Annotated in this window: 54 protein-coding genes (1 of these 54 only partly in view); 17 read left to right on the top strand and 37 right to left on the bottom strand. The window is 67.9% G+C overall.

The features are described from left to right. On the bottom strand, window positions 1–443 hold the start of the coding sequence (locus VLK31_RS32290; RefSeq protein WP_409172580.1) for a LysR family transcriptional regulator. The gene continues 469 nt to the left of window position 1, outside the view; the window shows 443 of its 912 coding nt (coding positions 1–443); the start codon lies at window positions 441–443; its stop codon lies off the left edge, out of view. A gap of 120 nt (window positions 444–563) precedes the next feature. Here VLK31_RS32290 and VLK31_RS32285 point away from each other — a divergent pair, with 120 nt between their 5' ends. Further along, window positions 564–1,154 (top strand): NADPH-dependent F420 reductase, encoded by a 591-nt coding sequence (locus tag VLK31_RS32285; protein ID WP_409172579.1) that lies wholly within the window; start codon window positions 564–566, stop codon window positions 1,152–1,154. Between the two features lie 29 nt (window positions 1,155–1,183). On the opposite strand, the gene trhA is transcribed toward VLK31_RS32285, so the two are convergent. The 7 genes from trhA to VLK31_RS32250 all read right to left on the bottom strand — a co-directional run bounded on the left by trhA (window position 1,184) and on the right by VLK31_RS32250 (window position 8,990). After that, a complete protein-coding gene (gene trhA / locus VLK31_RS32280) occupies window positions 1,184–1,807 on the bottom strand; it encodes a PAQR family membrane homeostasis protein TrhA (RefSeq protein WP_409172578.1) in 624 nt (207 codons plus the stop codon). Window positions 1,808–1,832: 25 nt separating this feature from the next. Beyond that, window positions 1,833–3,236: a glycerophosphodiester phosphodiesterase family protein gene (locus VLK31_RS32275; RefSeq protein WP_409172602.1), complete on the bottom strand. Its 1,404-nt coding sequence runs from the start codon at window positions 3,234–3,236 to the stop codon at window positions 1,833–1,835. A gap of 200 nt (window positions 3,237–3,436) precedes the next feature. Next, window positions 3,437–4,819: a chromate efflux transporter gene (chrA, locus tag VLK31_RS32270; protein WP_409172577.1), complete on the bottom strand. Its 1,383-nt coding sequence runs from the start codon at window positions 4,817–4,819 to the stop codon at window positions 3,437–3,439. Window positions 4,820–4,861: 42 nt separating this feature from the next. Next, window positions 4,862–6,586, bottom strand: coding sequence for a Mur ligase (locus VLK31_RS32265; protein ID WP_409172576.1), 1,725 nt, complete (start codon window positions 6,584–6,586; stop codon window positions 4,862–4,864). Next, complete coding sequence (locus tag VLK31_RS32260; RefSeq protein WP_409172575.1) at window positions 6,573–7,496, bottom strand: hypothetical protein; 924 nt, start codon at window positions 7,494–7,496, stop codon at window positions 6,573–6,575. The genes VLK31_RS32265 and VLK31_RS32260 overlap by 14 nt, the downstream gene beginning before the upstream one ends. A 194-nt stretch (window positions 7,497–7,690) precedes the next feature. Then, window positions 7,691–8,374 carry an aspartyl/asparaginyl beta-hydroxylase domain-containing protein gene (locus VLK31_RS32255; RefSeq protein ID WP_409172574.1) on the bottom strand — a complete coding sequence of 228 codons (684 nt, stop codon included), beginning with the start codon at window positions 8,372–8,374 and terminating at the stop codon, window positions 7,691–7,693. Between the two features lie 259 nt (window positions 8,375–8,633). Continuing rightward, entirely contained in the window at window positions 8,634–8,990 is a 357-nt protein-coding gene (locus VLK31_RS32250; RefSeq protein ID WP_409172573.1) for a hypothetical protein, read from the bottom strand. A 144-nt stretch (window positions 8,991–9,134) separates the two neighbouring features. Between VLK31_RS32250 and VLK31_RS32245 the strand changes: the two genes are divergently transcribed. Beyond that, on the top strand, window positions 9,135–9,407 hold the full coding sequence (locus tag VLK31_RS32245) for a hypothetical protein (protein WP_409172572.1): 273 nt from the start codon (window positions 9,135–9,137) through the stop codon (window positions 9,405–9,407). A gap of 160 nt (window positions 9,408–9,567) precedes the next feature. Then, on the top strand, window positions 9,568–10,560 hold the full coding sequence (locus VLK31_RS32240) for a sialic acid TRAP transporter substrate-binding protein SiaP (protein ID WP_409172571.1): 993 nt from the start codon (window positions 9,568–9,570) through the stop codon (window positions 10,558–10,560). 55 nt (window positions 10,561–10,615) lie between these two features. Here the strand turns inward: VLK31_RS32240 and VLK31_RS32235 are convergent, their stop codons facing one another. From VLK31_RS32235 to VLK31_RS32210, 6 genes are all read right to left on the bottom strand, one after another. Beyond that, window positions 10,616–12,064, bottom strand: coding sequence for a GTPase/DUF3482 domain-containing protein (locus tag VLK31_RS32235; protein WP_409172570.1), 1,449 nt, complete (start codon window positions 12,062–12,064; stop codon window positions 10,616–10,618). Continuing rightward, window positions 12,061–13,542: a DUF2868 domain-containing protein gene (locus tag VLK31_RS32230; protein WP_409172569.1), complete on the bottom strand. Its 1,482-nt coding sequence runs from the start codon at window positions 13,540–13,542 to the stop codon at window positions 12,061–12,063. Before VLK31_RS32230 ends, VLK31_RS32235 begins: the two co-directional genes overlap by 4 nt. 599 nt (window positions 13,543–14,141) lie before the next feature. Continuing rightward, window positions 14,142–16,010 carry an ABC transporter ATP-binding protein gene (locus VLK31_RS32225; RefSeq protein ID WP_409172568.1) on the bottom strand — a complete coding sequence of 623 codons (1,869 nt, stop codon included), beginning with the start codon at window positions 16,008–16,010 and terminating at the stop codon, window positions 14,142–14,144. Between the two features lie 85 nt (window positions 16,011–16,095). Next, window positions 16,096–17,166 carry a hypothetical protein gene (locus VLK31_RS32220; RefSeq protein WP_409172567.1) on the bottom strand — a complete coding sequence of 357 codons (1,071 nt, stop codon included), beginning with the start codon at window positions 17,164–17,166 and terminating at the stop codon, window positions 16,096–16,098. Window positions 17,167–17,238: 72 nt separating this feature from the next. Further along, the gene (locus VLK31_RS32215) at window positions 17,239–18,738 is read right to left on the bottom strand and encodes a PLP-dependent aminotransferase family protein (protein WP_409172566.1); all 1,500 of its coding nucleotides are present in this window, start codon (window positions 18,736–18,738) and stop codon (window positions 17,239–17,241) included. A 104-nt stretch (window positions 18,739–18,842) separates the two neighbouring features. Further along, the gene (locus VLK31_RS32210; protein WP_409172565.1) at window positions 18,843–19,799 is read right to left on the bottom strand and encodes a LysR family transcriptional regulator; all 957 of its coding nucleotides are present in this window, start codon (window positions 19,797–19,799) and stop codon (window positions 18,843–18,845) included. 111 nt (window positions 19,800–19,910) lie between these two features. Between VLK31_RS32210 and VLK31_RS32205 the strand changes: the two genes are divergently transcribed. After that, window positions 19,911–20,744, top strand: a complete 834-nt coding sequence (locus tag VLK31_RS32205; protein WP_409172564.1) for a DODA-type extradiol aromatic ring-opening family dioxygenase — start codon at window positions 19,911–19,913, stop codon at window positions 20,742–20,744. A 4-nt stretch (window positions 20,745–20,748) separates the two neighbouring features. Here VLK31_RS32205 and VLK31_RS32200 read toward each other — a convergent pair whose 3' ends face one another. After that, a complete protein-coding gene (locus tag VLK31_RS32200; protein WP_409172563.1) occupies window positions 20,749–22,212 on the bottom strand; it encodes a glycosyltransferase family 2 protein in 1,464 nt (487 codons plus the stop codon). Between the two features lie 130 nt (window positions 22,213–22,342). Between VLK31_RS32200 and VLK31_RS32195 the strand changes: the two genes are divergently transcribed. Together VLK31_RS32195 and VLK31_RS32190 are read left to right on the top strand one after the other, a co-directional pair. Continuing rightward, window positions 22,343–22,912 carry a cytochrome b gene (locus VLK31_RS32195; protein WP_409172562.1) on the top strand — a complete coding sequence of 190 codons (570 nt, stop codon included), beginning with the start codon at window positions 22,343–22,345 and terminating at the stop codon, window positions 22,910–22,912. Next, entirely contained in the window at window positions 22,909–23,817 is a 909-nt protein-coding gene (locus tag VLK31_RS32190; protein WP_409172561.1) for an alpha/beta fold hydrolase, read from the top strand. The genes VLK31_RS32195 and VLK31_RS32190 overlap by 4 nt, the downstream gene beginning before the upstream one ends. A 43-nt stretch (window positions 23,818–23,860) precedes the next feature. Here the strand turns inward: VLK31_RS32190 and VLK31_RS32185 are convergent, their stop codons facing one another. The 5 genes from VLK31_RS32185 to VLK31_RS32165 all read right to left on the bottom strand — a co-directional run bounded on the left by VLK31_RS32185 (window position 23,861) and on the right by VLK31_RS32165 (window position 28,791). Beyond that, window positions 23,861–24,490, bottom strand: coding sequence for a response regulator transcription factor (locus VLK31_RS32185; protein WP_409172560.1), 630 nt, complete (start codon window positions 24,488–24,490; stop codon window positions 23,861–23,863). 211 nt (window positions 24,491–24,701) lie between these two features. Further along, window positions 24,702–25,847 (bottom strand): acyl-CoA dehydrogenase family protein, encoded by a 1,146-nt coding sequence (locus VLK31_RS32180; RefSeq protein ID WP_409172559.1) that lies wholly within the window; start codon window positions 25,845–25,847, stop codon window positions 24,702–24,704. Then, entirely contained in the window at window positions 25,844–26,221 is a 378-nt protein-coding gene (locus VLK31_RS32175) for a DUF6285 domain-containing protein (RefSeq protein WP_409172558.1), read from the bottom strand. Before VLK31_RS32175 ends, VLK31_RS32180 begins: the two co-directional genes overlap by 4 nt. A gap of 3 nt (window positions 26,222–26,224) precedes the next feature. After that, the gene (locus VLK31_RS32170; protein ID WP_409172557.1) at window positions 26,225–27,256 is read right to left on the bottom strand and encodes a phosphotransferase family protein; all 1,032 of its coding nucleotides are present in this window, start codon (window positions 27,254–27,256) and stop codon (window positions 26,225–26,227) included. 11 nt (window positions 27,257–27,267) lie between these two features. After that, a complete protein-coding gene (locus VLK31_RS32165) occupies window positions 27,268–28,791 on the bottom strand; it encodes an acyl-CoA synthetase (protein ID WP_409172556.1) in 1,524 nt (507 codons plus the stop codon). Between the two features lie 499 nt (window positions 28,792–29,290). Here VLK31_RS32165 and VLK31_RS32160 point away from each other — a divergent pair, with 499 nt between their 5' ends. Continuing rightward, the gene (locus tag VLK31_RS32160) at window positions 29,291–29,575 is read left to right on the top strand and encodes a hypothetical protein (protein ID WP_409172555.1); all 285 of its coding nucleotides are present in this window, start codon (window positions 29,291–29,293) and stop codon (window positions 29,573–29,575) included. A 28-nt stretch (window positions 29,576–29,603) separates the two neighbouring features. Here VLK31_RS32160 and VLK31_RS32155 read toward each other — a convergent pair whose 3' ends face one another. The 8 genes from VLK31_RS32155 to VLK31_RS32120 all read right to left on the bottom strand — a co-directional run bounded on the left by VLK31_RS32155 (window position 29,604) and on the right by VLK31_RS32120 (window position 37,708). Further along, window positions 29,604–30,512, bottom strand: a complete 909-nt coding sequence (locus VLK31_RS32155; RefSeq protein WP_409172554.1) for a DUF1932 domain-containing protein — start codon at window positions 30,510–30,512, stop codon at window positions 29,604–29,606. Between the two features lie 14 nt (window positions 30,513–30,526). Next, on the bottom strand, window positions 30,527–31,399 hold the full coding sequence (locus tag VLK31_RS32150) for a metal-dependent hydrolase (RefSeq protein ID WP_409172553.1): 873 nt from the start codon (window positions 31,397–31,399) through the stop codon (window positions 30,527–30,529). 25 nt (window positions 31,400–31,424) lie between these two features. Beyond that, window positions 31,425–32,441: a Bug family tripartite tricarboxylate transporter substrate binding protein gene (locus VLK31_RS32145; protein WP_409172552.1), complete on the bottom strand. Its 1,017-nt coding sequence runs from the start codon at window positions 32,439–32,441 to the stop codon at window positions 31,425–31,427. Window positions 32,442–32,516: 75 nt separating this feature from the next. Then, a complete protein-coding gene (locus VLK31_RS32140) occupies window positions 32,517–33,488 on the bottom strand; it encodes a Bug family tripartite tricarboxylate transporter substrate binding protein (RefSeq protein ID WP_409172551.1) in 972 nt (323 codons plus the stop codon). Window positions 33,489–33,529: 41 nt separating this feature from the next. Then, entirely contained in the window at window positions 33,530–34,834 is a 1,305-nt protein-coding gene (locus VLK31_RS32135) for a gallate dioxygenase (protein ID WP_409172550.1), read from the bottom strand. Window positions 34,835–34,846: 12 nt separating this feature from the next. Beyond that, window positions 34,847–35,551, bottom strand: a complete 705-nt coding sequence (ligK, locus tag VLK31_RS32130; RefSeq protein WP_409172549.1) for a 4-carboxy-4-hydroxy-2-oxoadipate aldolase/oxaloacetate decarboxylase — start codon at window positions 35,549–35,551, stop codon at window positions 34,847–34,849. Between the two features lie 2 nt (window positions 35,552–35,553). Further along, window positions 35,554–36,582, bottom strand: coding sequence for an amidohydrolase family protein (locus VLK31_RS32125; protein ID WP_409172548.1), 1,029 nt, complete (start codon window positions 36,580–36,582; stop codon window positions 35,554–35,556). A gap of 16 nt (window positions 36,583–36,598) precedes the next feature. Continuing rightward, on the bottom strand, window positions 36,599–37,708 hold the full coding sequence (locus tag VLK31_RS32120; RefSeq protein ID WP_409172547.1) for a 4-oxalomesaconate tautomerase: 1,110 nt from the start codon (window positions 37,706–37,708) through the stop codon (window positions 36,599–36,601). A gap of 137 nt (window positions 37,709–37,845) precedes the next feature. Here VLK31_RS32120 and VLK31_RS32115 point away from each other — a divergent pair, with 137 nt between their 5' ends. Further along, complete coding sequence (locus VLK31_RS32115; protein WP_409172546.1) at window positions 37,846–39,141, top strand: LysR family transcriptional regulator; 1,296 nt, start codon at window positions 37,846–37,848, stop codon at window positions 39,139–39,141. A gap of 34 nt (window positions 39,142–39,175) precedes the next feature. On the opposite strand, the gene VLK31_RS32110 is transcribed toward VLK31_RS32115, so the two are convergent. The 5 genes from VLK31_RS32110 to VLK31_RS32090 are packed head-to-tail and all read right to left on the bottom strand — an operon-like array spanning window position 39,176 to window position 41,938. Beyond that, a complete protein-coding gene (locus VLK31_RS32110) occupies window positions 39,176–39,706 on the bottom strand; it encodes a DUF3313 family protein (RefSeq protein ID WP_409172545.1) in 531 nt (176 codons plus the stop codon). A gap of 21 nt (window positions 39,707–39,727) precedes the next feature. Next, window positions 39,728–40,642 (bottom strand): DUF2145 domain-containing protein, encoded by a 915-nt coding sequence (locus VLK31_RS32105; RefSeq protein ID WP_409172544.1) that lies wholly within the window; start codon window positions 40,640–40,642, stop codon window positions 39,728–39,730. After that, entirely contained in the window at window positions 40,639–41,121 is a 483-nt protein-coding gene (locus tag VLK31_RS32100) for a hypothetical protein (RefSeq protein WP_409172543.1), read from the bottom strand. The genes VLK31_RS32105 and VLK31_RS32100 overlap by 4 nt, the downstream gene beginning before the upstream one ends. A 32-nt stretch (window positions 41,122–41,153) precedes the next feature. Next, on the bottom strand, window positions 41,154–41,279 hold the full coding sequence (locus VLK31_RS32095; protein WP_409172542.1) for a hypothetical protein: 126 nt from the start codon (window positions 41,277–41,279) through the stop codon (window positions 41,154–41,156). Beyond that, entirely contained in the window at window positions 41,276–41,938 is a 663-nt protein-coding gene (locus tag VLK31_RS32090) for a DUF3313 domain-containing protein (RefSeq protein ID WP_409172541.1), read from the bottom strand. Before VLK31_RS32090 ends, VLK31_RS32095 begins: the two co-directional genes overlap by 4 nt. 128 nt (window positions 41,939–42,066) lie before the next feature. Here VLK31_RS32090 and VLK31_RS32085 point away from each other — a divergent pair, with 128 nt between their 5' ends. Then, a complete protein-coding gene (locus tag VLK31_RS32085) occupies window positions 42,067–42,681 on the top strand; it encodes a TetR/AcrR family transcriptional regulator (RefSeq protein ID WP_409172540.1) in 615 nt (204 codons plus the stop codon). A gap of 10 nt (window positions 42,682–42,691) precedes the next feature. Here VLK31_RS32085 and VLK31_RS32080 read toward each other — a convergent pair whose 3' ends face one another. From VLK31_RS32080 to VLK31_RS32070, 3 genes are all read right to left on the bottom strand, one after another. Next, entirely contained in the window at window positions 42,692–43,825 is a 1,134-nt protein-coding gene (locus tag VLK31_RS32080; RefSeq protein ID WP_409172539.1) for an acyl-CoA dehydrogenase family protein, read from the bottom strand. Between the two features lie 6 nt (window positions 43,826–43,831). Next, window positions 43,832–45,010, bottom strand: a complete 1,179-nt coding sequence (locus tag VLK31_RS32075; protein WP_409172538.1) for an acyl-CoA dehydrogenase family protein — start codon at window positions 45,008–45,010, stop codon at window positions 43,832–43,834. A gap of 137 nt (window positions 45,011–45,147) precedes the next feature. After that, window positions 45,148–46,014 carry a class I SAM-dependent methyltransferase gene (locus VLK31_RS32070; protein WP_409172537.1) on the bottom strand — a complete coding sequence of 289 codons (867 nt, stop codon included), beginning with the start codon at window positions 46,012–46,014 and terminating at the stop codon, window positions 45,148–45,150. Window positions 46,015–46,243: 229 nt separating this feature from the next. Here VLK31_RS32070 and VLK31_RS32065 point away from each other — a divergent pair, with 229 nt between their 5' ends. Beyond that, complete coding sequence (locus VLK31_RS32065; RefSeq protein WP_409172536.1) at window positions 46,244–47,284, top strand: AraC family transcriptional regulator; 1,041 nt, start codon at window positions 46,244–46,246, stop codon at window positions 47,282–47,284. A gap of 104 nt (window positions 47,285–47,388) precedes the next feature. Here VLK31_RS32065 and VLK31_RS32060 read toward each other — a convergent pair whose 3' ends face one another. After that, window positions 47,389–48,576: an ABC transporter substrate-binding protein gene (locus VLK31_RS32060; protein WP_409172535.1), complete on the bottom strand. Its 1,188-nt coding sequence runs from the start codon at window positions 48,574–48,576 to the stop codon at window positions 47,389–47,391. 206 nt (window positions 48,577–48,782) lie between these two features. Here VLK31_RS32060 and VLK31_RS32055 point away from each other — a divergent pair, with 206 nt between their 5' ends. From VLK31_RS32055 to VLK31_RS32025, 7 genes are all read left to right on the top strand, one after another. Then, a complete protein-coding gene (locus VLK31_RS32055) occupies window positions 48,783–50,045 on the top strand; it encodes a dienelactone hydrolase family protein (protein ID WP_409172534.1) in 1,263 nt (420 codons plus the stop codon). Further along, entirely contained in the window at window positions 50,042–51,016 is a 975-nt protein-coding gene (locus VLK31_RS32050; protein ID WP_409172533.1) for a PDR/VanB family oxidoreductase, read from the top strand. Before VLK31_RS32055 ends, VLK31_RS32050 begins: the two co-directional genes overlap by 4 nt. Window positions 51,017–51,045: 29 nt before the next feature. Further along, the gene (locus VLK31_RS32045) at window positions 51,046–52,386 is read left to right on the top strand and encodes an aromatic ring-hydroxylating dioxygenase subunit alpha (RefSeq protein ID WP_409172532.1); all 1,341 of its coding nucleotides are present in this window, start codon (window positions 51,046–51,048) and stop codon (window positions 52,384–52,386) included. Continuing rightward, on the top strand, window positions 52,383–52,871 hold the full coding sequence (locus VLK31_RS32040) for an aromatic-ring-hydroxylating dioxygenase subunit beta (protein ID WP_409172531.1): 489 nt from the start codon (window positions 52,383–52,385) through the stop codon (window positions 52,869–52,871). Before VLK31_RS32045 ends, VLK31_RS32040 begins: the two co-directional genes overlap by 4 nt. Further along, window positions 52,868–53,461, top strand: a complete 594-nt coding sequence (locus tag VLK31_RS32035; RefSeq protein ID WP_409172530.1) for a cysteine hydrolase family protein — start codon at window positions 52,868–52,870, stop codon at window positions 53,459–53,461. Before VLK31_RS32040 ends, VLK31_RS32035 begins: the two co-directional genes overlap by 4 nt. Further along, window positions 53,458–54,249: an SDR family oxidoreductase gene (locus VLK31_RS32030; RefSeq protein WP_409172529.1), complete on the top strand. Its 792-nt coding sequence runs from the start codon at window positions 53,458–53,460 to the stop codon at window positions 54,247–54,249. Before VLK31_RS32035 ends, VLK31_RS32030 begins: the two co-directional genes overlap by 4 nt. A gap of 745 nt (window positions 54,250–54,994) precedes the next feature. Next, complete coding sequence (locus tag VLK31_RS32025) at window positions 54,995–55,378, top strand: hypothetical protein (RefSeq protein WP_409172528.1); 384 nt, start codon at window positions 54,995–54,997, stop codon at window positions 55,376–55,378. Window positions 55,379–55,818: the final 440 nt, after the last annotated feature.

Here is a 55,818-nt window from a genome sequence, read left to right as displayed (position 1 = left end):
CCCAGGCTGCAGCGCCCGTCCATCACCGGCTGGTAAGCCGCGCCCAGCCCTTCGACGAAGAGCCGCAGCGGGGTGAGCGGGAAGCGGGTTGCGAACTCCTTCGCCGCCTCGGTGATGGCGGCGGTGGGAAAGAACACGTCGACCACCACCGACAGCTCGGCCTCCAGGCCCGACGACATCAGCCGGGCGCGTGCCTTCAGCGTGTCCACGCCCGCCACGATGTTGCGTGCGTCCGCCAGCAGCAGCACGCCTTCGGGCGTGAGCTTGGGGTAGCGCCCGGAGCGGTCGAACAGCACCACGCCGATCTGCGCCTCCAGGCTGCCCACCCAGCCGCTCACCGCCGACTGCACGCGGTTGAGCTTGCGGGCCGCGGCAGAAAAGCTGCCTTCGTCCACGGCGGCAATGAAGGTGCGGAGCTGGTCGAGTGAAACGCCGTCGAGCATGGGAGTGGCGATGCATCCCAAAAATAGATGGATCGCATCTCAATATACCGTCTATTCAGATTGGTTCAAAGCGCCGACCATTCGTCCATCGATTCACAAACCCCTTACGGAAAGCTCCCCATGACCTACGCCATCATCGGCACCGGCAACGTCGGTTCCGCCCTTGCCCGCCATTTCGCCCGCGTCGGAATCGACGTGGCCATTGCCAACACCCGCGGGCCCGATTCGGTCGCCGCACTCGCGGACGAACTCGGCAGCCATGTCACCGCCGTGGCCCTGCCCGACGCGCTGGCGGCCGACGTCGTCATCCTGGCCGTGCCGTTTCGCGCGCACACCGATGTGGCGCGCGCCGCCACCCAGGGCTGGGCCGGCAAGATCGTCGTCGACGCGATGAACACCTACGGCATTGCGCCGGAAGAGCTGAAGGGCCTGGCCTCCAGCAACCTGGTGGCGGCAGCGTTCCCGGGCGCCAACGTGGTCAAGACCTTCAACCAGTTGCCCGCCAAGTTGCTGGCGGCCAACCCCGCGGACAACGGCGGCCGCCGCGTGATGTTCGTGGCGGGCAACGACGAAGCGGCCAGCGCGTCGGTGGCGCAGCTGGTGGACGCGCTGGGCTTTGCACCCATCGCGCTCGGCAAGATCGCCGAAGGCGGCGCCTTGCTCGCGCTGGGTGGCCCGCTGGTGCTGAAGAACCTCGTCAAGCTCGGCTGATGCGGTGGCGGCCCTGCGGGCTGCACCGGCTACAGCACGAACCAGCCGACCGCCACATAGTGGCTCGCGGTGCCCGCCAGCACGAACAGGTGCCACGCGCCGTGCGCATGCCTGAAGCCCTGGCGGTTGCGATAGAACACTGTGCCCGCGGTGTAGAGCACCCCGCCGATCAGCAGCCACACCAGCCCGGCGGCGTCGAGCCGGGCGGCCAGCGGCACGGCGGCCAGCACGCCGAGCCAGCCCATGCCGATGTACAGCCACAGCGAGGGTGTCTTCGGTGCGCCGCCCGTCGCGGGCCTGAGCTCGCGCCAGATGCCGAACAGCGCTGCGCTCCAGATGACGGCCAGCAGCAGCCCGCCCCACACACCCTGCAGCGTGACCAGCGCAAAGGGCGTGTAGGTGCCGGCAATCAGCAGGTAGATGGCGCAGTGGTCCGCACGCTCCCACATGCGCTTGAGGCGCCCGCGCGTGCTGTGGAAGAGGGTGGAGGCCGCATACAGCGCCACGGCGGAGAGCGAGAACACCAGCGCCCCCGCAATGCGCGCGGGGTCGCCGGTGGGCACGGTCTTCAGCAGCAGCAGCGCAGTCGCGGGCAACGCGAGCAGCAGGCCGAGCAGGTGGCTGTAGCTGTTGAGTCGTTCGCCGGGGTACATGGGTAGGGGCGGCCTGCGCGCTGGCTCAGCGCCCGGTTTCCTTCAGGTAGGCCGCGCGCGCCGCAAAGGCCGTGTTCGCAAAGTCGGAGAACACACCGTCGATGCCCGCGCGGAAGTACGCCAGGTACTCGGCCACCGGGTCGCCCTTGTACACGCCGGCCAGGTACTTGGCCTCGTTGCGGAAGGTGTAGCTGTGCACGATCAGGCCGGCCTTGTGCGCGTCGGCAATCAGCGTGGTGGGCTTCACGGTGTTCACGTCGGCCAGGCCCTTGTTGGGCGTGACGAACGGCACGATGGTGTGCGCCATCACCTGCGGCTTCCACGGGCCGATGCCGTCGGCATAGGTCTTCACCTCGGCCAGGCCGGCGGGCGTGAGCATTTCGCCGAACCACTTCGGGTTGCCGGCCAGCGTCCAGCTGTACGGGCGGCCGTCGACGAAGGTGTAGACGTCGTTGGTCACGTAGATCATCTCGCCCGTCTGGTAGTTGACGTCGTTGCCGTCCACCAGCTGCACCGCGCGCGCCTTCAGGCCGGCCGAGCGCAGGTACTTCAGGCTCTCGGGCTCGAAGCTCTGCACGAAGATGGGTGCGTCCTTGCGGTTGAGGTCGTTGAAATTCATGATCTTCAGCAGCGCGTCTTCCAGCGGGTGGCTGCCCACCGGGCCGCAGCCGTTGGCAATGGCCTGCGCGTTGTTCCAGATCGGGTTCTTGGTTTCCGGGTACACGGTGAGCGCGCGGCCGGTGGAGGCGCTCTTGGCCTTGGCGATGTCGATCACCTCCTGAAAGCTCAGCACCGGCAGCTTGCCGTTGAGGTCGGTCGGGCGCTGGTCGCGCGCGTCGTAGGTGGTGCCGCGGATCCACTGGCGCAGCTCGTCCATGGTGAAGTCGGTGATGGACCAGTCGTTGGTGTGGTCCTCGCCGTCGACGATGAGCGACTTGAGCACCGACTTCGGATCGCTCGGGTCGGTCAGGTCGCTCAGGTACTGCGCAGGGCCGTTGGCCGCAATGGCCGGGTACTTCACGTCGACCAGCACGCCCTTCACCGTGCGCTTGCGCGCGGCGACGGTGGCGTTGGTCTTGGCGACGTCGGCCACGTTGGTGTTGTCGCTGAGCCAGGGGTTGTGGCGCGCCACCAGCACGCAGTCCTTGGTGAGATGCAGGTCGGTCTCCAGCGAATCGGCGCCGGCGTCGGCCGCGGCTTCGTAGGAGGTCTTCGTTTCTTCCGGGTACAGGCCCGGCAGACCACGGTGACCGATGACCAGGGGCACCGAGCCGTCGAGCGTGCCCAGCGGGGCCGGCGCAGGCGGTGCGGGGGCAGGTGCTGGCGCCGGGGCCGGCGGGAGCACCGGAAAGGCGATGCCGTTGTCGCTGCCGCCGCCACAGGCGGCGATCACCAGGCAGCCGCCGATGGCGGCCAGGGCCGACACCATGGTGCGCGCAGGGCGGGGTGCGGGCGCGGGGGTAGTTGCAGATGCAGATGCGGGAACGCTTTTGTTTGTTGTCATGTGCGGTCTTCGGCTGGTTTCGGAAAGGAGATCGAAAGCCGCCGGATGCTAGGTTTGCGCCATGACGGGACCGTGACCGCGCTGTGCGGCCCGCACGCACCGAAGGCGCTGCTCCGCCCCCGCGCTCAGTGCACCGCAGGCACCAGCGTCACCAGCAGGCCGATGGCAGCGCAGCCGCCCAGCAGCGGCAGCACGCCGACCTTGAACCGAAAGAGCGCCACCGCGGCCGCCACCGCAGTGGCCGCCGACACCGCATCGAAGTGCCCGCCAAAGCCCTTCGGCCACAGCACGTGATAAGCGAAGAACAGCGCCAGATTCAGGATCACCCCGACCACCGCCGCCGTGATGGCCGAGAGCGGCGCGGTGAACCCCAACTTGCCGTGCGTGGCCTCGATGAGCGGACCGCCCGCCAGGATGAACACGAAGGACGGCAGAAAGGTGAAGAAGGTCACCACCGTGGCGGCGAGTGCCCCGCCCAGAAAAGGTGCCCCCGCACCCGCCACCTGCTGCAGCCAGCCGCCGACGAATCCCACGAACGCCACCACCATGATCAACGGGCCGGGCGTGGTTTCGCCCAGCGCCAGGCCGTCGATCATCTGCGTGCCGCTGAGCCAGTGGTGCTGCTCCACCGCGCCCTGGTACACGTAGGGCAGCACGGCATAGGCACCGCCGAAGGTCAGCAGCGCGGCTTTGGTGAAGAACGCACCCATCTGCGCCAGCGTGCCGTGCAGGCCCTGCATGGCGACAAGGCTGCCCATGCCCAGCACCCACAGCAGCAGGCCGACCGAGAGCACCTTGGCGAGCCGGCCCCGCGAGAAGCGCGCGTGCGGCGGCGTGGGCGTGGCGTCGTCGATGAGTGCCGCGCCATAGGCCGTGCTGGCGTTGCCGTGGCCACCGCCCAACGCGAACACACCGGGTGCCCAGCGCGCGCCGAAGTGGCCGATGAGCCCGGCGCCGATCACGATGGCCGGAAAGGGCGTGTCGAACGCGAAGATCGCTACGAACGCCGCCGCCGCGATGCCCCACATCCACCGGTTCTTCAGCGCCCGCGTGCCGATGCGGTGCGCCGCGTGCAGCACCAGCGCAGTCACTGCCGGCTTGATGCCGTAGAAGATGCCCGCCACCACCGGCACGTTGCCATAGGCCATGTAGACCCACGACAGCGCAATCAGGATGAACAGCGACGGCAGCACGAACAGCGCGCCGGCCACCAACCCGCCCCATGTGCGGTGCATGAGCCAGCCGATGTAGGTGGCGAGCTGCTGCGCCTCGGGGCCGGGCAACAGCATGCAGTAGTTGAGCGCATGCAGAAAGCGCTTCTCCGAGATCCAGCGCCGCCGCTCCACCAGCTCGGTGTGCATGATCGCGATCTGCCCCGCCGGGCCGCCGAAGCTGATGAAGCCGAGCTTGAGCCAGAAGCGGAAGGCTTCGGCGGAGGACACGGATGGCGGTGGGGTGGGTGCGGTGGTGGCAAAGGTGTCAGGGCTGTCTGGCAAGGGGGTGTCCACGCGGCGCTCCGTTCTCGGGGGAGCGGATCGTAGCAGCGGCGGCTAGGCAGCCTCTCCGACCTGTTGTTCGTGCACGCCCGCCGGCTGGGATGCCGCAGGCAACGGCCGGCCCAGGTATTTGGCGTACGCCACATAGCCCGAGAGGTAGTGCTCCACGTCGTCGATGCGCACCCTGAAACTGTGGTGCCGTATGAAGAAGCTGCCCACCACCCGGGCGGGGTTCTTGAAGAACATGGCCAGCTCGGGAAAGAAGTGACCGGTCATCAGGTATCTGGCGCGCTGCTCCAGGGCCAGGTAGAACTTGTCGATGTCGAAGCCGTCCAGCAGGTGCGACAGCGCCGGTGTGGACTGCAGGCGCACGATCATCCGTTCGGCGGCCATCATCAGTTCCAGCAAGGTGGGAAAGGTGGTGATTCGCTCGAGCACAAAGTCGAGGTGGTCGCGCACGTTGTCCAGGCCGAAGCGGAAGTAGCGCGACTCGGGCTTGTAGAGCGTGAGTTCGTTGACGCAGTAGCTCAGCCAGTGGTCGTGCGCGCGCCAGTGCTCGGCCTGTATGAAGTGCTCGAACGCCAGTTCGGCGCTGCGCAGCCACCGCGCGTCGCGCGTCAGGCCGTACAGCCGCATCAGGCCGAAGGCGGCCTCGCCGTCGTAGTAAATGATGCGGCTTTCTTCCTTCACGCCCAGGCCTGGAAACTCGAGCACGTGCACGAAGCGCCCCGTCAGCGGGTCCTGCATGTGGACGATGCCCAGCGCCAGCGCTTCGAGCAGCGGCAGGTACTTGGTGTCCCCGGTGAGCTCGGTGTACTTCGACAGCGCCAGCAAGCACACCGCGTTGCCGCCGAGCTTGATCTCGTCGCCCAGGTCCACCAGAAACGCGGCATGCGCGCCCGAAGGCAGCCTCAGGTGATGAATGAAGTTTTCGCTCAGGTGGGCCAGCGCCTTGTCGATGGCCGCCTTGTGCCGGGGGTCGCGCGTGAGCTCCCAGCCTTCGAGCAAGGCGTAGGTCGCGCTGGCGTGCCGCAAGGTGTTGTAGGTGGGAATGGGCCGGTCGAAGCAGGGGAACCAGCCGTAGTGGTACTTGCCCGAGGGCATGACCTGCCGTGCCAGGTAGGCGGTGCTGGCTTCGATGGCGTCGCGCACCGGGGCTTGGCCCCACTTCGGCAACACGCGGTGGCCGCGGTTGCGACCCTGGTGCTCCACACGCAGCAGCGACTTCGCATCGGCAAAGACGGCCTGGGTCTCGAACAGCCACACGGGCTCATTCGGCTGCGTCGGCCATGCCAGCGCACGCCCGAAGCGGCGCTGGCCGTACAGCTGGAGGTTGGCCGCGTTGGGCGTTGCTTCTTCGCGTGCGCCGTCGTAGAGCACGGCGTTGGCGCCGATTTCCGGCTCGAGCATCGCTACGTCGAAGTGCTCGTCGAAGGCGATGCCGAAGCGAAAGTAGTTGCGCTTGGTGGCGGCCAGGCCCTGCGTCAGGGTTTGCCAGTTCATCGGATGCACCGTGTGCACCACGTCGACGCGCAGCCACAGCACCGGCAGCGCGGCGCGCTTGCGTTGCCATGCGCCCAGCAACTGGGCACCGCGCTGCCAGGCGGCGCTGAACTCCTTGCTCCGCGCGACGACGACTTGCGCGCGTTCATTGCCGGTGCAGGCGGACATGAAAACCACGCCGGGCTTGTCGTCGGCGCCCGCGGATGCCGCGCGGCACGCGTTCCACACATCGGCCCCCATGGGCCGCGCCTTGGCCAGTAGTTCACTCAGGCTCATCGAGCTTGCCTTTCTGTTTCTCGTTCTGGATCGTCGGTGTCAATGCGAGGAATGCGTCGAGCACGGCGTTGTCGGCCAAGCCGGCGGCACGCGCCTGGCGGCGAACCACGTCCTGCACCGTATTGAAAATGTCGAGGTCGTTTTGCGCGGCGCGTTGGTCGGCCTCCTTCCACTGGAAGTCGGGCCATCCTTGCCGCGCGCCGACCTCGCGGCCGAGGGCCGCCAGCGATTCCAGCAGCGCCTTCATGAAGGCCATGCCGTGCAGCCGGTCGTCGTGCACCACCGGGCTGCCGTCGACATAGGCGAGCTGCGCCAGCGCCGGTGGCAGCGGCATGCGGCCCACAGGGTCCAGCAGAAAGGCCAGCCGGTTCCACGCGTTGCTTGCCGCATAGGTCATGTCGAACACCTGCGCCTGCAGCGAGGCCGGTGACTGCGGCAGCGCGCGCCGCGGGCCGCTGCCGGGGCGCAGTGCGTACTCGGCCCATCGCGCCGTTCCTTCCAGGAACCAGCGCGCCTTGAACGGCGTGTAGCCGTACTGGTACAGGTGAAAGAGCTCGTGGACCGGCGTGGGGTTCTGGTTGGGGTGGCTGTTCAGCAGGTCGATGCGCAGCGCGCAGCGGCCCGCCGCGCCGTCGATGCCGAGCCGGTAGTTCACGACCTCGTCGTACGCACGGCCGTTGCCCGTGTCCATCTTCAGCATGAACACATCGATGGCCGTGGCCTGCGCGTAGCGCGGTTGCCGCAGGGGCGCGGCGAGGCCCATCACCTCGCTGAACAGGCGCCTGCCCGCCACCAGCTGGGTGGCGACGTCTTCCACCTTGTCGGGGATGCCGTTGGCGTTCAGGTCGCGTGCGTCCGGCAGCGCATGGGGGCCCGCCACTGAATAGAGGATGCGAAATTCATCACGCACGTGCATCCGCTCCAGCGTGGGGAAGGCCGCGTTGCGCCCGGGGCGGCAAGGCCCTGAAGCAGCCGGCTGCGCACTGGCCGCGCAGCTTGCGCAGGCCAGCCAGAGCAAGACCGCGCATCGCAGGAGGCGGCCCGGCCCGCGCCGCGCGGCACCGGTCGCTAGAGCGCATTGAGATGCAGGCCCTGGGTGCACGCTCAGTTCGCCATCGAATGCGTGAACAGGCTCAGGCCTTCTGCCGGCCGTGGCTCGCGGCGCGGATCGCTCTCGCTTGCGACGGGCAGCCACGGCGGCTCCAGCATGTCGAACGCCGGGTTGACGCTCAGGCCCATCAGCAGATGCACCCGGTGCGAGGCCTGGTTGCTGCGGTTCACCGCGCGGTGGCGCACGTCGACCCGCACCAGCCAGGCGGAGCCGTCCGCCGGCAGATGAACGCTCTCTATGCTGCCATCGGCACGCTGCCATTCGAAGAAGCAGTGCGGGTTGGTGACGATGGGTATGTGCAGGCGCCATGTTTCCTTGTTGGCGTCCGTGTGCAGCGGCATCTCTGCGCCCTCGCTCTCCAGTTGCATGATGCGCGCGCGATACGGCCTGAGGCCGCTGTCGTTCAGCGCGTCCATGGCCTGCGCCAGGCTGCCGCTGCACGCGCCGGTGGGGTTCACGCCGCGCACGTTGGGGCTGCCGGCCAGGATGCGCCGCACGCCGTCGTCCAGCGTGCCGTCGCGGCTGGTGACGGCCCAGCCGACGTAGTCGACCCGGTTGTCCCTGTAGGGCGTCGACGGCATCGTCTGCACGTGCGAAAAAAAATGCGCGCGCAGCGCGTCGGGGTTGGTCCTGAAGTTCTTCAGGCGCGCGAACATGACATCTCTCGATTCATTCATGGGGCCTCCTGCCAGCGGCCGTGCCTGCGCACAGAGCGCGCCCGGCAAGCACGCAAGGCCGGACGTTCCGCTGCAAATTGTGGGGATCACGGCCAGTCGATGGCCAAGGCGCCGAGGTCTGGATGCAGACCTCGCGATTCAGCCGAAGCGCTGAACCCGCGCGGTGGTAAGGCATGAGCGCCGCGCTGGGCGCCCGCTGCGGCAACGCAAGACCGTTGCAAGTGGCGGCCGGGCGCTGGCCCGTGCCGTCGAACAAGGTCTACGTGAGCAGCGCCGCCGGGCAGGGCGGGCGCATCGGGCGCTCCAGCCAGCGGAAGGGCAGGGTCCCGGCAATGCGGGTGGGGGCGCAGGGCGGTAGCACGACTTCAACCGGCGTGAGCTCCGGCAGGCCGAAGATGCCGGTGTCGTCCAGGTTCAACGCGCCAGTCGAGCCGCCGGGCTGCATGCAGCCACCCGGGCTCGCGTGGCTGCTGCATGCGCCTGTTCGCGTCTCCGCCTGAACAACCTCGTCGACCAGGCCTGCCTGCGCACACATCACGTCCTGCATAGCGGCCGCCCAGCCGTGGCAGCACAGCAAAACGGCAAGGATCAGCATGAAGAGAGGTCTGCGGGGCATGGCTTGGTTCGAATCAGTCTATCGCCGTGGGGGGTGGCTGTCAGCGTGCCGGGGCCGGTTCTACGGAAACCGGTGGGCCCTGGCAGGCCGCGCGTTCGGATGACGCCTGTCGAGACGCCACACCCCGACAATCGCCCGCTCACCATGTCCAGATCTCTTGCTTTCACCCTCGCGGTTTCGCTCTCTTCGCTAGCCGCATCCGCCTTTTGCTTCTGGGCCTGGTACGAGCGCTACCTGCGTTGGGACTTCAACGAACTCGGGCGCCATTACGACGCGGACACGCAGACCGTCTACACCACCAGCGGCATGGTCTGGGCGCTGCCCGCGCTGGGCTTCCTGCTGCTGGCCGCATGGCGCTTGGCCCGTGGCTTGCGGCAGGCCAGAAGGCGACGAGCCAGCGCCTCGCGCGGCGCCTGAGCGCGCAAACCCCAGTCGGGCAAACCCGCTTCCTGCGGCGGTGTCGAATCCCTACGATCCGCTCGCCAGGCGCTTGCGCCGGCACCCGCCCGCTGCCCTGCCGCCTTCATGGCGCTGATCTTGCGTAAGCCCGGGTTGTTCTCAACCCGAGGGAGAGTCGATGAAAAGCTTCTTGCCGTGGCGCCGCGCCGGCCTGGTGTGTCTGGCGCTGGGAAGCGCCGTGGCGGTGCAGGCCCAGGTGCTGCAACTGAAGTGGGGCCATGTGTACGAGCCCGCGAGCATCTTTCATCAGCAGGCCGAGCTGGCGGCACGCAAGATTGCCGAGCAGTCCGACGGCAAGATCAAGATCGAGGTGGTGTCGTCTTCCAAGCTCGGGCAAGAGGGCGACTTTCCTTTGATGCTCGCGAACGATTCCATGCAGATCGCCTATGTGGGGCAGGCCACGCTGGCCGAGGGCTATGCGCCGCTCAACCTGGCGAGCTATCCCTTCGCTTTCAAGGACCTCGACCATGTGCGCAAGTACCTGGCCAGCCCCCTGCTCGCGGACCTGATGAAGGGCTACAACGAGAAGAGCGGCAACCGCATGGTGGCGGCCGTTTACTACGGCGCGCGGCAGGTCACGTCGGCCCGGCCGCTGGCCAAGCCGGACGACTTTCGCGACCTGCGCCTGTACGTGCCCGACGCCGCGGCCTACCAGCTCTTTGCCACCGCGCTGGACGCCAAGCCGGTCACGCTGCCCTTCATGAACCTCTACAACGCGCTGAAAAAGGGCGAGGTCGAGGCGCAGGAAAACCCGTTGGGCACCGTCAAGTCGAAAAAGCTCTACGAGGTGCAGAAGCACGTGCTGCTCACCGCGCACGTGTACGACACGCTGGGCATCGTGATCGGCAAGTCTGCGTGGGCGCGCATGGCGCCGGCGCAGCAGGCCATGGTCGAGAAGGTGCTCGCGGACACCGCCAAGTGGACCAACGTGGGCGTGATCGCTGGCGAACTGGAAGACGAGCAGTTCCTGCGCGGCAAGGGCATGACGGTGTCGGCGGTCAACAGGCAGTTGTTTCTGGAGCGCATCGCCAAGCGCTCGACACCCGAACAGCTGGGCGCGCGGCCGGGTGACTTTGCGCGGCTGCAGGCACTGGCGACTTCGTCGCACTGACACGCGCACTGACACGCGCCGGGCACCCGCTCGGAACCGCAGCGCGCAGGCGACCTCAGCCCGCTTCGAACGCGCGCCGCAGTGCGTGAGCCAGGTCGGCGACCAGCGCTTCGCGTTGCGGCGAAGGGCGCCAGAAGATGCGGCCCGCGACCGAGCCGGCGGTGCTTTCCCAGTCGGGGTGGTTGCGCGCCGGCTGCACGGCTCGCACCGCGGCGGCTGCGGCCTTTGTCGGCGCGTCTCCGTTGGCGGATGTGTTCTCTCGCATTGCAGTGCTGGCGCCGTCTGCCCCAGTGCCGATGCGCTGCGTGGCCGCATGCCCACGCTGCTCCAGCGCGTGCGCCAACTGCAGCTGCCAGGCGACCAGCGCGAACAGCACGCCGTCTTCCACCGTGAGTTCATGCATGTCGCGCAGCTTGTTCGCAATCTTGCGTCCGAGCGGCCCCCAGCCCTGCGACACAGCGCCACCGATGGCGCCGCCCAGCGCCGCGCCCGCGCCCAGCGAGATGCCGGCCACGGCCAGGTCGGCCACCACGCCCACGGCGGCACCGATGACGGCGCCCTTGCCCAGGCGAAGGCCCGCGTCCTTCATGGCCTCGGGGCTGAAGAAGTCGAGCGTCCAGCGGCCCTCGATCAGCGGCAGCGGCGCTTCGTCGGCGTCGCCCTGGCGAAAGCCATAGAGCGCGAGCAGGTCATCTGTGCAGCGCTGCGCCTTGTCGAACACCGCCTTCTGCAAGGCCGTCACCAGGGTCTGGCGGCGGGCGGCGTCGGCGAACTCGGTGGCCGACACGGTGCGGCGCACCGCGGCGGCATCGACCAGCAAGTCCGCGATGCGCGCGCAGGCCGACTGGCGGCGCTGGGCGGCTTCGACGGCCAGCGTGTCGACCACGCCGCGCAGCACATCGCGCCGGTCGCGCAGCAGCGTGCCCAGGTCGTTGTACAGGTCCTGCTCCGCGCCGACGAAGGGCGCGGCGGCGTCGAAGCGCACTTGCACGTGCAGGCCGTAAGCCGAGAGCAGCTCTTTCCAAGCCGGCTCGCGGCTGGCCGCGTCGCGCACGAAGTTGAGCACCGGCAGCACCGGGCGCGCGCACGAGTTGAGCAGCTCTATTTCGTCGCGGAACTTGGGCAGCACCGGCTCGCGCACATCGATCACCAGAAAGGCCGCGTCGATGTCGCGCAGGGTGCGCAGCACCTTGGCCTCCTGCTCGAACACGCCGTGGGCTTCGGGGCCCTGCAGAAACTGTTGGATGCGTTCGGGCGGCGTGGCCTGCGCGTCGAAGCCGGCCAGGTGCTCGCGCAGCGCCACGGCGTCTTCCAGGCCGGGGGTGTCGAAGAAGCGCACGGCAACGGCGCCGTTCACCTCCAGGTCCACCGACTCCACATGCCGCGTGGTGCCGGGGCGCTGCGACACCTCGCCGAAGTCGACGCGCCGCGTGAGCGTGCGCAGCAGCGAGGTCTTGCCCGCGTTGGTGTGGCCGACCACGGCGATGCGGATGGGCTGCGTCATGGCGCGGGCGCTCCTTCGCTTGCTTGGTGCTCGGGTGGCCAGGCCACGTTCAGGCGGTCGCTGGCAGTGATGCGCTGCAGGCCGGTGTCGCGCAGCCAGTCGAGCCAGCGCTGCGTGGCAGCGGTGTTGGCATTGACATCGGGTGCATCGGCAAGCCACAGGCGGCATTCACCGCAATGCGCCAGCACCTCGCGCAGGAAGCGCTCGGTGCCCCGGTCGGGGCTCGATGCCGCGTGGCAGACCATCAGCACGGTGCGCGGATGGATGCGCGCCAACTGGTCGAGCAGCGCGCGGCGCGACGGCGCGCTGCCGTCGATGCGGTGCACTTGCGTGGCGGGATTGCTGGACAACGCAATGGACAGCTCTGCAGGGGGCCAGGGCATTTCGGGCGGCAGCTCGAAGCCGACGACGAAGCGCACATCGCGCAGTTGCGAGTCAGACAGACTCGCGGGCGTGGTGCCACGCAAAGCACCAGCAACGTGACCGGGGTCGGCGTCGACGATGGCAGCGGGGGCCAGCGCGGCGAAGCGGGCGAGCAGCTTGCGGTAGTACGGGTCGCTCCAGTCGGGCTGCAGCGCCTTGCGGCGGCTGCGCCACATGGCCGCGCTCCACGCCACCAGCACCACGCGCGGCAGCAGGCCATAGACCACGATGCAGCCGGTGAGCCAAAGCGCCCAGGTGCGCTGGCCCGCTGCGGCAGCGGCAGCGGGTGCGGCACCGGGCATGGCGGGTACGGCTGCCATCACGGTCGCCGCGTCGGGCACCGGAAAGCCGAGCTTGGCCGGCAACCAGCCCAGCACCTGCACCGCCTGCACGAAGAAGGCCGGGTCGAGAATCGTCGTTTCCCAGCTCAGCGTGTAGCTGCGAAACGCCAGCGCGAACAGCATCGCGGCCAGCACCACCGCGAAAGAAAGCGACCAGATGCCGTGGCTCACCAGCCCGAAGGCCCAGGGCAGCAATTTGGCGCGCGACAGCAACCCGGTGGCCGCGCGCACCAGCACCGGTGCCTGCCCGCGTCGCCCGCCCGCGACGCGCGCGGTAAGCGACAGCCAGATCCAGCCGAGCGAGGCAGGGCTGAACGACCCCAGCGGCAGCCACAGGCCAAGGAGCCACATCAGCAGCGTGAGCGCATGCAGCCCCAGCAGGCTGACCAGCGCAACGATGACGTTGATGTGCCGCTCGCCGCCACCCACCACATTGCCCGCGAGCCCCAGGCCTGCCATCACGATCAACGCGACCATCGCCAGCAGTACCCAGGGCGCCCATTGCCGGGCACGGGCCAGTTCGGGTTGCAGGCCGATGCGTTCACCGAGCTGTCGCGCGCGATCGATCACCTGGCGATGCGCGTCGGTGCTGCGCGAGGCGGCGGTGCGCAGGGCCTGCGCGTCGTCGAGCGAACCGGTCTGTTCGGTCCATCGGATCGCTTCGGTGATCACCGCGTCCGGAAAGTCAGCGTCGCGCCACGCGGTGTTGGTCAACAGGGTCCCTTTGCTGGAGAGTGCCCGCACAGTGCCGGGGCGCGCAAATTATGCCCGGCACCTTTGGCACAACCCCTGGTGCCACCTTGGCCACGCCGACGAAAAACGGGGCCGCAAGCGGCCCCGTTTTTCAGGTTCTCAATTGGCAGGTGGCGTATGCCGTTCTCAGCGCAGGCCGAAGAACGACAGCACAGCGACCACAACCACGACCAGACCGACGATGTAGATGATGGAATTCATGCGAGGACTCCTTGTGTTGAATATGTATTCACTGTCGTCTCGCCAAGGCGCGTTGAATGTCGGCAAGGGGCGGCGTGTGGTGTAGGACTCGTGAAGCGCAAGGCCCGCGCCCTTGGCTGGTTTCGGCGCGCTGCCGGCTCTTCCCCTTTCACTCTGCTTTCAGCGAGCCCTTCCATGGCCCCCGGCCTCCTGAGCTACAGGCGCGGCGTGCCCAGGTGCGAGTGGCATCGGGTGTCCCCCGCAGCGAAATAAAGGAGGAGGGCGAAGCCCGGGGGACATTCGCGGAGGGGGACACCCGGTGCCACTCGCACGCCCCCGAACCGCAACCCGCAACCGGCGATCAGCAACCCCGCAGGTCTTCAGGCCCGCATACCCTCGTCATCCACGCCGTCTTCCCCCAAAAACCCGCCACTCTGATGCGCCCACAGCCGCGCATACAGCCCGCCTTGCGCCATCAACGTGCGGTGATCGCCTTCTTCCACCACGCGGCCTTCGTCCAGCACGATCAGCCGGTCCATCGCCGCGATGGTCGACAGCCGGTGCGCAATGGCGATCACCGTCTTGCCCTCCATCAGCGTGTACAGGCTCTGCTGAATTGCGGCCTCCACCTCGGAGTCGAGCGCGCTGGTGGCCTCGTCCAGCAGCAGGATCGGCGCGTCCTTCAGCATCACGCGCGCAATGGCCACGCGCTGACGCTGCCCGCCCGACAGCTTCACCCCGCGCTCGCCCACATGCGCCTCGTAGCCGCGCCGCCCGCTCGCGTCACCCAGTGTCTGAATGAAGTCGTGCGCCTCGGCACGCCGCGCCGCCGCTTCTATCTGCGCCGGCGTGGCGTCGGGCCGGCCGTAGGCCACGTTGTCGGACACCGAACGGTGCATCAGCGAGGTGTCCTGCGTGACCATGCCGATGTGGGTGCGCAGCGAATCCTGCGTCACCTGCGCGATGTCCTGGCCGTCTATCAAAATGCGGCCGCTCTCCAGGTCATGAAAGCGCAGCAGCAGGTTCACCAGCGTCGACTTGCCCGCGCCCGAGCGGCCCACCAGGCCGATCTTTTCGCCCGGCTTCACCGTGAGGTTCAGGTCGTCGATCACGCGGCGCCCGCCTTGCGCGTTGCTCAGGCCGTAGCTGAAGCTCGCATGCTCGAAGCGCACTTCGCCGTGCGGCACCTGCAGCACCGTGGCGTCGGCCGCGTCCAGCACGGTGCGCGGGCGCGACAGGGTCTTCATGCCGTCCTGCACCGTGCCGATGTTCTCGAACAGGCTGGTCATCTCCCACATGATCCAGTGCGACATGCCCTGCAGCCGCAGCGCCATGGCCGTGGCCGCGGCCACCGTGCCCACGCCGACCGCGCCGTTCGACCACAGCCACAGCGCCATGCCCGCCATGCCGGCCGTCAGGCCCATGCTCAGCGCGTGGTTGACGATTTCGAAGGCGCTCACCAGCCGCATCTGGCCGTAGCCGGTGTGCATGAACTCGCGCATGGCGTCGCGCGCAAAACCGGCCTCGCGCTGCGTGTGCGAGAACAGCTTGACGGTGGCGATGTTGGTGTAGGCGTCGGTCACGCGCCCGGTCATCAGGGAGCGGGCGTCGGCCTGCGCCTTGCCGACCTTGCCCAGGCGCGGCACGAAGTACACCAGCGCCGCGATGTACAGCACCAGCCAGATCACGAAGGGCCACACCAGTTGCGCGTCGAGCACGCCCACCAGAATGATCATGGTCGCCACGTACACGCCCATGGCCACCAGCACGTCGGCCAGTACGAACACGGTTTCGCGCACGGCCAGCGCGGTCTGCATCACCTTGGCCGTGATGCGGCCGGCAAATTCGTCCTGGTAGAAGGCCATGCTCTGGCCCAGCATCAGCCGGTGAAAGTTCCAGCGCAGGCGCATCGGCAGGTTCACCGCCAGCGTCTGGTGCTTCACGATGGTCTGCAGCGCCACCACGCCGATGCTGATCACCAGAAACCCGGCCAGCCACAGCAGCGTGTCGCCCCGCTCGGCCCACAGCCGCGAGGGCACCTGCCCGCCCAGCCAGTCGACGATGCGCCCGAGGATGGCGAACAGCGCCGCCTCGAAGCTCGACATCACGGCGGTGAGCACCGCCATGGCCGCAATCTTGCCGCGCACGCCGTGCGTGCAGGCCCACAAGAAGGCGAAGAAGCCCTGCGGCGGCAGCGCGGGCTCGGCGGCGGGGTAGGGGTGTAGAAGTTTTTCGAAGAAGCGGAACAAGTAGACGGTCTCCCAGGCAGCCCAGGACTTTAGCCGCGCTGGCATGACCTTGCCCCGAAAAGGTGCGTTCTGCGGTTGCTTGCGCTCAGTTCGAGATGTGCAGCCCCGACATCCCCAGGATGATGGCAACTGCCACGGCCGCACTCAGGACGATGCCAGCCCAGGTCCAGGTGTTCGCCTTGGCCTCCTCGACCCGGTGCGCCACAGCGACGATGCGAGCGCCCAGCACTAGGTGCGACAGCACGAAGAACACACCGAGCATGTAGTGCGGCAGCAGGCGGATGTTCCACGCATCCTTGATCAGGCCGGTGGGGGCGCCCGTCGCAAAGTTCCAGTCCGTCGGAATCTGCAGCAGCATGCGCGCGTAGAAGAAAACCGAGTTCATGTGGCCCAGAACGAAGAACACCAGGTACACGCCGCTGGCAACTTGCAGCGTGCGGAACACATCGGCCTTCTGCCTGACGTAACCCGCCACCAGCGCCAGGCCCGAGCCCACCATGAAAAGAAACAGCCCGACGACGATCGGCTCGATCAACCTCGCGCGGTAAACCGTGCGGAAGATGTCCATCAGGGAGCGGTGCACGCTTTCGCTCAATAAGCCCCCAAGGTGATTCGACAGGTGCATGCCCAGAAAGAGCAGCAGGATGGCCGCTGCGCTGATGCCATGGGCAACCCGCATCCGGGGAGAAACCACCGCCGTGTTCGAGGGCATCGCCAGCCTGGGCTTTTGCGGCGTGAACTGCGGGGCGAACGCGGCCTTGGCCATGAGTGCCAGCCCGATGGCCCACAGGCCGAGCCACACGGTGAAGTCGCTGACCGGGTCGCCCGCCATGTACAGCACCACGCCCAGAAAGGTGTAGAGCGGCGCGGAGGCCATCGACAGCAAGGCGACCCATTTGGCAAGCACCTCGTTCGGGGTGGGCGAGCCTTGCTCACCCAACCTGAGCGCGACGACGAACCCCACCAAAGGGACGGCGATGGCCAGCAGCAACTGAACGGCCGCAAGGGCCAGCCAGGCACTGCTTGCGCTGGTCACGCCAATGTTGAATCCCCTCAGCAGAAACGGGTAGGCGACGGCCGCCAGAGGCGCGCCCATCATCAAGACGGGAGACAGCCTCGAAGGGCCGAGGCAGGAACGGATGGCGCTCGTGGTCATGGTGCAAATCGCTGGGTTGGTTCAGCGCGATGCTAGGGACGCGGGCCGTCTTGTGGCAGAGCCACATTTCAACTATGTCCTGGACCACTTTTCATGCGGCGCACCACTTGTCGGTGCGGCCATCAAGCGCTGGCGCAGCCATCGCGCGCCCCGCTCGGCTTCATGCGCGGCGATGTTTCCGTAGCCCAGCACCAGGCCCTGGGCGAAAGGCTCGCGGCAGAACGGCGCCAGGGCGTGCAGACCGATTCCCTTGGCATTCGCATCACTGATCAAACGAGGCACATCGATGGACCCATGCAGCAGCAGCGTCATGTGCAAGCCTGCCTGCGCTGGCACAAGGTACGCCACAGTCTTTGGCAACGTTCCCAGCGCGGCCCGCAGCAGTTCGAAGCGCTCCCGATAGATGCCCTGCATGCGACGCAGGTGGCGGGCGAACGCGCCCGTGTCCATGAACTCCGCCATCACCGCCTGGGCCAGCGAAGGCGTGTGCCTGTCGGTCAGCCACTTGATTGCCAGCAGCTCCTCGATCAGCGACTGCGGCATGGCGATGTAGCCCATGCGAAGCGCCGGCAGCAGCACTTTCGAGAAGGTGCCCACGTAGATCACCCGGTCGCGCGTGTCGAGGGCCTGAAGCGCCTGCACGCGACGGCCGCTGAAGCGGTACTCGCTGTCGTAGTCGTCCTCGACGATCCATGCGTTGGCGGCCGCTGCCCACTGCAACAGCGCCTTGCGGCGTTGCAGCGACATCGTCACGCCCAGCGGAAACTGGTGTGAAGGCGTCACGTAGATCAAGCTGGCCGAAGGCGGCAGGGCGGAGACGACCAGGCCTTCTCTGTCCACCGGCACCGTGACGATGCGCGCGCCCGCCGCTTCGAAGACGGCAACGGCCGCGGGGTAACCGGGCTCTTCGACCGCAACAACCGTTCCTTTGGTCACGAGCACCCGCGCCAGCATGTCGAAGGCTTGCTGCGCACCGGCGGTGACCAGAATGGATTCGGCAACGCAACGCACACCGCGCGAACTGCGCAGGTAGTTGGCGAGGTGCTGGCGCAGCAGCGGATCGCCCTGCGTCTGGTCGCCTTCGAAAAAGCGCGGCAGCGCGGTGCGAAGCCGCCGCGTGGCGGAGCGGCGCCATTCGGTCGCGGGGAACTCACGCAGATCGGGCACGCCGGGTCTGAAGTTGGCGGGGCATCGCTCGGATGCCAGCGTGAAGGGCAGCACGCCGACGTTGCCGCGCTTCGCGATGGCGGTAGCGGTGATACCGGCGGAGGCGTGCACCTGCTGCCTGGCGCGATGCGCGGCGTCCTGCGCAAGCGCCTCGCTGACAAAGGTGCCGGAACCGTGCCGTGCAGCGAAATATCCCTCGTCCACCAAGCGCTGATACACCTCGACGACCGTGTTGCGCGAGATGCCCAATTCGCCCGCGAGCATGCGCGTGGCGGGCATGCGCGAGCCCGGCGTGAAGCGGCCCGCCACCACGGCTTCGCGCATCTGCCGGTGCAGTGAATTGGCCAGTTCACCGGCTGGAACGTCGTCCAGGGTGAACGCAAGAAAATCAAATCCACGCTTCATTGGTCCGAGTCTTCCGCAGCCTAAGGGGCCTGTGGGGCCTGTGGGGCCTGTGGGCCCGCATTCTGCCGGGCCAGGTTTTCTTCAACCGTTTGCGGATTCATTTCTCACTTGACGATGTCCTTCGAATCGGCCGTCGCCCGTTTCGCCGAGCCTCGCTGCGGCGGGAGCGCCGACACGCTCCCCAGCCGCTCGCTCAGAAAGTCGATGAACGTGCGCAGCTTGGGCGACATGTACTGCCGGCTCGTGTACACCGCAAAAAGCGTGACAGGCGTCGACTCGAACTCCGGCAGCAGCCGAAGCAGCCGGCCCTGCGCAATGTCCTCGTCGATCAGCCACAGCGGCATGAAGGCGATGCCCATGTCCGCGTGCACTGCATGCAGCGTGAGCGTGGTGTCGTCCGAGCGCATGGCCGGCGCCAGCCGCAGCGCAAACTTGCGCCCGCCCGGGCCTTTGAGCGACAGGTTCTCCAGGTTCACATAGCTGGGCACGATGGCGCCCAGCCGGGCCAGGTCGGCCGGCACCGCGGGCAGGCCGCCCATGCGCGCGATGTAGGCCGGCGTGCCTGCCAGGTAGAAGGGCACGCGGCACAGCGGGCGGGCGATGAGTGCGGGCGAAGGCTCCTGCGTGGCGCGCAGGGCCAGGTCGTAGCCGTCGGCGGCCAGGTCGACCTTGCGGTTTTCCAGGTGCATGTCGACCAGCACCTCGGGGTACTTGTTGCGGTAGTCGGCCAGCACGCGGGCAAAGCGCGGCGTGGCGCACCACACGGGCGCGCTCACCTTGAGCTGGCCGCGCGGCGTGTCGTGGGTCTGGCCGATGGCGGCCTCGGCCGCGTCGAGCAGGTCGAGCGCGCGGCGGCTCTGCTCGTACCAGGCGGTGCCGGCCTCGGTCAGGCTCAGGTGGCGGCTGGAGCGGTGCAGCAGGCGCGCGCCCAGCGACTTCTCCAGCTGCGCCACATGCTTGCTGGCCATTGGCGGCGACAGGCCCAGCCGCTCGGCCGCGCCCACGAAGCTGCCGGCCTCCACCACTTCGCGGAACACCCGCAGGCTGGTCATTCGGTCCATGAGGGGCTCTTTCAAACATTCCTGGGAGGAACTGATTCGATGCATCGTAGCCTGTCGATTTCCTTGCAGGAAATGTCTACAGTCGGTGCAACGCTTTCAAGGAGCATCGACTTGACCCACGACAACACGACCTCATCAGCGCTTTCACGTTTGCCTACGTACTTCATCTCGCACGGCGGCGGCCCCTGGCCCTGGATGAAGAAGGAAATGGGCCCGACTTACGACCAGCTCGCCGCCTCGCTGGCCGACATGCCGCGCCAGATCGGCCGCACGCCCAGCGCCATTTTGATGGTGTCGGCGCACTGGGAGGCGCCGGTGTTCGCGGTGCAGGGCAACCCCAAGCCGCCGATGGTGTACGACTACGGCGGCTTCCCCGCCCACACCTACGAGGTGCGCTACGACTCGCCGGGCTCGCCCCAGCTCGCGCAGCGCGTGCAGTCGCTGATTGCCGCGGCCGGCCTGCCGGTGCAGATCGACCCGGAGCGCGGTTACGACCACGGCATGTTCGCGCCCATGGCCGCCATCTACCCCAAGGCCGACGTGCCGGTGGTGCAGTTGTCGCTGCGGCGCGGGCTCGACCCGGCGGAGCACCTGGCGCTGGGCCGTGCCCTGGCGCCACTGCGCGACGAAAACGTGCTGATCGTGGGTAGCGGCCTGAGCTATCACAACCTGCGCAACTTCGGCCCGCAGGCGCATGGCGTCTCCAAGGCCTTCGACGACTGGCTCGACGCCGCGGTGGTCCAGGGCTCGACCGCCGAGCGCAGTGCGCAGTTGCTCGACTGGGCGTCAGCACCCGCGGCGCGCATGGCGCATCCGCGCGAAGAGCACCTGATTCCGCTGATGGTGGCGGTGGGCGCGGCCGAGGCGGATGCGGGCGAGCGCGTGTATCACGAGGAGGCCTTCATGGGAGGCCTTGTCGTCTCCAGCTTCCGCTTCGGAAGCTGAAGACCTAACTGCGCCGCACCCCGTCCGCGTCCACCAACCCGACGCGCGTTTGCCGCCCCCAGGTGCCGCGCCCGGTAAGGAACGTCCACCACCCCCAGGCCGCGCCCGTGTGGCGCAGGATTTGGAAGGTGAAGGGCTCCACCAGCGCGGCCAAAAAGGCCTGCAGCATGTTCGCCTCGCTGCCCTGGCCGATCCAGCGGCGGTACAGGTACACCGACCACAAATGAAACAGCAGGTCGAGCACGATCTTCGCGCCGATCACACCCGCCACCGGCGCCAGCACACCCAGGTTGCCGCGCACCAGGTACACCAGCAGCAGCCCGAAAGCCGCCAGGCCGTACAGCGGCTGCAGCGTGTCGATGGCCTTTACCGGCAGCATGGCCACGCCAAGCCAGCCGTAGCGCCGATCGCCCACCATCGCGCGGTACCAGTACTGGGTCTGAAGGAAGCCACCGAACCAGCGGCGGCGCTGGCGCAAGAAGGCGCCGGTGCTGCTGGGCGCGTCGGTGTGCGCCTGGGCGTCGCCCAGCACGCGCACGGTCCAGGGCAGGCCGTGGGCCTGCGCATGGCGGTGCAGGCGGTGGATGAGTTCGTAGTCTTCCACCAGGCAGTCGGTGTCGAAGCCGCCCACGGCGCGCACCGCGTCGGTCCTGAAGCCCGCGAACGCGCCTGAAATGAGCAGCAGCCCGTTCACCTGCATCCACGCATAGCGCGAGAGAAAGTTGCGGATGTACTCGTACGTCTGGAACCACTGAAAGCAGCGCCCGGCCAGCGTGCGGCTGCACACGGGGGTGATGACGCCGGTGGCGGCCACCAGGTTGGGCTCTTCGGAGAAGGCCCGGCGCACCGCGCCGATGGCCTTGCTGTCGAGCAGCGTGTCGCCGTCGACCGTGAGCACGGTGTCGGTGTCGATGCACAGAATGGCCGCGTTCAGCGCCACCGCCTTGCCGCCGTGCGGCAGGCGCAGCCAGTACAGGGTGGGGTGCGAGGTGCTGGCGGCGCTCAGCATGCCCAGGGCCGGGGTCACCAGGCCGTAGCGCGCGGCCAGCAGCTCGGCTGTGCCGTCGCTGGAGCCGTCGTCCGCGATCACGATACGGTCGGGCAGGTCGGTCTGGCCGAGCAGGGCGGCCAGCGTGACGGGCAGCACGGTGGCCTCGTTATGGGAGGCGACGATCACGCCCAGCGTGTTGCGCGGCGTGGAGACTGAAGCGGTGGGGGAGGCCGAAGGGCGCATCCGCAAGATCGGCAGCGTCATCCAGCCGACGAACAGCAGCAGCACGGTGTCGTACAGCACATAGGCCACGCCCACCGACCAGGCCCGCACATTGCCGACCTTGAACGCCATGGCAAACAGCAGCACCCACAGCACGAGCACGCCGCCATGAATGAGCCAGCTGCGCAGCGGCGTGCGGGGTGGGGACAGGCGCGGCGACGCGGCCAGAAAGGCGCTTTGGAGTGGATCGTTCAAGGGAAGGGTGTCCGGGCGACTGGTCATGGATACGCAAAAACTCGGCCTGCGGTTTCAAAAGCCCCGGGCCAAACCCTGGACAATCGCCCGCGTTGCAGACTGACTCGCTCCACGCCCGAAAATTCCCCGCATGCTCGCACAAACCCTTAACGCCCGCTACACCCGCACCGCCATGGCCTTGCACTGGCTCATCGCCTTGCTCATGGCCGTCAACATTGCCCTGATCCTGCTGGTCGACCACTACCCCGACGACTGGGTGCGCCCGGCCGTGGACACCCACAAGTCGATCGGCATCACGGTGCTGGGGCTGGTGCTGTTGCGCATTCTGTGGCGCCTCACGCACAAGCCGCCGGCCATGCCGGGCTCGTTGGGCGCGCTGGAGCGCTTTGCCGCCCACGCGGCCCACGGCGCGCTTTACATCCTGATGGTGCTGCTGCCGCTGTCGGGCTGGATGCACGACTCGGCCTGGAAAGACGCCGGCACCCACCCGATGTTCTTGTTCGGCCTGTTCGAGTGGCCGCGCATCGGCTGGATCATGGCCATCGAGCCGGCCGTCAAGGAGACCTGGCACACGGTGCTGGGCGGCGTGCACACCTGGGCGGGTTACGTGCTCTACGTGATCTTCGGGCTGCACGTGCTGGGTGCGTTGAAGCACCAGTTTCTGGACGGCGAGCGCGAGCTGCAAAGGATGTGGTCATGACGGTGCAAGGCACCGAGGCCAGCATGGCCCATGACAGCGATGAAGCCCGCGAGGCCATCGCCCGCGTCGACGCTCTCTCCACCCACCACGACGTGGTGCACGACGGCGTGCGCGTGCGCTGGCGCCGCTTCGGCACGGACAACAACACAGACACCCACACAGACACCACACGTCCCCCGCTCGTTCTGCTGCACGGCGGCCACGGCAGCTGGATGCACTGGCTGCGCAACGCACAAGCTTTGTCGGCCGGCCGCACGCTGTGGCTGCCCGACATGCCGGGCTTCAACGAATCAGACGCGCCCCCGCGCACCGCCCCCGGGCAAGACTCGCTGCTGCCCCTGCTGGCCGCGCTGGGTGGCACGCTCGACCAGCTCATTGGCGCGGGCACGCCCATCGACCTGGGCGGTTTCTCTTTCGGCGGGCTGACCGCCGCGCGCTTCGCGGTGCAGCGCGGCGCCATCCGCCGCTTTGCGCTGGTGGGCAGCGGCGGCCACGGCACGCTGCGGCGCATGACGGTGCAAATGATCAACTGGCGCGCCGCCCCCAACCGCGAGGCCGAGCGCGCCGCGCTGCTGCACAACCTGGCCGCGCTGATGCTGCACGACAAGGCCGCCATCGACGCGCTGGCGTTCGAGATTCACGACATCTCGTGCCACGGCACGCGGTTTCGCAGCAAGGAGGTGTCGCTCTCGGGCGGCCTGCAGCAGGCGCTGAACACATTGGGCGTGCCCACGCTGCTGCTGTGGGGCGAGTTCGACGTGACGGCCGACCCGCGCCCGCTGGTGGCGCAACTGGTGAGCGAGGGGCCGCTGCGCGAAGGCACGGTGATCGACGGCGCCGGGCACTGGGCGCAGTACGAGCGCGCCGACGAGGTCAACGCGCGCTTGCTGAAGTTCTTCGGCTGAAGTTTCTGAATGGCTGGCAGCGCACCCGCGGTGCGCCCGGCGCTCAGCAGGCCCGTGGCATGTCGGCGGGCGCATCGACCATGACGATCGACACGCCGTCGTCGCTGCCCGACTGCCAGGTCAGCAGGCCCTGGTGCATCGCCTCGCGGATTGCCTGGGTGCGCGACTTCACGCTCAGCTTGCGGTAGATGCTTTTCACCTGCGCCTCGATGGTGTGAATGGAGCGGTGCGTGTCGTCGGCAATCTGCTGGTTGCTGGCGCCGCGCGCAATCATCCACAGCACCTTCAGCTCGCGCGAGGTCAGCAGCGGGTGCATGGGTGCAGAAGCGGGGCGCGGCGGCGCTTCGATGTGGGTGGTCAGGCGCAGCGGCTGCGCCGACTGCGGCTGCACTGCGAACGCCATGGCGCCCAGAATGCCGTGCGCAACCCGCGCCGCGGTGGGCGCGTCGCCCTGCTCGATGGACGCGAGCATGAACTCCAGCTCCGCCTCGGTGGCCTGGGTGAACAGGTGGGACAGCGCGCAGGCCACGGCGTCGACGTTGGTCGAATGGCTGGTGTGGGGCGTGTGACTCGTGGGGCTGGTGTGGCTGGTGTGGACGGGGCGCGGCGGCGGGCAGAGTGCGTAACGCATCGGCGCTGCGGCTTCTTCGAAGTTGGGCATGGGCGGCGTCATGGTGTGGCAAGACAGCCTCGGCCTTGAGCCGGACGACTGCGCTCGCGGGTGAATCGATGGGAGCTGGATTGAACTGTAGGCATTGGCACCGCCCAGCGCATCCGCTTTCACGCCGCAGATGTGTTGCAGATCACAACCGCGCGCAATGAGCCCATGAGCCCGTGAATCCATGCGCGGCCTGCGCCCGTGCACCCCTGCCCCCACCAGTCCGCTACCCCTGGCGCATCAGCTCGCGCGCAATGACCACGCGCTGGATCTGGTTCGTGCCTTCGAAGATCTGGTTGAGCTTGGCGTCGCGCATCATCTTCTCCACCGGGTAGTCGCGCACATAGCCGTAGCCGCCAAACACCTGCACCGCATCGGTCGTCACCTTCATGGCCACGTCGCTCGCAAAGCACTTGGCCATGCTGGCGAACTTGGGCAGCTGCTGCCAGTCGCCGATGTCGGCCAGCCGCGCGGTTTCATACACCAGGCAGCGCGCCGCCTCTATCTGCATGGCCATGTCGGCCAGCATGAACTGAATGCCCTGAAACTCGATGATCGCGCGCTTGAACTGCTTGCGCTGCTTGGCATAGGCCAGCGCCGCGTCGAGCGCGCCCTGCGCCAGCCCGACCGACGCCGCGGCAATGGCCGGGCGGTTGAGGTCCAGCGCGCGCATGGCCGAGCGAAAGCCCTTGCCTTCCTCGCCGAGCCGGTTCTCGGCGGGCACGCGCACGTTGTCCAGGTAAACGGGCACGTTGATGGTGCCCTTCATGCCCATCTTGCGTTCGTTGCGCCCAAAGCTCAGGCCCTGGCTGTGCTTCACATCGACGATGAAGGGGCTGATGTCGTCGGCCCCGCCGCGCTCGCCGGTCTTGGCAAACACCAGGATGTAGTCGGCCCGGCTGCCGAAGGTGCACCACTGCTTCTGGCCATTGAGCACATAGCTATTGCCGTCGCGCACCGCGCGCGTGCGCATGCCGCCCACGTCGCTGCCGCAGTCGGGCTCGGAGATGGCGATGGCCGTGACGGTGCGGCCTTCGGCCAGCAGCGGCAGGAACCGGTTCTTTTGCTCGTCGGTACCAAAATGCATGATCGGCAGCGCGAACATGGTGTTCATGCCGGCCATCAACGCGCACGACTCCGACACGCGCGAAATTTCTTCGCGCGCAATGCACACCATGGTGAGGTTGGCACCCGGCCCGCCATAGGCCTCGGGCACCCACAGCTGCAGCAGGCCCATGTCGCCATAGATGTCGATCAGCTCTTCCGGAAAGCGATCGTTCTCGTCGATTTCTGCCGCAATGGGTGCGACATGGCGCTCGACCATGCGGCGCACGCCGTCGCGAAAGGCGATCTGTTCTTCGGTGAAATTCATGGGGGGCTTTCGGGGTGGGCGCGTTGCGGGTTGGTGCGTTGCTGGTGGGTGCCGTGCGGGTCGGTCCACAGCGGGTTGTTGATGGCCAGCGCCTCGTGCAGCCCGGCGCGCAACTGCGCGGCCAGACCGGGCGTGTCGATGGGCGTCTGGCCGGTGCGAATGGCATCGGCCAGGGCCAGGTTCAGGGCCGCAGCATCGCTTGGCGTGGCCGTGTGCTGCAGCTCGCGTTCGGCGATGCGCAGCACGTTCACCGTCACGCGCACCTGAAAGCGGTGATAGCCATCGAGTGTGGGCAGCAGCTCTTCTTCCAGGTAGCGGGCAGCGGCCTGCAGCAGGGTGCTCGCGGGTGGCACGGAGTGGCGCATGGGGGGCATGGCTCAGCCTTCGATGAGTTGAAAGAAGTCCCACAGCGGCTCTTCCATGCGCCGGCCCACGGCGCACAGCTCCAGGCTGGCGGCGCTGCCGTCGGCGCGCACCGACAGCCCGCGCCGCACGCAGCCAATGGCCCACTTCAGGTTGGAGAAAGCCTCCCAGAAGCGCACGCGCGCCGCATCGACCGGCATGCCGCTGGCGCGCTCGTAGGCGGCGTACAGGTCTGCGCGTGCACCGAAGCCGCCCACCTCGGGCGTGCCGCCAAAGCGCCAGGTCCGCATGCACAGCACGCCCAGGTCTTGCATCGGGTCGCCGATGCGCGCAATTTCCCAGTCGAGCACGCAGCGGATGCCCTCGGGCCCGACGATGAGGTTGCCGGTGCGAAAGTCCGAATGCACCAGCGTCTGGCGCCCGCCCGTGGGCAGGTGCTGCCGCGTCCATTGCAGCGCGAACGCCAGCGCCGCATGCCTGAAACCCGTGCGCTCCAGCAGGTCGCCGTACACCGCCAGCTCTTGCGCGGGCGACAGGCGCTGCAGAAAGGGCAGCGCCTGCGTGGGCGTGGCATGAATGGCCGCGAGGATGGTGCCGGCCTGCGCCGCCATGGCGCCGCGCGCCGCTGCAAGCGCCGGGTCGTTCACCAGCTTGCGGCCCAGCGTTTCGCCCTCTACGCGCTCGGTGATGTAGCCGCTCGCCAGACCGTCTTGCACGTCGAGCATGGCCAGCACGCGCGGCGCCGGCACGCCGTGGGCGCGCGCCACCGTCATCAGGCGCGCATCGTCGGCGGCCGCCAGTCTGGGCGTGGCCAGTCGCCTGGGCCCTGACTGCACAGGGTCCGGCGATGCCGGCAAGGCGGGCAGGGCGGGCGCCTGCTGCAGGATCAGCGCGTGCCTGCCCTCGGGCGCGACCAGGTCGAAGGACCACGTCGTCTTGGTGGCCCCGCCCGTGAGGCGGCGCAGCCCGTCGACGTGCCCGTGCAGGCCCGCATGGCGCCGCAGTGCCGCGGCCAGCCGGGCGGCCGTGTCGTGTGGTTCGCTCACGCCGGGCCGCGTCAGATGCTGCGGCCCGCGGCCTGCCAGAACGGGTCGCGCAGGCGGCGCTTGAAGATCTTGCCGCTGTCCTCGCGCGGCAGCGCCGCATGAAAGTCGATGCGGCGCGGCACCTTGTAGCGCGCAATGCGCGCCGACAGAAACGCCTGCACCTGCGCGGCGTCGATGTCGGCACCGGGCATCGGCTCGATGGCCGCGGCCAGCGACTCGCCCATTTCGTCATCGGGTATGCCGAACACCGCGCAGTCGCGCACGCCCGGGTGCTGCACCAGTACCGCCTCTATCTCGGCCGGGTAGATGTTCACGCCCGCCGAAATCACCATGTCCGCGCGACGGTCGCACAGGTAGAGGTGGTCGTCTTTCACGTAGCCCACGTCGCCGCAGCTGATGAGGCCGTCGCGCTCCACCGCGGCGCGCTTCTCCGGGTGGTTGTGGTACGTGAAGTCTGCATAGGCCGGCACGCGCACAAAGACCTCGCCCACCTCGCCCGGCGCCACCTGCTGCCCGTCGTTGCCGTACAGCGCCATGCGCGCGCCGGGCGTGAGTCGGCCCACGCTGCCCGGGAACGCGAGCCAGTCTTGCGGCGTGCTGAGCGTGGCGGTGCCCACCTCGGTGCCACCATAGGTCTCGTACACCACCGGGCCCCACCAGTCCATGAGCGCGCGCTTGGTGTCGGGCGCGCAGGGTGCGCCGGTGTGCGTTACCCATTGCAGCGAGCGCAGGTCGTAGCGCCGGCGCACGGCCTCGGGCAGCTTGAGCATGCGCACGAACATCGTTGGCACGGCCACCATGTGGGTGATGCGGTGGCGCTCGATGGCGGCCAGCGCGGCCTCCGCGTCGAACCGGGTCTGCATGACCAGCAGCTCTGCCATGTGCAGCGCCTGCCGCGCAAAGGCATTGGGCGAGGCGTGGTACAGCGGCCCGCCGATCAACGCGCGCACGCCCGGGCGCAAGCCGTACACGCTGCCCAGCAGCGCCGCATAGGCGGCGGCCTGCTCGGGCGTGGCCGCGTCGCGCTTCACGCCTTTAGCATGGCCGGTGGTGCCCGACGTGTAGATCATGGTCGCGCGGCTGCGTTTGCCCGGGCCGTCCCAAGGCGTGAAGGCTTCGAGCCAGGCGTTCCATTCGGTGGCGCCGGGCGGCAGGGCGACGGCGGCATCGTCCAGCAAGAAGCTCTGGCGCACCTCCGGTGGCGTGGGCACGGTGATGACCACGGTGTCGGCGGATATCAAGTGGCGCACCGGCGCCAGCAGGTCGGCATGTCCGACCAGCACCTTGGGCCGCACGTCGTCGACGATGTAGCGCACTTCGTCCGGCATGCCGTGCCAGTTGATGGGCACGGCATACGCGCCCAACGCGGCGGCCGCCTGCTGCGCCTCGAAGAAGGCGAAGTCGTTGCGCAGCAGCAGCGCGACGGCGTCGCCCTCCCGCACGCCCAGGGCGTCGAAGCCGCGGGCCGCGCACAGCGCGCGCCGCAACAGCGCGTCGCGCGCCATGGGGCGCTGGTCGAGGATCAGTTGGCTCATTGGGGGCGTGTCTCCGGGCTCGGCGGCATGCAGTGCCGCTCAGATGTCGATCAGGCGTTAAGCAAATGTCAATGGTTCAACATATGATAAGTCTCGAAGCACGGCCATTGCAAGCGTGTGCGCCTGGCGGTCTTTTTTTCTTGCGGCGGGTGGCTCCGCCCGGGACTCATTCCGTCAACAAAGCAAGTCCTTTGTGACCTGGCCTCATCGCGGAGCACTTGCGCGAAGGTTTCGCGCATTAGTGGGCATTTGCGTTTTTCGCGCCCGGTGCTTAGTGCCTAAAGTGGACGCCCTCACCACCCAAAGCCTCACTACGCGGGCAAGGAGCGCATCACTTCTCAAGCACCTGAAAAACGAACCGCCTGCTTCGCAGCGGGTCATCGGCAGCATGGCTGTGCCGGTGCAAATGCGAGGTATCAAAAGGCGACGGCCGGGGTGCTAGCAACACCCCGGCCGTCTAACCAAGTGAAGTGCCAAACGTCTAAGGACACACCCCAAAATGGCTACCCCAAATATATCCCGCCCCTCCACCTCCAAAAATTCCGCTGGAGGCGCCGCTGCAGACCCTGCTGCAGACCCCGCCGGCGAGCCGACAGACCCCTGGACCGTGCTGGAAGAAAAGAGCACCCAGCTCCACTCGCTGCTGTGCTACTGCCACGGCAACGGTGCCCCGGGCCAGGAAGACGCGGGCCCCGTGCACCGCGACAACGTGTTCTGGCTGGCCTCCGAGCTCGCCAGAGAAGTGATGGAGCTGATTCAGCGCTGCGCGCAGCAAAAGCGCTAGGCGGCCACGCTGGCGGTGGCGTCGCGCATCAAGACACCACCGCCTTTTCGACCTGGCCGATCAGCCGGTCCGCATACGCTTCCCAAGGGCTCTGCCCGTCCAGGCCCTCGAACAGCCCGGCTTGCGCCTGCTGCGCCACCCAGTCCTGCTTGCTTGCGATGCCCGCCGTCATGAGAGGCTCGAAGCCCGCCTCGCGCACCGTCTGCGCCGACTCTCGCATTTCCTCCGCGCGCCGCTTGCCGTGCTGCACCACGCGGCTGAAAAAGTAGGCGCCTTGCCGCGGCCAATCGATCTGCGGAAAAGTCTCCTGCAGCGTGGCGAGCACCTGCGCTTCCACGCCGTAGTGCCGCGCGGTGGTGAAGCTTTCGATCACCAGCGCCTCCAGCCCTTTGATCATGATGCTGCGGCTCATCTTGATGGCCGACGCCACGCCCAGCGCGTCGCTGGCCACCTGGGCTTGCATGCCCCAGGCGTTCAATGTGGCGGCCAACGCAGCGGCCTGCGCGCCGCCCAGCAGCATGGGCACGCGAATGCCGTAGGGCGGCACCGAGGTCATGACGCCGGCTTCCACGTAGTCGACGCCTGCCGCTTGCAGCGCCTGCGCTGCGCGTTGCTTGGTGCCGGGCGAGGCGGAATTCAGGTCCAGAAAGCGCGCACCCGCGCGGGCATGGCGCGCGGCTTCCTGCGCCACGGGTAGGGTCTGCGAGGCGGTCACCGCGCAGATCAGCAGGTCGGCATCCGCGCAAAGCGCGGCCATGCTGTGTGCGGCGCGCACGCCATGCGCCTCGGTGGCCGCGCGCGCTGCGCTGCCGGTCACGGGGTCGGCAAAGCGCAGGTCCCACGCCGCGATGCTGTCGATGCCCTGCTGGCCCAGCAGCCCGCGCCCGAAGATGGCGCCCACCTCGCCATAGCCGATGAGTCCCAGGGTGATGCCCATGTTCGTGCTCCGGTTCAGAAAGAAGCGCTCTCGCCGGGCTTGAGCGCCAGCACGCGGGTGGTGGTGTTGTTGCCCAGCGCGCGCTGGAACTGCTCGGGCGTGCCCTTGCCCAGCGGGTTGGCGCCGTAGTGCATGGGGATCACCGTGCGCGGCTTGAGCCATTCGCGCGTGGCGTAGGCCGCGTCCTCCGGGCCCATGGTGAAGTGGCCGCCAATGGGCATCAGCACCAGGTCGGGCTTGTAGTAGCTGGCAATGAAGGCCATGTCTGCAAACAGGCCCGTGTCGCCCATGTGGTAGATGCGAAAGCCGTTCTCCAGCTCGATGATGAAGCCCACCGGCTCGCCGCCGGGGTGCGCCTCGTCCTTGCCGGTGGCGGGGTTCTTCCACACGATGACCGACGAGTGCTCCGCATGCACCGCCGTCACCTTGATGCCCGGCGCCGGCGTGACGGTGCCGCCCTTGTTGAAGCGCGGCACCAGCGCAGGCGGCAGCATGCCGAGCAGGCCCACCGTCTGGTTCATGTCGCCGGGGGCGTACATGGGCACCTGGTTGAGCAGCGCCAGCGCGGGCGCATCGGCAAAGTGGTCGAGGTGGCCGTGCGTGACCAGCAGCACATCGACCTTGCCCAGCGCCTCCAGGTTCTTGTACTGCGGCGGCGTGAGCGGGTTCTGCTTGAGCCACGGGTCGGTCACGATCACCTTGCCGCCCGGCGTGGTGATGCGAAAGGCCGACTGGCCGAGCCAGAGCACTTCGGTCTTGCCCATGGGCTTGGCTGCGGCAGCCGTGGTTCCCGTGGTCGCAGTTACCGCAGTTGTCGCAGTCGTGGTGCAGGCAGCGCAGGCCAGCAGCGCGGCGCCCAGCGCCAGTGCGCGAAGCAGTGTCTTCATTGTTCTTGTCTCCTGCGGGTTGAGTTCAATCGACGGTGACGTGCGCGGTCTTGATGACCCGGTCCCAGCGCACCATCTCGCTGGCGATCAGGTCGCCAAAGGCCTTGGGGCTGGTGGGCGTGGGCTCCGCGCCTTCGGCGGCCAGGCGCACCTTGACGTCGGGCGAATCCAGCGAGCGGTTCACCAACTGGTTCAGCGACGCCACGATGGCCGCGGGCGTGCCTGCAGGCGCCACCAGGCCGTACCACTGGTCGGCCTCGAAGCCCTTGGTGCCGGCCACGCCGCTTTCGGCCACGGTCGGCACATCGGGCAGCAGCGCAATGCGGTGCGGGCTGGACACCGCAATCGCGCGCAGCTTGCCCGCCTTGATGTGCGGCATGAGCGCGGGCGCGCCGGTGAACAGCACCTGCAACTGGCCCGCAAGAATGTCGTTGATGGCCGGTGCGGTGCCCCGGTAAGGCACATGCAGAAACGACGTGCCGGTCTGCAGCTTGAGGTATTCCATGGTGATGTGCGCCGCGCTGCCGTTGCCGCCGGAGCCGAAGGCCATCTGCCCCGGCTTGGCCTTGGCCAGCGCAATGAGCTCGCCCAGCGTGCGCGCCGGCACCGACGCATGCACCACCAGCACATTGGGCACGCGCGCCACCCACGCCACCGGCGTGAAGCTGCGCAGCGGGTGGTAGTCGAGCTTGGGGTACAGCGACGGGTTGATGGCCAGCGTGCCGATGTGTCCCATGAGCAGCGTGTAGCCGTCGGCCGGCGACTTGGCGGCTTTTTCCGCGCCCACCGAGCCGCCCGCGCCGGGCACGTTGTCGACCACCACGGCCTGGCTGAACGCACGGCCCAGCTCCTGGCCGATGGCGCGCGCCAACAGGTCGGTCGAGCCGCCGGGCGTGAAGGGCGCAATGATGTGCACGGGCCGCGTGGGGTAGGTCTGGGCGAAAGCAAGGCCTGCGGTCGTGAGGCCGAATGCGCCGGTCGCACCCAGCCTGGCGAATGTGGCGCCTAGGCAAGCCTGCCGGCGTGTGATGCCTGGTGTCATGCGTGTGTCTCCTGGTGTTCTTGTGAGCGAGCGTGGCTGGCCTTGCCGGGTCCTGGATAGGCCATGGGTGGTGGCTCAGTCCGGCTTGATGCCCGCCTCGCGAATCAGCTTGCCGTAGCGCGCCGCATCGCTCTTCAGCAGCTTGGCAAATTGTTCCGAGGTTCCCGGCAGCACCACGCCGCCCGCGGCGGCCAGCTGCTCGCGCACTTCCTTCGAGTCGAGCGCCTTCTCCACCGCGTCGTGCACTGCGGTCAGCACCGGCTTGGGCGTGCCTGCGGGGGCCACAAAGCCGTACCACACGCTGGCCTCGAAGCCGGGGTAGCCCGACTCCGCCACGGTGGGCACACCGGGCAGCACGGCGGAGCGCTCGGCGCTCATCACCGCCAGCACGCGCAGCTTGCCGGCCTTGACCAGCGGCAGCACTTCCAGCGCATTGACCGCCACCACGTCCACATGCCCGCCCAGCACGTCGGTAATGGCCTGGGCGCCGCCCTTGTAGGGCACGTGGCGCAGTTGCAGCCCGGCGGTGTGCTGGAACAGCTCCATCGCCAGGTGCGGCGTGGAGCCGTTGCCCGGCGTGGCGACCGTCAGGCCGCCCGGCTTGGCCTTGGCGGTGGCCACCAACTGCGCCACCGTCTTGATGGCCGATTCCTCGCGCACCGTGAACACCACCGGTACGCGGCCGACCAGCGCCACCGGCGTGAGCTCGCGGTCCAGGTCGTAGGGCGCGGGCTCGAACAGCGACGGGTTCACCGCCAGCGCATTGGCGGCCAGCAACAGCGTGTAGCCGTCTGGCGCGGCGGTGGTCAGCGCCTTCACGGCAATGTTGGTGCCCGCGCCGGGCTTGTTCTCCACGATGACCGACTGGCCCAGCGTGGCCGCCATGCGCTGCCCCACGGAGCGCGCGATAGCATCGACCGCGCCGCCGGCGCTGTAGCCGACCAGAATCTTCACGGGCTTCGACGGGTACGGGTCGGCCGCTGCGGCGTGGCCCATGGTCAGCAGCGCGGCAAGGGTGCACGCGACGGTGCGAAAGAGATGTCTCATGGTCAGGGTCCTTGTGTGTGTGTCTGTGTTTGTGTGCGGCTTCAGCGGGCGGGCGGCGTGGCCGCCGTGTCCCAGGCCTGCGGCGCGGCGTCCTTGCCGGCCACCGAATACAGCGCGCCGGGTGCGTTGCGCGTCTGCTGAAAGTCTTCGAGCGTCTGGCCGCGCATGGCGGCGTAGATGTGCAGGTTCGACACCCCCACCACCGCGCCCAGCTTTTCCAGCATGAAGAAGATCACGCCGTAATGAATGAGGCCGCGCCAGTCGCGCCGGCGCAGCAGGTCGCGCTCTTGCTCGGTGAGCGCAGCGGCGGCAAAGGCGGCGTCTTCGTCGGCCAGAAAGGCCGCGCGGTGCGCCGGGCGCGTCATGCCGTGCAGAAATTTGTTGAGCCGGTAAGCGCGCACGCTGGTTGCCAGCGTGAAGGGGTAGGTGCCTGGCAGCGCCTCGATGCCGGCGAGCTGTTCGTTCATATGGCGGCGGTGCCGCTCGGCCTCGCCGGCGATGGGCGCGATGGCCTGGTTCTCGTAGATGGCCGTGGCAATGCCGGTCATGGAGGGCAGGTAATAGCTCTGGTGCGTCTTGCGCACGTTGGCCGACAGCGCGCCGCGCATCACCAGCCACATGATCACTTCCGCGCCTTCGGCCCCGCCCAGCGTGGCCAGCTCGGCCTGCGTCATTTCGGTAAGGCGCACCGGGTCGTTCTCTATCAGCTCCAGAAAGCGCGCGTCCCAGCCGGTGTTGTTGAAGCCCGCGCGCTCGCCGTGCACCTGATGCGACAGCCCGCCGGTGGCCACGATGGCCACCTTCAGGTCTTCAGGGTAGCTTTCGATGGCGCGGCGCAGGGCCTGCCCCAGCCGCCAGCAGCGGCGCGCCGACGGCACCGGCGACTGCAGCACGCCCACCTGCAGCGGAATCACCGGCACCGGCCACGCGGGCTCGTGCGCGCACAGCAGCGACAGCGGCGAGAACACGCCGTGGTCGAGCGCGCGGTCCTGAAAGAAAGACATGTCGAACTCGTCCGCCACCAGCGAGCGGCCGATGTGCTGCGCCAGCGCGGGGTGGCCGGCCAGCGCGGGCAGGTCGCGCGCACCGCCGCCTTCGTCGGCCACCGCATGCTGCTCGCCCACGCCCAGCGTGAAGGCCGAGTAATGGTCGAAAAAGAACGAGCTGACGTGGTCGTTGTAGATGAAGAAAAGCGCGTCGGGCTGGTTGTCTTCCAGCCAGCGCCGGGCCGGCGCAAAGGCTTCGAAGATGGGCGCCCACACGGGGTCTTGCTGCTTGTTTTTGTCGTACGCAAAGCCGATGGTGGGCGTGTGCGAGCACGCGACGGCGCCAATGATGCGGGCCATGGTGCGCGGCCCTCAGTCGATGTAGCGCAGCCCGGCCTTGGCCAGCGGCTCGCGCATTGCGTACATGTCCAGGCCCAGCGTGCCGCTGGCCAGCTTCTGGCGCTTGGCGTGCTCGTTGTCCTCGCGGGCCTGCGCGGCCTCGGCCACCTGCAGCGCCAGGTGCGCGGGCACCACCACCACACCGTCGATGTCGGCCAGCACCACGTCGCCGGGGTGCACCAGCGCGCCGGCGCACACCACCGGCACGTTCACCGAGCCCAGCGTGGCCTTGATGGTGCCCTTGGCATGAATGGCGCGGCTGAACACCGGAAAGCCCATCTCCGTGAGGTCGCGCACGTCGCGCACGCCGCCGTCGATCACCAGGCCGCGGCAACCACGCGAAACGAACGAGGTGGCCAGCAGGTCGCCGAAGAAGCCGTCGGTGCTGTCGGCGGTGCAGGCCGCCACCACCACGTCGCCGGGCTGAATCTGCTCGGCGGCCACATGCAGCATCCAGTTGTCGCCCGGCTGCAGCAGCACGGTAATGGCCGTGCCGCAGAAGCGCGCCTGCGGGTAGATCGGCCGAATGCGCGGGTGCATCAGCCCCAGGCGGCCCAGGGCCTCGTGCACCGTGGACACGCCGTGGCGCGACAGCAGCTCCACCGCGGCCGGGTCGGCGCGGTGGATGGTGCGGTGCACGACGCCCAGCGCCTGAAAGTGAGCTTGTGGTGTGGTCATGGTCAGAGTCCCTTCGCGGTGAGTGCGCGGTCCAGCCGCGGGTACACGCGCCGGGCATTGCCTTCGTAGATCTGGTGGCGCGCCTCGGCGCTGAGCGTGGTGGCCGCATCGATGTAGCGGCGCGTGTCGTCATAGGGGAAACCGGTCTCCGGGTCGATGCCGCGCACCGCGCCAATCATTTCGCTCGCAAACAGGATGTTGTCCACCGGAATCACCCGCGTGAGCAGGTCGATGCCCGGCTGGTGGTACACGCAGGTGTCGAAGTAGATGTTGTTCAGCAGGTGGTCTTTGAGCAGCGGCTTCTTCATCTCCTGCGCCAGCCCCCTGAAGCGCCCCCAGTGGTAGGGCACCGCGCCGCCGCCGTGCGGAATGACGAAGCGCAGCGACGGAAAGTCGGTGAACAGGTCGGACGTGAGGCACTGCATGAAGGCGGTGGTGTCGGCATTGAGGTAGTGCGCGCCGGTGGTGTGAAAGCAGTCGTTGCAACTGGTGCTCACGTGCACCATGGCCGGAATGTCGTGCTCCACCACCTTTTCGTACAGCGGATACCACTGGCGGTCTGACAGCGGCGGCGATGTCCAGTGCCCGCCGGAGGGGTCGGGGTTCAGGTTGATGCCGACAAAGCCGTAGTCCTTCACGCAGCGCTCCAGCTCTGGAATGCAGCTGCGCGGGTCCACCCCCGGCGACTGCGGCAGCATGGCCGCGCCCGCAAAGTGCGCGGGAAACATCTGCGCCACGCGGTGGCACAGCTCGTTGCAGATGGCGGCCCAGGTCGCGCTGGTCTCGAAGTTGCCGATGTGGTGCGCCATGAAGCTGGCGCGCGGCGAAAAGATGGTCAGGTCGCTGCCGCGCTCGCGCATCTTGAGCAGCTGGTTGTGCTCGATGGACTCGCGCAGCTCGTCGTCGCTGATGCGCAAAGACGCCGCGCTGGGCGCCTCCGCCGGGTTGCCCAGGCTGGCAATCTGGCGCTTGCGCCAGGTTTCCAGCGCGGCGGGGGCGGTGGTGTAGTGGCCGTGGCAATCGATGATCACGGGGGCTCCGATCAGTTCAAAAAGTAAGAGGCGCCATGGGCACCAGCACCTGGCCGCGAAACAGCGGCCGCGCGGTGCGCAGCAGCGCGGCGCCGGCAATGGCGTGGCCGGTGGCGTCCATCAGCAGGCGCACGGTGAATTCGCCGGTGGGGTGTTCCACCGACAGGTCGTGCAGGCGCTGCTCCGCGTGGGTTGCGATGGCGCACAGCCCGTGCATCACCGTGCCCGGCACCACGCAGGCCGACGCCACCGACACCGCGCCCAGCACGCCGATGGCGTCGTGGCACTTGCGGGGAATGAAGGTGCGCGTGTTCAGCGCGCCGCCCGCCAGCGCGGGGGACAGCAGCGTCATCTTGGGCACGACCTTGGCGCTCACATCACCCAGGCCCATGCGCTGGCCGGCCTGCAGGCGAATGGATTCGATGCGCGCTTTCAGCTCGGCGTTGGCATCGAGCTCGGCCGGCGTTTCGCTGCCGCTCACGCCCAGGTCCGCCGCGCGCATCAGCACCACGGGCATGCCGTTGTCGATGCAGGTCACGTCGACGCCGTCGATGCGCTCCATCGGCAAGCCCGTGGGCAGCAGCGCACCGCAGCTGGAACCCAGAATGTCGGAGAACCGCAGCTCCACCGGCGCTGCATGCCCGGGCACGCCGCTGATGGCCGTGTCGCCGCTGTAACGCACGCGGCCTCCGGGCGTTTGCACCACCGCATCGCAGTACGAGGCGGTGTTGACCATGCGGATGCGCACGGTCGACTCGCCGTCTTGCGCGGGCACCAGCCCTTCGTCGAGCGCGAAGGGCCCTACGGCCGAGAGGATGTTGCCGCAGGTCGGCGCGTAGTCGATGCGCGACTCGGTGGCCACCACCTGGCCGAAGAGGTAGTCGACGTCGGCACGCGGGTCTGCCGATGGCGAGACGATCGCGACCTTGGTGGTCAGCGGCGTGCCGCCGCCGATGCCGTCGATCTGCCGGGGCTCGCCATGGCCCATGGTGGCCAGGATGGTGGCGTCGCGCGCAGCCGGGTTGCTAGGCAGGTCTTTGGCGTGGAAGAACGCCGCCTTGGACGTGCCGCCGCGCATCAGCACGCAGGGCAGCGAGAGCAGGTCCGGGGCAGGGTCGAAAGTCATGCCGCCAGTGTGGGCGCGGCACGCCCGGTGCGGGTTGAGTTCGGCTAGCACTGCGTTCTCATTTGTTTATCGACAAGGGGTTAACCCTGAGTGAAGTTCGAGTGCTTGCAGGCGTCGGCCATCGGCAGAATGAGCACATGTCCGCAAAGAAACTTATCGACAACCCCAGGCCGCCGGAGCCGGGCGGCGCGCCGCGCATCAACCTGCGGCACCTGCAGGCCTTCTCGGCCGTGGCGGCCACGGGCAGCGTGACGCAGGCGGCGGAGGCGTTGTTTCGCGTGGCATCGGCGGTGACGCGCTCGGTGGCGGAGCTGGAGGCCGGCCTGGGCGTGGCGCTGTTCGAGCGCAAGGCGCGCGGCATGCTGCTGAACGCCTACGGCGAGGCGGTGCGCGTGCGCGCGAATCGGGTGGAGCAGGAGTTTGCCGCGGCCTGTCAGGAGCTGGCGGGCAGCGACGTCGCGGCGCTGCGTCACGCGATGCAGGTGACCGAAACGATCAAGGCCATCGAGGCACGCAGCCTGCTGGCATCGATGTTCAGCGGGCGCCGGCTGGCGCTGTTCGCAAGCCTCTCGGAGCTGCACAACATGCCCGCGGTGGCCGCCGCCTTCGGCGTGACGCAACCCGCGCTCAGCGCACTGGTGCGCGAGCTGGAGGCCCGCACCGGCCGCGCGCTGTTCACCCGCTCCGCGCGCGGCGTCACGCCCACGCGTGCGGGCAGCCTGCTGGCGTTTCGCTGCAAGCGCGCGCTGGCCGAGCTGCGCAGCATCGAGTCGGACCTGGCGGCCTTGCGCGGCGCGGTGGAAGGCCGCGTGGTGGTGGGCGCGCTGCCGCTGTCGCGCACGCTGATCCTGCCTTCGGCCATCGCGGCGCTGGTGGCCAGGCACCCGCGGCTGCATGCCAGCACGGTAGAGAGCCCTTACGAGGCGCTGGCCGCGGCGCTGCGCAGCGGCGACATCGACTTCATCATCGGCGCGCTGCGCCCGCCGGAAGACGCGAAAGACCTGGTGCAGAGCGCGCTGTTCGAAGACCGCATCTCCCTCATCGTGCGCGCCGGGCATCCGCTGGCGAAGCTGTCGCGCATCGGGCGGGCGGCGCTGCAGCGTGCGCAGTGGGTGCTGTCGCGCACCGGCTCACCGTCGCGCGAGCTGCTGGAGCGCGCCTTCCGCGAAGCCGGCCACCCGCCGCCCGTGCCCACCGTGGAAACGGGTGACCTGGCGCTGCTGCGCGGGCTGCTGCTGCGCAGCGACATGGTTACCGCCATTTCGGCGCACCAGCTGCATTACGAAATAGAGACCGGCGCGCTGGTGGTGCTGAACCATCCGCTGGAAGGCACGCGGCGCAGCATCGGCATCACGCAGCGCAGGAACGCGCTGCCTTCTCCGGCGGCGCAAGCGTTGATCGATGCGGTGCGGAAGGTGGTGGCCACGCTGTGAGGCGGGCAATGCCCGGCCCAGTGCGTAAACGTATTCATTGCAGCCGCTGCGCAAGTTCTTTTGCGCCCGTGCGCAGGCCCGCCTCGGCCGCCGCCATGGTGCCCGCGCCGGCCGGCAATTGCAGCGGGTTGGGGCATTGCTTGGCGGCGTAGGCCATCAACAGCCGCTGCGACGAAGCGTCGCGCATTTCCACCGCATAGCTGACGCAAGGCGCCATGCCGTCGCCGTTGCGCGCGGCAGCTGTTGCGCCGGTCAGCGTGAGCTTCAGCCGCAGCGTGCCGGGGCTCACCCAGTTGACCAGGGCGCGCGTTTCGTTGAGCGCATCGCCGAAGCGCGCGTCCATGTAGAGGGCCAAGGCTTCCTGCTCGCTGGCGGTCAGGCCTTCGAAGGTATTGCCGTCGCCGGGCTGCACCGCGATCGGGTCGAGCATCACTTTCGGGTAGGCCTGCCAGTCGGTGTGCGCGGCACAAGCGGGGCAGGGCAAGTTCTGGCTGCTCGCGCAGCCTGCCAGGGCCAACGCGGCGGCGCAGTGCATCAGGCTCAGCAGAGGCATCGTCGGGCGCATGGCGCGGTCCTTGGCAAAGCGCTAGTCGAGCGGCACGGTGCGGTCGCCTGCACCCGCACGGCAACCGTCCGCCACGGCGGTCCAGCCGCTGTGCACCACCACCTGGTGCGTGTCGTGGCACAGCTCCACGCGTTCGCTGGCGGGCTGCTGTTGGTGCACGAAGGTCTCCACGGTCGATGGCAGGCTCACGCGCAGCTTCAGGCCGTAGCGGTCTTCTTCGGGGTGGTCGTCCAGGTGCAGCAGCGGCACGAAGCTGGACGCGAAGATGAGCGCGTGCGAGCCGACGTCGACCGGCTCGGGCCGGTAGGGCGCCGCGCGCAACCATTGCTGAGCCCTGCCACGCAGGTCATCGCCATCGGCCAGGTCGCCCCATGCCGCCGCGAGCAGCTCCATGACCCACTGGTTGCAGTTCTGGTAGCGCAGGCTGAACGGATAGGCATTGGCGCTGTAGCGCGCGCCCAGCAGGCGCAGCGCGCGGGGCGTGTCGAGTGCCGCGTTGCGCAACGCGCGCGCCGCGGCGTCGGGCAGCCGCACGATGGAAACATAGCCCAGCGCGGTGTCGTCGATGCCCATCACAAAGCCGGCCAGGCCCTGGTCGTAGAGGCGCGGTCGCCCTTCGTCGCAGGCGTAGTAGAGCTGCCGTGCGGACCATGCGCCGCTGGCGTCCTTCCATGCAATGGCGGTGTGCGAATAGCGGATGTGGAAGCGCGAAAGGTCCAGGCCCGAGCGGCTGATGAGCACCGCGTCGCTGCCGGTGGCGGAGAGTGCGTCTTGCACCACGGCGGTGAAGCGCAGCACGCGGTCTTGCTGGCTTGCGCTGAGCGGCTGCGCACGGTCGCAGAACTGTGAGGATGCCGCGTGCGCCATGCTGGCCGTGAAGACCAGCGCCGCCGCAACGCAGTGCGCCAGCCGACGGGCCACGCTCCAGATGCTCAAAGGCGCACGAGGCGCGCGGCAAGGCCCCCGTACCAGTCGTCGGCCAGCACCAGGAAGAAGGCTTCGCGCTTGCCATCGCGCGTGCCTGCTCTCATCTCTGTGCGCATGAATGCGGTGCCGTAGTCGCGCTGTTGCGCATGCACCAGGTCGCCGGGGCCCAGGCCTTCTTTCTCGAAGGTGGCTTGCGGCAGCAGCAGCACGATGCTGCGCTGCGCGTCGTCGCTCTGCATGGCCACGCGGGTGAAGCCGGCGCGCTCTGTGGCCTGCGCCACCTCGGTGATGCGGTAGTCGCCCTCGGCCACCTTGTTGCCGTCGAACGAGCTCCTGCTGGAGCCGCGCAGCGAATCGGACACGCTCCCGCTGGACGCCGAGCCCGCACTGGAGGCCACGGACGAGGTGAAGCTGTCGGCCTGGGCATGCAAGGCCACCGAGAGCAGTGCGCCCAGGCAGGCGACGCGAAAGGAAGGGACGAAGGTCATTGAAGGCTCCTGGGAGTGAGTTGGGCAAGGGTTCATTTCGCGTGGAAGATGCCGATGCGCGAGCGGCTCGCCACCGTCCAGTTGCGGCGCAGCCAGATGCAGGCCCTGCGCAAACGCCTGGGCAACGCGCGCTTCCATGCAGTGGTGTCGCGCGTCATTGGAGGTAAGCGACCAGCTGGTCGGCACCGTTCTCGATGCCTGCAACAGACGCGCTGCGCGCACCGATGCCGGCCTTGAGGTTCCATGCATTCGGGTACTGCTTGGCGACATAGGCGCCCAGCAGTTCGTTGCTTGCCGCGTCGTACAGCTCGACGGCAAAGCTCACCGATCCCGTCATGGCGCCCTCCCTGCCGCGAATGGCCTGCACCGCGTTGTAAGGCCCGCCCAGCAGGTCGAAGCGCGAGACGGTGCTGAGCACCGCCGTGTTGGTGCTGGCGCCGGTGAGCGTGAGGCGGATGCGCACCGCACGCGCGCCCTGGCGCGGCGCGTTGCCGAAGCGCGCATTCAGCTTCTCGGCGAACTCGCCCTGCATGTAGCGCGCGAGAAATGCCTTGTCGTCTTCGGACACACCGTCGAACTGCGCGTCGCCGCCGCGGTAGATGGCCACTGGCTCGAGCACGAACCCCGTGTAGCGCCGCCAGTCGATGGCGGTGCGGTACTCGAAGGGAACGCGGCCGGCGTCGTCGTTGCGGCTGGGGCGCAGTTGCGTGGACGACGCAATGCCCGCATACGGAACGGGCTGGGTGCCGGCACAGCCAGCCAGAGCCACCAGAACAGCCACGGCCGCCACTTTGGGCACGTTGAAAAAAGCACGCATCGGATTCCTTGGAGATGAAGGGTTGAAAAGTGGATTGCTGAAAAGCGTACAACCGGGTTCATTATTGAAGCGTGGTTTTCCAAAGTCAAGAAAACTGTACAGTCGGGTCTTCTTTCGAAGGGAGTGCGATGAAGGTCAGGACTGAGGCGCGGCGCAATGCCATCCTTGAATCGGCGTTGGCGTTGTTCAGGGAGGTGGGCTTCGAGCGCGCCTCCATGAACGAACTGGCCACGCGCCTGGGCGGCTCCAAGGCCACGCTGTACGGCTACTTCGCCTCGAAGGAAGACCTCTTCGTGGCGGTGGTGCAGGCCGTGGCCACCTCGCACCTGGCGCAGGCCGCGGGCGAATTGCTGGAGGTGAAGGAGGGCACCACGCTGGCCAGCGTGCTAACCCGCTTCGGCGAGCGGATGCTGCGCGTGCTCACCAACGACACCGATGCGCTGGCCGTCTACCGCATGGTCATTGCCGAAGCCGGGCAGTCCAGCGTGGGGCAGCAGTTCTACGACTCAGGGCCTGCCGAGTACATCCGCGCGCTGGCGCAGCTGATGGCAGCGGCCATGGCGCGCGGCGAGCTGCGGCGCGCAGATGCCCAGGTGACCGCGCTGCAGTTTCTGGCGCTGGTCACGGCCGAGACCGGCGCGCGGCTCTACCAGGTCGACCCGCAGCCCTTGTCGGTCAAGCAGATCCGCGGCATGGTCGAACGCGCTGTGGAAACCTTTTTGGCCGGCGCGATAAAGCGCTAGGCACGGCCGCTCAGGCCATCGCGGCCAGCCGCATGGCCTGCGCCTCGGTGTCGCCGAACAGCTGGTCGATGAGCGTCACGCGGCGCAGGCAATGGCCGACCGCGTACTCCTCCGTCATGCCGATGCCGCCATGCAGCTGAATGGCCGCGTGGCACACCGCACGGCCGTGGCGCCCGATCATCAGCTTGGCGCGGGCCAGGTCGGCACGCGCGCCGGGCGCCGCGATGTCGTCCGCCGCCAGCGCGGCGGCCATGGCCATGCTGCGGCACATCTCCAGGCTCACCAGCATTTCAGCCGCGCGGTGGCGCAAGGCCTGGTTCTCGCCGATGAAGCGGCCGAACTGCTGGCGCGTGCGCAGGTAGTCGATGGCCAATGCGTAAGCCGACGCCATGGCGCCGAGCGCATCGGCGCAGACCGCGGCGGTGCCCAGCGCCAGCGTGTGCTCGATGGCGCGCAGGGCAGCGGCGCCATCGTGCGGGTCGCCCAGCACCTGCGCCTTCAGGCCGTCGAAGTGCAGCTCGCCGGCGGGGGTGTCGTCCACCAGCCGGTGCGCGCGGCACACCAGGCCCGGGGCATGCGCATCGACATGGAACAGCGCCACGCCTTGCACATCGCCCGGGCTGCCTTCCACGCGCGCGCTCACCACGAAGCGGTGCGCCCCCGGCGCATGCAGCACGTTGCACTTGCCGCCATGCAGCAGCCACTGGCCGCCTTCCAGCCGCGCGCGGGTCTCGACCCACAGCGGCGCATGGCGCGCGCCGGCTTCGTCGTGCGCCCAGGCCAGCCGCACTTCGCCGCTGGCCACGCCGGGCAGCAACTGGGCCTGCAGCACATTGTCGGCCAGCAAGCGCACGGCGGTTGCCGCCAGCACCACCGATGACAGAAAGGGCTCCAGCGATAGCGCGCCACCCAGCGCCTGCATCACCGGCAGCAGGTCGACCGCGTTGCCGCCGAAGCCGCCATGCGCCTGCGGCAAGGGCAGGGCGGTGATGCCAAGCTCGGCCAGTTGCTGCCAGACCGCGGGGCTCCAACCCGTGGCCGATGCCGCAATGGCGCGGCGCTGCTCGAAGCCGTACACATCGCCGAGCAGGCGGCACAGGCTGTGCTGCAGCGCCTGCTGTTCGTCATTGAGTTCGAAGTTCATGCGTGGCTACCCGAGGATGGTCTTGGCCAGAATGTCTTTCTGGACTTCGCTGGTGCCGCCGTAGATGCTGGCCGCGCGGCTGTAGAAGTAGCGCATGGCCAGCGGACCGGCCCAGTGCGCGGCACCGTCGCTGTCGCCGTCATGCGGCCGGCGCTCCATGGCCGAGGGGCCGGCGATGCGCTGCAGCAGTTGCGCAATGTCCTGCTGCAGCTCGGTGCCCTTCAGCTTGAGCACCGAGGCAAAGCCGGGCGTCTTCTGCGCCGTGTCGCTCGACAGCAGAAAGCGCCAGTTGGTGATTTCCAGCGCGCGAATCTCGGCGTCGAGCATGGCCATTTCGCCGCGCAGCTTGGGGCTGTCGAGCAGCGGCCTGCCGGCCTCCGTGAGCCGGCCGGCCAGCTCGCGCGCATAGCCGAGCCGCTCGCGGCACAGGCCCACGTTGGCAATGCCGGTGCGCTCGTTCATCAGCAGGTACTTGGCGCAGTCCCAGCCGCGGCCTTCCTCGCCCACCAGGTTCTCCACCGGCACGCGCACCTCGTCGAAAAACACCTCGTTCAGGTGATGCTGCCCGTCGATGGAGGTGATCGGGCGAATGGTGATGCCCGGCGTGCGCAGGTCGATCAGCAGAAACGAAATGCCTTGCTGCTTTTTGGCCGCCGCGTCGGTGCGCACGAGCGCGAACACCCAGTCGGCCAGGTGCGCAGTGGTGGTCCAGATCTTCTGGCCGTTGACGATGTAGTGCGCTGCCTCCCGCCGTGCCGATGTGCGCAGCGAGGCCAGATCGGAGCCCGAGCCCGGCTCCGAGAAGCCTTGGCAGAACCACAGGTCGAGGTTGGCGAGCTTGGGCAGAAAGTGGCGCTTTTGCGCGTCGGTGCCAAATTTCAGCAGCACCGGGCCGAGCATGCCCACGTTGAACACCTGCGGCAGCGGCGCGCTGGCACGGAACAACTCGTCCAGCAATATCAGCCGCTCGGCCTGGCCCAGTTCGGCCCCGCCGTATTCACGCGGCCAGTGCGGCGCGGCCCAGCCCTTCTCGTTGAGGATGCGCTGCCAGGTCACGGTGTCCTGCTTGCGCGGCGGATGGCCCAGGCGCAGGCGTGCCTGGATGTCGGCGGGCAGGCGCTCGTGCACGAAGCGGCGCACCTCGTCGCGGAATTCGGCCTGTCGGGCGGTCAGATCCAGATTCATCTAAATCAGGGCGCGAGCGCCCGTAGTTGGCTGAAGGGATCATAGCCCGATGAACTTCATTGGATCAACCATTAAATATCATGTGCAAAAAAGCGCCGGGTTGGCCGGCGCTTTGCGCTGCACTGAAGAACAGGGGTTCAGGGCTTGACGAACTTAAGCACGAACTCGTCCTTCGGCTGCGGCGGCTCCGGCGTGTTGCGGTCGCGCGGGTCCGACGGGTTGCGCAAAAAGTTGCCCTCGGCCACTTGCTTGAACCCGGCCTGCTCTACCTCCGCGCGCAGAAAGGCCTCTTCGATGCGGTGCAGCGTGCCCGCTTCGGAAATGCCGGTGCCCGGGCGCCCCGCATGGTCGGCAATGACGTAGATGCCACCCGGCTTGAGCGCGGCGAACACCGAGCGGTTGACCGCGGCGCGGTTCACGCCCATGTGGCCGAAGTCGTGGTAATTGAATATCAGCGTGACCAGGTCGAGGCCGTTCGATGCAAGCTCGGGCGGTGCCGGGTCTTCGAAGGGGCGCACAACGGCAATGATGTTGCTGGCGTTCGGGTTCTTGGCGCGTTCGGCCAGTGCGACCGGGGAGGGGCGGGGGCCCGCTGAAGGCGCTGAAGGCGCTGCAGGTGCGGCGCCCATGGGCATGGGTGAGGCCATGCCCTCGGGTTGCGCGGGGCGGCTCGTTGGTGGGCGCGGCGGGCTTTGGCCATAGACGCGGCCGGTCGGGCCGGTGGCCCGCGCGATCAGCTCGGTGGTGTAGCCGCCGGCCGCGCTGATGTCCAGGGCGACCATGCCGGGCCGCACGCCGATGAAGGCCAGCATCTCTTGCGGCTTGCGCCGCGCGTCGTTGCGGCGGTCGGCCTCGCTGCGGTCGGGGCTGGAAACGATCTCCGCAATGCGCGCCTGTGACAGGACCGGCGCTTGCGGCCCCGGCGTGGAGCAGGCGGCAAGCGCCACCGTGAGGCCCGCAAGGGCGACCGAAAGCGTGGAGGAAAGGATCTGGCGAATGGGCATGGGTTGGCTCCGGGTAGGAATGCGTTCGGGCGCTGCGGCGCGCACACAGGCCCGCCAGTCTATGCCCCGGTTCTTTCAGCCGCCTGAGCTGGGCAAGCTTCTTGCGTCGGATACCGCGCTGCCCGGGCAACTCCCATGGCGGCAAGCGGTTGCCGGCCGTAGAGTTCCGGCGTGCGACAGGCATCCGTTTCTGTTCGCTTCCCCACTTTTGACCCCCGCAGGAGTGTCCGTGGACGCATGGTCGAGCCAGCAGCTTTCTCCGTTGTACGGACGCGAGGTCTTTCGCTCGCGCGAGGCCGACGAAACCCATGCGCGTGTCGCCCATGAACTGAAGCCGCATCGCAGCGCCTGGGGCCATGGCGACGTCGACGCCGTGTTCTGCCGCGCCGAACTGAGCGCACTGTCGTTGTGCATCCTGCGCTACGGCTGCGACGTAGACATCGAGCCCGACGCGCTCGGCAACTTCGTGCTTGTGCAGATGCCGTTGCGCGGCCACGCCGAAATTCACACCGGCGGCCAGACGCTGCAGATCCACCCCGGGCAGGGCGCGGTCGTTTCAGCCCACAAGCCGGTGCGACTGCGCTGGCATGCGGACTGCGAACAGCTGATGCTGAAGATCGAGCTCAGCCGGCTGCAGGAGGTGGCACGCCAGGCCTTCGCCCTGCGCGGCACCGACACCGTGGGCGAAATCGATTTCGAGATGCCCTTTCGCCTGGACGATGTGGCCGGCACGCAGTGGTGCCGCATGGTGGCCGGTCTGGCGTCGCTGCTGCCGGCGGTGAGTGGAAACGAGGCCTTCGACGCGCGCTGGCTTGCCCACTGCGAAGACAACCTCATGCTCTACCTGCTGTGCCACCGGCCCAACTCGGTGCTGCAGCGGCATGCGCAGGCGCAACGCGGCTCCGAGCAGACCACGCTGCAACAGCTGCGGCGCGCGGAAGAATTCATGCGAGAGCGGCTCGACGCGCCGCTGTCGCTCGAAGACGTGGCGCAGGCCGCGGGCGTGACGCGCCGCGCGCTGGCCCTGCTCTTCAGGCGCTACCGCGAGCTGTCGCCCGGCGAGGTGCTGCGCAACATGCGGCTGGACGCGGCGCATGCGCAACTGGCGCGCAACGACGGTGCGAGCGTGACGGAGGTGGCGCTGAACTGCGGGTTCTCGCACCTGAGCCGGTTTGCGGCTTGTTACCGGGAGCGGTTCGGGCAGCTGCCGAGGGACACGTCGCGCGATACAGCGCGGGACACCTCGCACGTTGCGGTTGCAAGGCATTGAGCGAAGGGCTGGGGATGAAGGCCGACATATCGAGGCAGGGCGGCGCGGGCCAAGCCGCAGTTCGGCTTAGCGCACCGCCCTCTGCGCGCTGACATCCTCGCCTTTCAAGACTTCATCGCACACATCGCCGCGCTGGTGTCCTGGTAGTTCTGCAGCACCGTGCCTATCACCTTGTTCGCAATGCGCCCGTTCGCGTCCTTGCCGATCACGCGCAGGTAGTAGTTCTGAATCGGGAAGTTGTTCGCGCCATAGCGAAAGTCGCCCCGCACCGACTTGTAATTGGCCGCCTTGATCGCCTTCAGCAGCGCCGGCCTGTCGGCCACCTTGCCGCCGACGTCGCGCACGGCCGCGTCCATTGCCATCAGCACGTCGTAGGCCTGGCCTGCGTAGAAAGAAGGGTTGCGCCCGTTGTTCTGCTCGCGAAAGGCCGCCACAAAGCGTTTGTTGGCCGGGTTGTCGAGGTCGAAGGACCAGTGCGCGGTGTTGAACAGCCCGAGCATGGGCTCGCCGACCGCCGGAATCATGTCTTCGTCGGCCGAGAACGCGGTGGAGATCAACGCCACGTCTTTCGACAGCCCCGCACCGACGAACTGCTTGATGAAGCTCACGCCCATGGCGCCGGGCAAGAAGAAGTACAGCGCGTCTGGCTTGGAAGCGCGAATCTGCGCAAGCTCTGCGGAGTAGTCGAGCTGGCCGAGCTTGGTGTACAGCTCGTCGCCCACCGCGCCCTTGTAGGTGCGCTTGAACCCGGTGATGGCGTCCTTGCCGCCCGGGTAGCTGGGCGCGATGAGCGCCACCTTCTTGAACGCCTTGTCGGAGGCGAACTTGCCGGCCGCCTCGTGGTAGGCATCGTTGGGGTAAGACGCGCCGAAAAAGTAAGGGTTGCAGCGCGCGCCTGAGTAGTCGCTCGGCCCCGTGTTGCTCGACAGGTAGGGCACCTTGGCCGCGAACAGCGGCGGCCCCACGGCCAGCGCAACGGAGGAGCCGACCGGTCCGGTGAACAGGTCGATCTTGTCGCGCAGCAGCATGCGGTCGACCGTTTGGCGCGCGGTTTCCGGGTTGCCGGCGGTGTCGGCCTCGACGTACTCCACCGGCACGCCGCCGAGCTTGCCGCCCAGCTGCTTCATGGCCACGGCAAAGCCGGCCTTGGCCTCGGCGCCGCCCACGGCGAACGGGCCCGAAAGGTCCATGGCCAGACCGACCTTGACTGTCTGCGCCTGCGCGGGAATGGCCAGTGCGCCGACGGCGATGGCTACGGCCCACAAGGCGGTGGGAATGCTTGCCTGCGACATGAAAGAGCTCTCCTGTGGAGGGGGTTCGGTGAACGGGTGGAGGTGAACGCAGGGCGCAGTCTGTGGGCCGCGGCGGCGCGCCGCTATCCGTTTCGTGCAGCCGAATGCGCTGCACGAAACGGACAGACAGGCGAGCAAGGTGGTTCGCAGAATTGCGGCCGAACCCCGCCACCTCATTCAATCCACTCCAGAGACGAGAACCTACGATGAGCAGCTACATCGACATTCCGGCCGCAAACGGCGCGCAGACTTTCCGCGGCTACCTGGCCCTGCCGGCCTCGGGGCGTGGCCCCGGCATCGTGCTGTGCCAGGAAATCTTCGGCATCAACGACTACGTGCGCGAGGTGGCCGACCTCTACGCCGAAGAGGGCTACGTGGTGCTCGCACCCGACCTGTTCTGGCGCATGGAACCCAATGTCGACCTGGGCTATTCGCCCGAAGAGTGGCAGCGCGCCTTCGGCTATTTTCAGAAGTTCGACCTGGAGGCCGGCATTGCGGACGTCACGGCCAGCGTGAAGGCGCTGCGCGCGCACCCGGCCTGCACCGGCAAGGTCGGCGCGCTGGGCTTCTGCCTGGGCGGCAAGCTCGCCTACATGGCCGCTGCACACTCGGGCGTGGACGCGGCCGTGGGCTACTACGGCGTGGGCATCGAAGGCGCGCTCGACCTGGTACCGAAAATCGAATGCCCCATTGCGCTGCACTTTGCGGAGCTGGACCAGTTCTGCCCGCCCGAGGCACGCGCGCAGGTGCTCGATGCCTTTGCCGGCAAGCCCGGTGCGCAGATGTACGTGTACCCCGGCGTGGACCATGCCTTCGCACGCACCGGCGGCGAGCACTTCGACAAGCCTTCCACCCTCATGGCGCACCAGCGTTCCATGGCGTTGTTCAAGGAAGCGATCGGCCCCGTGTACGACCTCTCGGCGCTGTGGGACAAGCACTGCGAATACGAGTTCGCCACCCGCGACGTGGTCGCCACCATGGCCACGATGGTGAGCGAGCCTTACGTCAACCACATCCCCACGATGACGGGCGGCGTGGGCGCGAAGGAGCTGTCGCGCTTCTACAAGCACCACTTCATTCCGACCACGCCGCCGGACACGCGGCTCATACCCATTTCGCGCACCGTGGGCGCCACGCAGATCGTCGACGAAATGCTGTTCTGCTTCACCCACACGGTGGAGGTCGACTGGATGCTGCCGGGCATCGCACCCACGGGCAAGCCGGTGGAAATTCCGTTGATCGCCATCGTCAAGTTCCGTGGCGACAAGCTCTACCATGAGCACATTTACTGGGACCAGGCCAGCGTGCTGGTGCAGATTGGCCTGCTCGACCCGCAGGGCCTGCCCGTGGCTGGCGTGGAGACCGCGCGCAAGCTGGTCGATGAAACGCTGGCGTCGAACACGCTGATGCCGCGCTGGGCGAAGTCGACCGGGCTCACGATTGCAGACCCGGCGCTGCCGCTGGGATGAGCAGCAAGCCTGACATGACGGACACGCTGGAACTGGTGGTGGCGTCGGTCACCTCGCTCACGCCGGCCATCAAGGCCTTCGTGCTGCGCAGCGCGAACGGCGCACCCTTGCCGCCGTTCACGCCGGGCGCGCATTTGGGTGTGCAGGTGATGCAGCCCAACGGGCATGCCGGGCAGCGTGCTTATTCGCTGGCCAAGCCGCACGATGGGTCTGGCTGCTACGAGATCGCAGTGCTGCACGAGCCGCAAGGCGCGGGCGGCTCGGCGTGGATGCACGGCCTGGCGGAAGGCGCGGTGCTGAGCGCGCATGCGCCGCGCAACGACTTCGCACTGCACAAGGGCAGCGTCGCGCCGCTGCTCATTGCGGGCGGCATCGGCATCACGCCCTTGCTGTGCATGGCGCGAGCCTTGGCGCAAGAAGGGCAGGCTTTCGAGTTCGTCTACGCCACGCGCAGCGAAGAGGCGACGGCGTATCTGCACGAGGTGCGCGCGCTGGGCGGCATGCTGGTGCACGACGGCGGCGACGCGTCGCGCGGCCTCGACTTGCGCGCCTTGCTCGCATCGCCAGCCACCGGGCGCCACCTGCACGTGTGCGGCCCGCGCGGCATGGTGCAAGCCGTGGTGGACACCGCTCGCGCGCTCGGCTGGGCCGACGACCATGTGCACTTCGAACTGTTTGCCGGCGCGCTGGAGCAAGCCGGCGACAAGGCCTTCGAGGTGCGCACGCTGCGCTCCGGCAAGACGTTGACCGTGCGGCCCGACCAGAGCCTGCTCGACGTGCTCATCGCCGCCGGGCTCGACCCGCTGTACGACTGCCGCCAGGGCGATTGCGGCGTGTGCGCCGTCGACGTGGTCGAAGGCGTGCCCGACCACCGCGACCACAACCTGAGCCCGCGCGAGAAGGCGAGCGGCAAGACCCTGTGCACCTGCGTGTCGCGCGCGAAGACGCCGCACCTGGTGCTCGACATCTGACGACCCACCCGATTCAGGAGACCCACCCCATGACCCTCGACCCGCAAAACCTTGTGCAGCCCGACCGCGTGCACAAAAGCGTGTACACCGACCCCGCCATCTTCGAGCTGGAGATGGACCGCGTCTTCGGCCAGGCCTGGCTCTATGTCGGCCATGAGAGCCAGGTGCCCAAGCCCGGCGACTACTTCACCACCCGCCTGGGCCGCGAGCCCGTGGTCATGCTGCGCCACACCGACGGCCAGGTGCACGTGATGTTCAACCGCTGCCCGCACAAGGGCGCCAAGATCGTGCCCGAGGGCAGCGGCAGCGCCGGCAAGTTCCTGCGGTGCCTGTATCACGGCTGGACTTTCAAGTGCGATGGCTCGCTGCTGTCGGTGCCGCTGCGCAGCGGCTACGAAGACACCGCGCTCGACCTGAAAGACCCGCAGTACGGCGTGCGCAACGTGGCGCGCGTGGCCACGCACCGTGGCTTCGTGTTCGCGAGCTTGTCGAAAGAAGGCCCCGAACTCACCGAGTTTCTGGGTGGCGTGGCCACCTCGCTCGACAACTTCTGCGACCGCGCACCCGATGGTGAGGTCGAAGTGGCTGGCGGCGTGCAGCGCGTGGTCCAGCGCAACAACTGGAAAATTTTCTTCGAGAACCTGCACGACACCATTCATGCGGTGGCCACGCACGAGTCTTCATGGCGCGCGGCCAAGGAAGAGTTCGAGGCCATGCCCGCCGGCACGCCCAAGCCCTTCGAGGTGGTGATCGTCGACGGCAACGGCGAGCCGCTCGACTTCTGGGAGAAGCTGGAGCTGAAGGGCTACGACAACGGCCACGGCTTCATGGAAGGCATCTTCGTGCCGCCGACCGATCCGGTGAGCCTGGCCTATGTGGCTTCACTGGAGGCCGCCAAGGGGGCCGAGCGCGCCGACGAAATACTTCGGGTGAACCGGCACAACACCATCGTCTACCCGAGCTGCTCGCCGCACACCTCGTTTCAGCAGATTCGCGTGATACGGCCGCTGTCGGTCGACCGCACGCTGGTCGAAATCTTCAGCTTCAGGCTGAAGGGCGCGCCGGAGGCCAGCTTTCAGCGCACGCTGAAGTACACCAACATCGTCAACTCGCCCTCGTCCAACGTCATGGCCGACGACCTGGAGGCCTACAACCGCGTGCAGGAAGGCTTGGGCTCCGACGGCGGAGAGTGGGTCAGCATGCACCGTGCGGCCGGGCGCGACCAGCCCCTGGCCGGCGGGCGCGCCTCCAATGGCAACAGCGAGATGCCCTCGCGCAACATGTTCGCGGCCTGGGCCGGGTACATGGGTGGGGGAGCGGGTGATGGCGCGGGCGCGGGCCCTGGCGCGCAGACCGGGAGCACCGAATGAACTTCCGCGACTGGAACGAACAGCAGGAGATCACGCAGTTTCTGCACCACGAGGCCCGCCTGCTCGACGAGCACCGCTGGGACGAATGGCAGAAGCTCTTCACGCCCAACGGTTTGTACTGGGTGCCGCTGGTGCACGGGCAGGCCGACCACCTCAACCATGCCTCGCTGTTCTGCGAAGACGCGCTGCTGCGCTCCATGCGCGCGCGGCGGCTAGAGCAGGCCCGTGCCTATTCGCAGCAGCCACCCACGCGAACGGTGCATGTGCTGGGCAACATCGGGCTCGAGACGCGAGACGAAAGTGGGGGGTGTGTTGTGCGCTCCACCTTCATGCTGCTGGAGTGGCGCAAGACGGAGCAGCGCAGCTTCGGCGGCAGCGTGCTGCACACGCTGAAGCGGGAGGGCGACGGGTTTCGCATTCAGATGAAACGCATCGACCTCATCAACTGCGACGCGCCGCACGAAGCTTTGCAGGTGTTCATGTGAAGGCCGCGCTGCTGGCCATGCACTACCAGAACGACGTGCTGCATGCGGAAGGCAAGGTGCGCGTGGGCGTGGCCGCGGACGACCCCGCACGCCCGCGGCTGATCGCGTCCGCCGCACGGCTGATTGCCGGCGCGCGTGCGAGCGGCGTGCCGGTGATCTTCGTGCGCATCGCGTTCGCGCCGGGCTATGCGGACTGCCTGAACAACTGCACGCTGTTCCGCCGCGTTGCCGAGAGCGGCGCGGTGCAAGACGGCACATGGGGCGCGCAGTTCTACAGCGAAGTGGCACCGCTGCCTGGCGAGGCCGTGGTCACCCACAAGCGCAACAACCCGTTCTGGGCCAGCGGACTCGAAGAGGCGGTGCGCGCCACCGGTGCCACCCGGCTCTACGTGGCGGGTATCGCAACCAACCATGTGGTGGAGCACGGCGCGCGCCATGCAAGCGACCTGGGTTACAGCGTAGCGGTGGTGGCCGATGCCTGCAGCACCGCCCAGGCACATCTGCATGCCGCCAGCCTGGAGACCCTGGCGATGCTCGCCGACGTGGTTCAGGTGGATGATGCCGTCACCCAAATGAAAGGCACCCCATGAAGTTGCAGGACAAGGTTGCGATCGTCACCGGCGCGGCCGCCATGCTGGGCAGCGCCATCGTGCGTGCGTTCGTGCAGGCCGGCGCGCGCGTGCTGGCGGTGGACATCGACGTGGCACGCGGCCAGGCGCTGGCGGCGGAGCTGGGGCCGCGTTGCCGTTTCGTGGCGTGCGACATCGCGTCCGACGAGGCGCTCGACGTGCTGGTGGCCGACGTGTTGCGCACCGAGGGGCGCATCGACTTTCTGGTCAACAACGCGGTGGTCTACACCGACGCCGGGCTGGACGCTGCGCGTGCCGATTGGCTGAGCGCGCTGAACGTCAACCTGGTCTCCGGCGCGATGCTGGTGCAGAAGACGGCCGACGCTTTGGCTGCGCAGGGCGGTGCGATCGTGAACATGGGCAGCGTGGGCGGCAAGTTCGGCGCGGCGGGGCGTGCGTTGTACCCGGCGGCGAAGGCGGCGATTCTTCAGCTCACACGAAACCAGGCCGCGACCTTGGCGCCGCGGCGGGTGCGCGTTAATTCGGTGTCGCCGGGCTGGACGTGGTCGGACGCGCTGTCGCGCATGGCCGGTGGAGACCGCGCGCTGGCCGACCGTGTCGGCACGCCGATGCATCCATTGGGGCGAGTGGGCGATGGGGACGATGTGGCGCAGGTGGTGCTCTTCTTGTGTTCGGATGCGGCGCGCTTCGTCACCGGTGCGGACATTCCGGTGGACGGCGGTTATTCGATGCTCGGGCCGGATCAGGGGCGCTCGGCGCGCGGTTGGTTCGACACGCCCGAGAGCTAGCGCAGTACCGGCAGCGCCGGGTTGCGTCGGCACTTGCTTTCAGGGAGTGTGCACAGGCCGCCGGGTACTCCCCTCCGCGAATGTCCCCCGCCTTCGGCTCCTCCTTTATTTCGCTGCGGGGAGCACCCGACGCCCTGTGCACTGGGGCACGCTGCTGGTGTTCTGCCGATCAACCCCGGCTCTGATGTCGGTTCTCAGCTAGGTCTGAACTTTTCTCAGCTGACTCGGAACTGCACGAGCGTTCGTTTTAAGCAGTGCTGCGGAACGCCCGCCACTGAACTTTCGTGGGTCAGCGTCGGCGGCCGGCGCCACGCCATCTCGCAGCCCTAACGACACAAGGCGGTGAGCCACGAAAATTGGCCAGGGGCACGGCAGAATGCGAAAAAGAACCGAAATCGGGCAAGACCGGTCAATCACCACGTCGCGCAAAAGTCGGCCAAGAGCGGACGGTGGCGGTCACAGCAAGATTCGCCTAGAAGCTGACGTTCAACGGACGGTCAAGATGAAAACCAATGACAAGTACCTCTCGGGATTAGACGTCGCTGCGCTGCCAATGGGCGCGAAGGAAGTTCTCATCGCGCTAGAGCAATCGCAATACGGGGAAGAGGTCGACCAGCGCTGTGTCTTCTGCGACGGTGCCATTGCAGTGGAGCCGCTAACTCTCAACGGAGAGAGTCGGCCGACTTCGTGGCGGCACGCGTGCCCCTGCGGGAAATGCAACGGGACGATGCGTGGCCTTTGACTGTTGACGGCCAAGACCAGTCATTCGTTGCAGGAGTCCAATTCAGTGAAGTCAGTCGAATTGCTGACCGTGGCAGAGCGATTTCAGCTCTCAGGCATTGGCCTGACCTTGGTGCCAGATTTCCCAGTGCGGGACGGGTGGAAGAATGTCGTAGAACAGGTCGTTGTGGTCGCGCCGGACGGCAAGGAAATCATGGCGCAGGCTCAACTTCACATGATGCACTTCAACTTTAGAAATGCTCCCACCGACGAGCAGCGAACCCGGACGTGGCGCGTGGTCGTATCCTTGCTCAACGTCGAAAGGGCAGTCGTTCCTATCGGCAGCCGGGTCTTGGTGTCGCCTGCGACACACCGTGCTGTGCTTGGCACAGATGCCAAAACCCGATGAGGTTGGCTGACGACAATCGGCCAAGAGCCGACGTTGCCATCCCTTTCTAAAACGATGAATCCCATAGACTTCGTTGACGCGTACCTTCCTCTCGCTCAGCAACTGCGCGATGTGACCGTTCCTGGGAGGGAACCATTCCCTCGTCCAATGCCAGGGGCGACGGAACAGCAAGTAGCAGAGGCGGAGCTACGCCTTAGAGTCAAGCTTGATTCGCAGGCGTGATCGGCTGTCCGTCCCCGGCACTTCATTCCTTCAACGAACCAGGAGATTGTCATGACCTCATCCAATGATCCCAAGCGCGTGCTGTTCATCGGTAAGCGTCCGACAAAGGCATCTTGAATTTCGTTAGCACGCCCTGCGTGCCGCTCGATCGGCAAGGAGTCGAGACCCTTTGACCTTGGCGCATACTGTGCCTCACCCCGGCGACGCGAGACGATTCC

The sequence above is a fragment of the Variovorax sp. H27-G14 genome, from assembly GCF_046156345.1.
Lineage (GTDB): Bacteria > Pseudomonadota > Gammaproteobacteria > Burkholderiales > Burkholderiaceae_C > Variovorax.
Note: the sequence above shows the minus strand (reverse complement) of the source record. Positions and strands in the feature narration are given on the sequence as shown.

Coding starts and splice junctions, on each gene's coding strand:
- VLK31_RS32180 (WP_409172559.1), bottom strand. CDS start 25,847: ATGAATTTCACCGAAGAACAGATCGCCTTTCGCGACGGCGTGCGCCGC.
- VLK31_RS32050 (WP_409172533.1), top strand. CDS start 50,042: ATGAGCAGCAAGCCTGACATGACGGACACGCTGGAACTGGTGGTGGCG.
- VLK31_RS32055 (WP_409172534.1), top strand. CDS start 48,783: ATGAGCAGCTACATCGACATTCCGGCCGCAAACGGCGCGCAGACTTTC.
- VLK31_RS32185 (WP_409172560.1), bottom strand. CDS start 24,490: ATGACGCCGCCCATGCCCAACTTCGAAGAAGCCGCAGCGCCGATGCGT.
- VLK31_RS32085 (WP_409172540.1), top strand. CDS start 42,067: ATGAAGGTCAGGACTGAGGCGCGGCGCAATGCCATCCTTGAATCGGCG.
- VLK31_RS32285 (WP_409172579.1), top strand. CDS start 564: ATGACCTACGCCATCATCGGCACCGGCAACGTCGGTTCCGCCCTTGCC.
- VLK31_RS32090 (WP_409172541.1), bottom strand. CDS start 41,938: ATGCGTGCTTTTTTCAACGTGCCCAAAGTGGCGGCCGTGGCTGTTCTG.
- VLK31_RS32220 (WP_409172567.1), bottom strand. CDS start 17,166: ATGACCACGAGCGCCATCCGTTCCTGCCTCGGCCCTTCGAGGCTGTCT.
- VLK31_RS32140 (WP_409172551.1), bottom strand. CDS start 33,488: ATGAGACATCTCTTTCGCACCGTCGCGTGCACCCTTGCCGCGCTGCTG.
- VLK31_RS32135 (WP_409172550.1), bottom strand. CDS start 34,834: ATGGCCCGCATCATTGGCGCCGTCGCGTGCTCGCACACGCCCACCATC.
- VLK31_RS32190 (WP_409172561.1), top strand. CDS start 22,909: ATGACGGTGCAAGGCACCGAGGCCAGCATGGCCCATGACAGCGATGAA.
- VLK31_RS32145 (WP_409172552.1), bottom strand. CDS start 32,441: ATGACACCAGGCATCACACGCCGGCAGGCTTGCCTAGGCGCCACATTC.
- VLK31_RS32255 (WP_409172574.1), bottom strand. CDS start 8,374: ATGAATGAATCGAGAGATGTCATGTTCGCGCGCCTGAAGAACTTCAGG.
- VLK31_RS32120 (WP_409172547.1), bottom strand. CDS start 37,708: ATGACTTTCGACCCTGCCCCGGACCTGCTCTCGCTGCCCTGCGTGCTG.
- VLK31_RS32165 (WP_409172556.1), bottom strand. CDS start 28,791: ATGAGCCAACTGATCCTCGACCAGCGCCCCATGGCGCGCGACGCGCTG.
- VLK31_RS32155 (WP_409172554.1), bottom strand. CDS start 30,512: ATGGGCATCACCCTGGGACTCATCGGCTATGGCGAGGTGGGCGCCATC.
- VLK31_RS32100 (WP_409172543.1), bottom strand. CDS start 41,121: ATGACCTTCGTCCCTTCCTTTCGCGTCGCCTGCCTGGGCGCACTGCTC.
- VLK31_RS32235 (WP_409172570.1), bottom strand. CDS start 12,064: ATGACGCAGCCCATCCGCATCGCCGTGGTCGGCCACACCAACGCGGGC.
- VLK31_RS32160 (WP_409172555.1), top strand. CDS start 29,291: ATGGCTACCCCAAATATATCCCGCCCCTCCACCTCCAAAAATTCCGCT.
- VLK31_RS32150 (WP_409172553.1), bottom strand. CDS start 31,399: ATGAAGACACTGCTTCGCGCACTGGCGCTGGGCGCCGCGCTGCTGGCC.
- VLK31_RS32070 (WP_409172537.1), bottom strand. CDS start 46,014: ATGCCCATTCGCCAGATCCTTTCCTCCACGCTTTCGGTCGCCCTTGCG.
- VLK31_RS32030 (WP_409172529.1), top strand. CDS start 53,458: ATGAAGTTGCAGGACAAGGTTGCGATCGTCACCGGCGCGGCCGCCATG.
- VLK31_RS32115 (WP_409172546.1), top strand. CDS start 37,846: ATGTCCGCAAAGAAACTTATCGACAACCCCAGGCCGCCGGAGCCGGGC.
- VLK31_RS32195 (WP_409172562.1), top strand. CDS start 22,343: ATGCTCGCACAAACCCTTAACGCCCGCTACACCCGCACCGCCATGGCC.
- VLK31_RS32275 (WP_409172602.1), bottom strand. CDS start 3,236: ATGGTGTCGGCCCTGGCCGCCATCGGCGGCTGCCTGGTGATCGCCGCC.
- VLK31_RS32265 (WP_409172576.1), bottom strand. CDS start 6,586: ATGAGCCTGAGTGAACTACTGGCCAAGGCGCGGCCCATGGGGGCCGAT.
- VLK31_RS32060 (WP_409172535.1), bottom strand. CDS start 48,576: ATGTCGCAGGCAAGCATTCCCACCGCCTTGTGGGCCGTAGCCATCGCC.
- VLK31_RS32240 (WP_409172571.1), top strand. CDS start 9,568: ATGAAAAGCTTCTTGCCGTGGCGCCGCGCCGGCCTGGTGTGTCTGGCG.
- ligK (WP_409172549.1), bottom strand. CDS start 35,551: ATGACCACACCACAAGCTCACTTTCAGGCGCTGGGCGTCGTGCACCGC.
- trhA (WP_409172578.1), bottom strand. CDS start 1,807: ATGTACCCCGGCGAACGACTCAACAGCTACAGCCACCTGCTCGGCCTG.
- VLK31_RS32245 (WP_409172572.1), top strand. CDS start 9,135: ATGTCCAGATCTCTTGCTTTCACCCTCGCGGTTTCGCTCTCTTCGCTA.
- VLK31_RS32095 (WP_409172542.1), bottom strand. CDS start 41,279: ATGACGCGCGACACCACTGCATGGAAGCGCGCGTTGCCCAGGCGTTTG.
- VLK31_RS32080 (WP_409172539.1), bottom strand. CDS start 43,825: ATGAACTTCGAACTCAATGACGAACAGCAGGCGCTGCAGCACAGCCTG.
- VLK31_RS32210 (WP_409172565.1), bottom strand. CDS start 19,799: ATGGACCGAATGACCAGCCTGCGGGTGTTCCGCGAAGTGGTGGAGGCC.
- VLK31_RS32215 (WP_409172566.1), bottom strand. CDS start 18,738: ATGAAGCGTGGATTTGATTTTCTTGCGTTCACCCTGGACGACGTTCCA.
- VLK31_RS32045 (WP_409172532.1), top strand. CDS start 51,046: ATGACCCTCGACCCGCAAAACCTTGTGCAGCCCGACCGCGTGCACAAA.
- VLK31_RS32040 (WP_409172531.1), top strand. CDS start 52,383: ATGAACTTCCGCGACTGGAACGAACAGCAGGAGATCACGCAGTTTCTG.
- VLK31_RS32110 (WP_409172545.1), bottom strand. CDS start 39,706: ATGCGCCCGACGATGCCTCTGCTGAGCCTGATGCACTGCGCCGCCGCG.
- VLK31_RS32175 (WP_409172558.1), bottom strand. CDS start 26,221: ATGCCCCCCATGCGCCACTCCGTGCCACCCGCGAGCACCCTGCTGCAG.
- VLK31_RS32075 (WP_409172538.1), bottom strand. CDS start 45,010: ATGAATCTGGATCTGACCGCCCGACAGGCCGAATTCCGCGACGAGGTG.
- VLK31_RS32250 (WP_409172573.1), bottom strand. CDS start 8,990: ATGCCCCGCAGACCTCTCTTCATGCTGATCCTTGCCGTTTTGCTGTGC.